The 53699-nt window shown below is 66.8% G+C and carries 48 protein-coding genes and 1 tRNA gene (1 of these 49 cut by a window edge); 11 read left to right on the forward strand and 38 right to left on the reverse strand.

The window, feature by feature from the left end; translation table 11 throughout:
• The 32 genes from rseP to KHC27_RS13650 form a co-directional block, all read right to left on the reverse strand.
• Window positions 1-333: the 5' portion of an RIP metalloprotease RseP gene (gene rseP, locus KHC27_RS13495; RefSeq protein ID WP_213339891.1), read on the reverse strand. 816 nt of this gene lie to the left of the window's left edge; only the first 333 of its 1149 coding nucleotides appear in the window; its start codon is at window positions 331-333; its stop codon lies beyond the left edge, outside the window.
• A 139-nt stretch (window positions 334-472) separates the two neighbouring features.
• A complete protein-coding gene (locus KHC27_RS13500; RefSeq protein ID WP_213339892.1) occupies window positions 473-1282 on the reverse strand; it encodes a phosphatidate cytidylyltransferase in 810 nt (269 codons plus the stop codon).
• A 5-nt stretch (window positions 1283-1287) separates the two neighbouring features.
• The gene (locus tag KHC27_RS13505) at window positions 1288-2070 is read right to left on the reverse strand and encodes an isoprenyl transferase (protein ID WP_213339893.1); all 783 of its coding nucleotides are present in this window, start codon (window positions 2068-2070) and stop codon (window positions 1288-1290) included.
• Between the two features lie 55 nt (window positions 2071-2125).
• Window positions 2126-2677: a ribosome recycling factor gene (gene frr, locus KHC27_RS13510; protein ID WP_213339894.1), complete on the reverse strand. Its 552-nt coding sequence runs from the start codon at window positions 2675-2677 to the stop codon at window positions 2126-2128.
• Between the two features lie 53 nt (window positions 2678-2730).
• Complete coding sequence (gene pyrH, locus KHC27_RS13515) at window positions 2731-3462, reverse strand: UMP kinase (protein WP_213339895.1); 732 nt, start codon at window positions 3460-3462, stop codon at window positions 2731-2733.
• 133 nt (window positions 3463-3595) lie between these two features.
• Window positions 3596-4519, reverse strand: a complete 924-nt coding sequence (tsf, locus tag KHC27_RS13520) for a translation elongation factor Ts (RefSeq protein WP_213339896.1) — start codon at window positions 4517-4519, stop codon at window positions 3596-3598.
• Between the two features lie 120 nt (window positions 4520-4639).
• Complete coding sequence (locus tag KHC27_RS13525) at window positions 4640-5638, reverse strand: 30S ribosomal protein S2 (RefSeq protein WP_213339897.1); 999 nt, start codon at window positions 5636-5638, stop codon at window positions 4640-4642.
• Window positions 5639-5859: 221 nt separating this feature from the next.
• Window positions 5860-9297 (reverse strand): DNA polymerase III subunit alpha, encoded by a 3438-nt coding sequence (gene dnaE, locus KHC27_RS13530; protein ID WP_213339898.1) that lies wholly within the window; start codon window positions 9295-9297, stop codon window positions 5860-5862.
• 322 nt (window positions 9298-9619) lie between these two features.
• On the reverse strand, window positions 9620-10312 hold the full coding sequence (locus tag KHC27_RS13535) for an ABC transporter ATP-binding protein (protein WP_213339899.1): 693 nt from the start codon (window positions 10310-10312) through the stop codon (window positions 9620-9622).
• Between the two features lie 5 nt (window positions 10313-10317).
• A complete protein-coding gene (locus tag KHC27_RS13540; RefSeq protein ID WP_246519929.1) occupies window positions 10318-11541 on the reverse strand; it encodes a lipoprotein-releasing ABC transporter permease subunit in 1224 nt (407 codons plus the stop codon).
• Between the two features lie 173 nt (window positions 11542-11714).
• A complete protein-coding gene (gene proS, locus KHC27_RS13545) occupies window positions 11715-13037 on the reverse strand; it encodes a proline--tRNA ligase (RefSeq protein ID WP_213339901.1) in 1323 nt (440 codons plus the stop codon).
• A gap of 184 nt (window positions 13038-13221) precedes the next feature.
• Entirely contained in the window at window positions 13222-14166 is a 945-nt protein-coding gene (gene fcl, locus KHC27_RS13550; protein ID WP_213339902.1) for a GDP-L-fucose synthase, read from the reverse strand.
• The gene (gmd, locus tag KHC27_RS13555; protein WP_213339903.1) at window positions 14166-15242 is read right to left on the reverse strand and encodes a GDP-mannose 4,6-dehydratase; all 1077 of its coding nucleotides are present in this window, start codon (window positions 15240-15242) and stop codon (window positions 14166-14168) included. Before gmd ends, fcl begins: the two co-directional genes overlap by 1 nt.
• Window positions 15243-15634: 392 nt before the next feature.
• Window positions 15635-15907 (reverse strand): DUF1467 family protein, encoded by a 273-nt coding sequence (locus KHC27_RS13560; protein WP_213339904.1) that lies wholly within the window; start codon window positions 15905-15907, stop codon window positions 15635-15637.
• A 24-nt stretch (window positions 15908-15931) separates the two neighbouring features.
• Window positions 15932-16336: a methylmalonyl-CoA epimerase gene (gene mce / locus KHC27_RS13565; protein WP_213339905.1), complete on the reverse strand. Its 405-nt coding sequence runs from the start codon at window positions 16334-16336 to the stop codon at window positions 15932-15934.
• A 28-nt stretch (window positions 16337-16364) separates the two neighbouring features.
• On the reverse strand, window positions 16365-17987 hold the full coding sequence (locus KHC27_RS13570; RefSeq protein WP_213339906.1) for a ribonuclease J: 1623 nt from the start codon (window positions 17985-17987) through the stop codon (window positions 16365-16367).
• A gap of 74 nt (window positions 17988-18061) precedes the next feature.
• The gene (locus KHC27_RS13575; protein ID WP_213339907.1) at window positions 18062-18811 is read right to left on the reverse strand and encodes a biotin--[acetyl-CoA-carboxylase] ligase; all 750 of its coding nucleotides are present in this window, start codon (window positions 18809-18811) and stop codon (window positions 18062-18064) included.
• 2 nt (window positions 18812-18813) lie between these two features.
• Entirely contained in the window at window positions 18814-20244 is a 1431-nt protein-coding gene (gene nuoN, locus KHC27_RS13580; protein WP_213339908.1) for an NADH-quinone oxidoreductase subunit NuoN, read from the reverse strand.
• A gap of 34 nt (window positions 20245-20278) precedes the next feature.
• Entirely contained in the window at window positions 20279-21793 is a 1515-nt protein-coding gene (locus KHC27_RS13585; RefSeq protein WP_213339909.1) for an NADH-quinone oxidoreductase subunit M, read from the reverse strand.
• Window positions 21793-23721 (reverse strand): NADH-quinone oxidoreductase subunit L, encoded by a 1929-nt coding sequence (nuoL, locus tag KHC27_RS13590; RefSeq protein WP_213339910.1) that lies wholly within the window; start codon window positions 23719-23721, stop codon window positions 21793-21795. The genes KHC27_RS13585 and nuoL overlap by 1 nt, the downstream gene beginning before the upstream one ends.
• A 10-nt stretch (window positions 23722-23731) precedes the next feature.
• Complete coding sequence (gene nuoK, locus KHC27_RS13595) at window positions 23732-24040, reverse strand: NADH-quinone oxidoreductase subunit NuoK (RefSeq protein WP_213339911.1); 309 nt, start codon at window positions 24038-24040, stop codon at window positions 23732-23734.
• A 3-nt stretch (window positions 24041-24043) separates the two neighbouring features.
• Window positions 24044-24649 (reverse strand): NADH-quinone oxidoreductase subunit J, encoded by a 606-nt coding sequence (locus KHC27_RS13600; protein ID WP_213339912.1) that lies wholly within the window; start codon window positions 24647-24649, stop codon window positions 24044-24046.
• 149 nt (window positions 24650-24798) lie between these two features.
• Entirely contained in the window at window positions 24799-25287 is a 489-nt protein-coding gene (gene nuoI / locus KHC27_RS13605) for an NADH-quinone oxidoreductase subunit NuoI (protein ID WP_213339913.1), read from the reverse strand.
• Between the two features lie 13 nt (window positions 25288-25300).
• Window positions 25301-25558: a hypothetical protein gene (locus KHC27_RS13610; RefSeq protein ID WP_213339914.1), complete on the reverse strand. Its 258-nt coding sequence runs from the start codon at window positions 25556-25558 to the stop codon at window positions 25301-25303.
• Window positions 25558-26595, reverse strand: coding sequence for an NADH-quinone oxidoreductase subunit NuoH (nuoH, locus tag KHC27_RS13615; RefSeq protein WP_213339915.1), 1038 nt, complete (start codon window positions 26593-26595; stop codon window positions 25558-25560). The genes KHC27_RS13610 and nuoH overlap by 1 nt, the downstream gene beginning before the upstream one ends.
• A gap of 13 nt (window positions 26596-26608) precedes the next feature.
• Window positions 26609-28687, reverse strand: a complete 2079-nt coding sequence (nuoG, locus tag KHC27_RS13620; protein WP_213339916.1) for an NADH-quinone oxidoreductase subunit NuoG — start codon at window positions 28685-28687, stop codon at window positions 26609-26611.
• A gap of 5 nt (window positions 28688-28692) precedes the next feature.
• Entirely contained in the window at window positions 28693-29994 is a 1302-nt protein-coding gene (gene nuoF / locus KHC27_RS13625; RefSeq protein ID WP_213339917.1) for an NADH-quinone oxidoreductase subunit NuoF, read from the reverse strand.
• A 10-nt stretch (window positions 29995-30004) separates the two neighbouring features.
• Window positions 30005-30871: an NADH-quinone oxidoreductase subunit NuoE gene (nuoE, locus tag KHC27_RS13630; RefSeq protein ID WP_213339918.1), complete on the reverse strand. Its 867-nt coding sequence runs from the start codon at window positions 30869-30871 to the stop codon at window positions 30005-30007.
• A 36-nt stretch (window positions 30872-30907) separates the two neighbouring features.
• Window positions 30908-32104: an NADH-quinone oxidoreductase subunit D gene (locus tag KHC27_RS13635; protein ID WP_213339919.1), complete on the reverse strand. Its 1197-nt coding sequence runs from the start codon at window positions 32102-32104 to the stop codon at window positions 30908-30910.
• Between the two features lie 10 nt (window positions 32105-32114).
• Complete coding sequence (locus KHC27_RS13640; RefSeq protein ID WP_213339920.1) at window positions 32115-32732, reverse strand: NADH-quinone oxidoreductase subunit C; 618 nt, start codon at window positions 32730-32732, stop codon at window positions 32115-32117.
• A 33-nt stretch (window positions 32733-32765) separates the two neighbouring features.
• Window positions 32766-33347 (reverse strand): NuoB/complex I 20 kDa subunit family protein, encoded by a 582-nt coding sequence (locus KHC27_RS13645; RefSeq protein WP_213339921.1) that lies wholly within the window; start codon window positions 33345-33347, stop codon window positions 32766-32768.
• A complete protein-coding gene (locus KHC27_RS13650) occupies window positions 33338-33703 on the reverse strand; it encodes an NADH-quinone oxidoreductase subunit A (RefSeq protein WP_213339922.1) in 366 nt (121 codons plus the stop codon). The genes KHC27_RS13645 and KHC27_RS13650 overlap by 10 nt, the downstream gene beginning before the upstream one ends.
• A gap of 579 nt (window positions 33704-34282) precedes the next feature.
• Between KHC27_RS13650 and KHC27_RS13655 the strand changes: the two genes are divergently transcribed.
• Both KHC27_RS13655 and galE read left to right on the forward strand, forming a co-directional pair.
• A complete protein-coding gene (locus KHC27_RS13655; protein ID WP_213339923.1) occupies window positions 34283-35176 on the forward strand; it encodes a glycosyltransferase in 894 nt (297 codons plus the stop codon).
• 97 nt (window positions 35177-35273) lie between these two features.
• Window positions 35274-36263 carry a UDP-glucose 4-epimerase GalE gene (gene galE / locus KHC27_RS13660; protein WP_213339924.1) on the forward strand — a complete coding sequence of 330 codons (990 nt, stop codon included), beginning with the start codon at window positions 35274-35276 and terminating at the stop codon, window positions 36261-36263.
• 76 nt (window positions 36264-36339) lie between these two features.
• Here the strand turns inward: galE and KHC27_RS13665 are convergent, their stop codons facing one another.
• On the reverse strand, window positions 36340-37761 hold the full coding sequence (locus KHC27_RS13665) for a sialate O-acetylesterase (RefSeq protein ID WP_213339925.1): 1422 nt from the start codon (window positions 37759-37761) through the stop codon (window positions 36340-36342).
• 103 nt (window positions 37762-37864) lie between these two features.
• Here KHC27_RS13665 and KHC27_RS13670 point away from each other — a divergent pair, with 103 nt between their 5' ends.
• On the forward strand, window positions 37865-38212 hold the full coding sequence (locus tag KHC27_RS13670; protein ID WP_213339926.1) for a VanZ family protein: 348 nt from the start codon (window positions 37865-37867) through the stop codon (window positions 38210-38212).
• 197 nt (window positions 38213-38409) lie between these two features.
• Here KHC27_RS13670 and KHC27_RS13675 read toward each other — a convergent pair.
• Window positions 38410-38486, reverse strand: a tRNA-Asp gene (locus KHC27_RS13675).
• A 108-nt stretch (window positions 38487-38594) separates the two neighbouring features.
• Window positions 38595-39695: an AI-2E family transporter gene (locus KHC27_RS13680; RefSeq protein WP_213339927.1), complete on the reverse strand. Its 1101-nt coding sequence runs from the start codon at window positions 39693-39695 to the stop codon at window positions 38595-38597.
• A 210-nt stretch (window positions 39696-39905) separates the two neighbouring features.
• Here KHC27_RS13680 and KHC27_RS13685 point away from each other — a divergent pair, with 210 nt between their 5' ends.
• The 4 genes from KHC27_RS13685 (at window position 39906) to kdsA (ending at window position 44750) form a co-directional block, all read left to right on the forward strand.
• On the forward strand, window positions 39906-41330 hold the full coding sequence (locus tag KHC27_RS13685) for a mannose-1-phosphate guanylyltransferase/mannose-6-phosphate isomerase (RefSeq protein WP_213339928.1): 1425 nt from the start codon (window positions 39906-39908) through the stop codon (window positions 41328-41330).
• 61 nt (window positions 41331-41391) lie between these two features.
• Window positions 41392-42711 carry a UDP-glucose dehydrogenase family protein gene (locus tag KHC27_RS13690; RefSeq protein ID WP_213339929.1) on the forward strand — a complete coding sequence of 440 codons (1320 nt, stop codon included), beginning with the start codon at window positions 41392-41394 and terminating at the stop codon, window positions 42709-42711.
• Between the two features lie 115 nt (window positions 42712-42826).
• Window positions 42827-43864, forward strand: a complete 1038-nt coding sequence (locus KHC27_RS13695) for a KpsF/GutQ family sugar-phosphate isomerase (RefSeq protein ID WP_213339930.1) — start codon at window positions 42827-42829, stop codon at window positions 43862-43864.
• A gap of 46 nt (window positions 43865-43910) precedes the next feature.
• Window positions 43911-44750 (forward strand): 3-deoxy-8-phosphooctulonate synthase, encoded by an 840-nt coding sequence (kdsA, locus tag KHC27_RS13700; RefSeq protein WP_213339931.1) that lies wholly within the window; start codon window positions 43911-43913, stop codon window positions 44748-44750.
• Window positions 44751-44801: 51 nt separating this feature from the next.
• On the opposite strand, the gene KHC27_RS13705 is transcribed toward kdsA, so the two are convergent.
• Window positions 44802-46301 carry a phosphomannomutase/phosphoglucomutase gene (locus KHC27_RS13705; RefSeq protein WP_213339932.1) on the reverse strand — a complete coding sequence of 500 codons (1500 nt, stop codon included), beginning with the start codon at window positions 46299-46301 and terminating at the stop codon, window positions 44802-44804.
• Between the two features lie 201 nt (window positions 46302-46502).
• Here KHC27_RS13705 and KHC27_RS13710 point away from each other — a divergent pair, with 201 nt between their 5' ends.
• On the forward strand, window positions 46503-47558 hold the full coding sequence (locus KHC27_RS13710) for an NAD-dependent epimerase (protein WP_213339933.1): 1056 nt from the start codon (window positions 46503-46505) through the stop codon (window positions 47556-47558).
• A gap of 88 nt (window positions 47559-47646) precedes the next feature.
• Here the strand turns inward: KHC27_RS13710 and KHC27_RS13715 are convergent, their stop codons facing one another.
• Together KHC27_RS13715 and KHC27_RS13720 are read right to left on the reverse strand one after the other, a co-directional pair.
• Entirely contained in the window at window positions 47647-49950 is a 2304-nt protein-coding gene (locus KHC27_RS13715) for a GumC family protein (protein WP_213339934.1), read from the reverse strand.
• 179 nt (window positions 49951-50129) lie between these two features.
• Window positions 50130-50888, reverse strand: coding sequence for a polysaccharide biosynthesis/export family protein (locus KHC27_RS13720; protein WP_213339935.1), 759 nt, complete (start codon window positions 50886-50888; stop codon window positions 50130-50132).
• 930 nt (window positions 50889-51818) lie between these two features.
• On the opposite strand from KHC27_RS13720, the gene KHC27_RS13725 reads away from it, so the two are divergent.
• From KHC27_RS13725 to KHC27_RS21705, 3 genes are all read left to right on the forward strand, one after another.
• Entirely contained in the window at window positions 51819-52232 is a 414-nt protein-coding gene (locus KHC27_RS13725; protein WP_213339936.1) for a hypothetical protein, read from the forward strand.
• 325 nt (window positions 52233-52557) lie between these two features.
• Complete coding sequence (locus KHC27_RS13730) at window positions 52558-53292, forward strand: metallophosphoesterase (protein ID WP_213339937.1); 735 nt, start codon at window positions 52558-52560, stop codon at window positions 53290-53292.
• Window positions 53255-53695 (forward strand): transglutaminase-like cysteine peptidase, encoded by a 441-nt coding sequence (locus KHC27_RS21705; RefSeq protein ID WP_246519917.1) that lies wholly within the window; start codon window positions 53255-53257, stop codon window positions 53693-53695. The genes KHC27_RS13730 and KHC27_RS21705 overlap by 38 nt, the downstream gene beginning before the upstream one ends.
• Window positions 53696-53699 lie beyond the last annotated feature (4 nt).

Here is a 53699-nt window from a genome sequence, read left to right on the forward strand (position 1 = left end):
GTGGAAGAAGCTGCCCTCCCGCTCCTCCGGGGTCATCCGCGCCACCGCGTCGCGGTCGGGCGCGCTGGCGGCGTTGTCGTCGCCGTGGAACTTCACGAAGCCGCCGAGCGGGATGGCGGCCAGACGCCAGCGGGTGCCGTGGCGGTCATTGAAACCGGCGATCTCCGGTCCGAAGCCGATGGAAAACGCGACGATCTTCACCCCGGCGCGCCGCGCGACCCAGAAATGGCCGAGTTCGTGAAAGAACACCACCACCGTGAGCACGAACAGGAAGGGGATGATGTAGCCCAGTATCCAGTGGATCTGACCACCCGCCGCGACCACAACGTCCATCACAAGCTTCCTCTCGCCCAACGGGGCTCCTGCATGACCACCCCGTCAGTACGGCGGCTTTGCGGCAAAGATGCGCAAAACCGGCCGCGCCGGCAATGAGGGGGCGCATCGTCCGGCCGCAGATGGCGCGGCCGCTGCGTCAAAGCCCCAGCAGCCCGCTCGCCGGAGACTGGGGATTGCGCAGCACGCCGATCACCAGCGCCACCAGAGCGGCGGCCACGAAGCCGTCGAGCCGGTCCATCAGCCCGCCATGGCCGGGAATCAGCGCGCTGGAATCCTTGCAGCCGAAATGCCGCTTCATCGCGGACTCGTAGAGATCGCCGCCCTGGCTGGCGATGCTCGCCAGCACGCCTACCGCCAGCAGGGCCGGCGTCGCCGGCACGCCGAACGCCGACACCGCCAGCAGCCCCGCCGCCGTCCCCACCACCGTGCCACCGATGGCCCCGGACCAGGTCTTGTTGGGGCTCACGCGCGGCCACAGCTTCGGCCCGCCGATCAGCCGGCCGCAGAAATACGCGGCGATGTCGGTGCCCCAGACCACGGCGAAGAGCCAGAACAGCGCCACGCCGCCGGCGGCGGGGTCCTGCCGCAGCGCCACCGCCGGCACCACGGCGGCCCCGGCATAGGCAAGCCCGGCGAGCGCCCACACCCGCCGCTCGGCGACGAGCGCCAGCGGCGCCGCCCCGAGCCCGAGCGCCGCCAGCCCGGCGGCCACCCCCTGCCACTGCGTCAGCCCGGCGGCCGCGGCCAGCGACAGCCCCGCGAACGCCAGCACCGGCCGCTTCGGCCGCGCGGCGGTCATCACCACCCATTCCCACAGCACCAGAAGCGCCGCCAGCCCGAGGAAGCCGGTGAACAGCCAGCCGCCGGCATAGGCGGCGAACAGGGCGACGGGAGCGAGCACCAGCGCCGAGCCGAGCCGCGGCAGGAAATCCTTGCCGAGCGTCAAAATCCTCAGCGCCCCGACGAGGCGAGGCCGCCGAAACGGCGTTCGCGGCGGTGAAACTCGGCAATGGCCTGCTCGAGGCAATCGCGATCGAAATCCGGCCAGAGCACCGGCTGGAACACCAGCTCGGCATAGGCCGCCTGCCACAGCAGAAAATTCGACAGGCGCTGCTCGCCGCTGGTGCGGATCACGAGATCGAGCGGCGGCAGGCCCGCCGTGTCCAGCGCCGCGGAAATACGTTCCGGCGTGATGTCGCCCGGCGCGAGGCGGCCGGCGGCGACATCCCCGGCCAGACGCTGCACCGCGCGGGCAATCTCGTTATGGGCGCCGTAGTTGAAGGCGACCACCAGCTTCAGCCCGGTATTGCCACACGTCAGCGCCTCCGCCTCGTCCAGCAGCCGGGCGATGTCCGGCGCCTGCTCGGGCCGCTCGCCGATGATGCGGACCTGGACATTTCGGGCGTGCAGCGAGGCGAGGTCATTGCGGATGAAGCGCTTGAGCAGCCCCATCAGGTCGGCGATCTCGCTCTGCGGCCGCGACCAGTTCTCGCTGGAAAAGCTGTAGATGGTCAGGGCCTCGATGCCGAGGTCGCGCGCCGCCTCCACCGTGCGGCGGACCGCCTCGACGCCCCGGCGATGCCCCTCGAATCGCGGCAGGCTGCGGGACTTCGCCCAGCGGCCATTGCCGTCCATGATGATGGCGACATGCCGAGGTGGGGGGGCGCCGAGGGAGGCAACCTCCGACGTCGACGCATGGACATTGACGCCGTGCGGAGCTTCGCCCTTCGACATGATACCGGAGGACCCGCGTCCCCCTCCCCAAAACCCGGCCTCGATGCGTCGACGGTCAGACGGCAAGGATTTCCTTCTCCTTGCCGGCCAGAACCTGATCGATCTCGGCGATCGCGCCGTCCGTTGCTTTCTGCACCTGATCGGCGAGACGATCCAGATCGTCCGAGCTCATTTCGCCGTCCTTCTCCGCCTTTTTCAGCGAATCGAGACCGTCGCGCCGCACATGCCGCACCGCCACCCGGGCCGCCTCGGCATATTTGTGCGCGACCTTCACCATCTCCTGGCGGCGGTCCTGCGTCAGTTCGGGAATCCGCACCCGGATCACCTGGCCTTCGGCCTGCGGGTTGAGGCCGAGATCGGAATTGCGGATCGCCTTCTCGACGGCGCTCACCATGCCCCGGTCCCACACCTGCACCGAGAGCAGCCGGGGCTCCGGCACGTTGATCGAGGCCACCTGGCTCAGCGGCATGTGCGACCCGTAGGCGTCCACCTGGATCGGCTCAAGGAGGCTGGCCGAGGCCCGGCCCGTGCGCAGCCCGCCGAGCTCGTGCTTGAGAACACCGATGGCGCCCTGCATGCGGCGCTTGAGGTCGGCAACGTCGGTCATATCGCCCTCGTTCGTGTCGTTTGGCGGTCTCGGGAAATCCCGGGGCGAGAGGCTCAGGGCGCGACGGTCGTCGCCCGGCCCTCCCCGCGAATGGCGGACGCGATCGCACCCGGTTCGCGGATCGAGAAGACGATTATCGGCAACCGGGCCTCGCGGGCAAGCGCGAAGGCCGCCGCGTCCATCACCTTGAGGTCCTTGGCCAGAGCCTCGTCATGGGTCAGGCGGTCATAGCGCGTGGCGGTGGGGTCGGTCTTGGGATCGGCGGTGTAGACGCCGTCGACATTGGTCGCCTTCATCACCGCGTCGCATTGCAGCTCGGCCGCGCGCAGCACCGCGCCGGTATCGGTGGTGAAATAGGGATTGCCGGTGCCGCCGGCGAGCAGCACGATGCGCCCGCGCGCCAGATGCTTCAGGGCGGGCTGACGGGCATAGGGTTCGCAGATCGTCGGCATCGGGATGGCGGAGAGGGTGCGGGCCGGGCTGCCGGCGAACTCGATCGCCTTCTCCAGCGCCAGCGCGTTCATCACCGTCGCCAGCATGCCCATATGGTCGGCGGTGGCGCGGTCGAGCCCGTCGCTCGCGACCCGGGCGCCGCGCAGGATATTGCCGCCCCCGACCACCACGGCGATCTCGGCGCCGGTGAGACGGGCCTCCACCAGATCCTGGGCGATCCGCTCGATCGTCGGCCAGTGCAGGCCGAACGGTTCGCTGCCCATCAGCGCCTCGCCGGAGACCTTGACCAGCACACGCTTGTGGGCAAGCTCGCCTTCTTCACGAACCGTCACGTTCAACCCCCTGGTCTGTCTCGGAAAGACGCGCGGTGGGTCGCAACGCACCGCGCATGCTGCACCGCAGCAGAATAGGGCATGCCGGGGCAGATTTCCTGCCGCCGGCGTGCTTTTCCACGGAAACCCGTGCTCAGTGGCCGGCGGCGGCGGCGACTTCGGCGGCGAAGTCGCTTTCCTGCTTCTCCACACCCTCGCCGAGGGCGAAGCGGACGAAGCCGGCGACGCGGATGGCGCCACCCACCTTGCCTTCGCTCTCCTTCACCGCCTGGGCGACGGTCTTGGAGGGATCGTGCACAAAGGCCTGATCGAGCAGGGTGACTTCCTTGAAGAAGGTCTTCAGGCCGCTTTCGACGATCTTCTCGACCACGTTGTCCGGCTTGCCGGTGGCGCGGGCCTTGTCGGCCAGCACGTCGCGCTCGCGGGCCACCACGTCGGCATCGACGCCGGCAGCGTCGAGCGCCTGCGGGTTCGCCGCGGCGACATGCATCGCGATCTGCCGGCCCAGCGCGGCCAGCTCGTCGGCCTTGCCAGCCGATTCCAGCGCGACCAGCACGCCGATCTTGCCGAGACCTTCGCCCACGGAGCCGTGCAGGTAGGACGCGACCACGCCCTCGCCGACCGACAGCTCCTTGGCGCGGCGCAGGTTCATGTTCTCGCCGATGGTGGCGATGGCGCTGGAAATGGCTTCCGCCACCGTGCCGCCGGCCGGGAAGGCCGCGGCCTTGATCGCCTCGACATCGTCGCCGGTCGCGAGCGCGACGCCGGCGATGCCGCGGACCAGGCCCTGGAACTGCTCGTTGCGGGCGACGAAGTCGGTCTCGGAGTTCACCTCCACGACCACGCCCTTGGTGCCGGCGGTGGCGAGTCCGATCAGACCTTCCGCCGCGACGCGGCCGGCCTTCTTGGCCGCCTTGGCAAGGCCCTTCTTGCGCAGCCAGTCGATGGCGGCCTCGATGTCGCCCTCGACCTCGCCCAGCGCGGCCTTGCAGTCCATCATGCCCGCGCCGGTCTTGTCGCGGAGCTCTTTCACCATGCCCGCGGTGATGTTGGCCATGTCACGTTCCTCGCACGAATTGCGTATCTTATTCGACGGCACGGCCGGCCGGAGGGTTCCGGGCCGGCCGTGCGTTCCCAGTGCCGGCACCGAGGCGCCGGCCTTACCGAAGAGCGAGGCTCACTCGACTTCGGCGGTCAGTTCCTTGGCCTGCGCCACCCAGCCGTCGACACGGCCCGGCAGACCGACCTCTTCGCCGAGGCGGTGGGCGTCCTGCGGGTCGAGGGCGGCGATCTGCGAGAAGTGGAAGATGCCGAGATCGGTCAGCTTCTTCTCGATCTCGGGCGAAACGCCGGTCAGCTTCTTCAGGTCGTCGGCGATGCCGCGCGGCCCGGAGAGGGGCTCGAAGCTCTGCCAGATCGACTCGCCCGGCAGTTCCTCGACCAGCGGCACCTCGGAGGCGCCGATGTCGATGCCGTAATCGCCCTGGGCGCGGCCGATGCCGTCGATCGCGGCGCGGGCGACGAGGTCGCAGTACAGGTTGATCGCGCGGCCGGCGTCGTCATTGCCCGGAACCGGGAAGGCGATGCCGTCGGGGTCGCAGTTGGTGTCGAGGATCGCCGCGACCGGGATGCCGAGGCGGCGGGCCTCGGCGACCGCGAGGTCTTCCTTGTTGGTGTCGATCACGAACAGCAGGTCCGGCAGGCCGCCCATGTCGCGGATGCCGCCAAGGGCGCGATCGAGCTTTTCCTTCTCGCGCTGGAGCGTCAGGCGCTCCTTCTTGGTGTAGCCGACGCCCTCGCCGGCATTGAGCAGCTCTTCGAGCTTCTTCAGCCGGGCGATGGAGTGGGAAATGGTCTTCCAGTTGGTGAGCATGCCGCCGAGCCAGCGGGAGTTCACATAATACTGGGCCGAGCGGCGCGCCGCATCCGCCACCGCATCCGCGGCCTGACGCTTGGTGCCGACGAACAGCACGCGGCCGCCACGGGCGACGGTGTCCGACACCGCCTGCAGCGCGCGGTGCAGCGAGGGCACGGTCTGGGCGAGGTCGAGGATGTGGATGTTGTTGCGGGTGCCGAAGATGAAGGGGGCCATCTTCGGGTTCCAGCGGTGGGACTGATGCCCGAAATGCACGCCAGCTTCGAGGAGCTGGCGCATGGTGAAGTCAGGAAGCGCCATGGTCGTTTCTCGTCCGGTTGAGCCTCCGCGGACATGGCCGAGCCGGCGGAATGCCGGTCCGGCACCGGATGGCCGGCCCTTCTGTTCCCCGCCGTGGCGCGTGCGCGCCAGACGCATGGGACAAGGATGCCGGCACGCGGTCCGCGTGCGGAATGGCGCGGCTTATAAGGGAGAGGGCGCCCGCGCGCAAGCCGTCGCCCTCCGGCGCGGCATCGCCCGGCTCAATGCGCCTCCACCGCCACCACGCCGGGCACCGCCTTCAGCGCGCCGGCGATCTGCGGCGAGATGGAAAAACGGCCCGGCAGCTTGATCTCGACCTCGGTGCCGCCGCTTTCGCCGACCAGCAGCACGAAGGCCACCTCCCCCTCCCCGCGCCCGGTCGCCATGGGCCCGAGCTGGGTGGCGAGGCTGTCGAGCGGGTCGGGCGAGCGCAGGAAGATGCGCAGGCCCTTCTGCATCTTGGAGGCGGCGGCGTCGAGCGGTTCGGCGGTCTGGATGCGGGCGCGCACATCCTCGCCCTGCAGTTCGGCGGAGACATGCAGCAGCAATGCCTTGCCCGGCTCCAGCACCTCGCGGAAATGCGCGAGTCCTTCCGAGAAGATCACCGCCTCGAACTGGCCGGAGGGGTCGGAAAGGCCGACGATTCCCATTTTCGTGCCGGTCTTGGTGCGCCGCTCCTGCCGGCTCACCACGGTCGCCGCCAGCCGGCCGGCGGAGGCGCCGGCGCGCACCGAGCGCTGGAAATCGCTCCAGCGCTGCACCCGCAACCGCTCCAGCGCCTTGGCGTAATCATCGAGTGGATGGCCGGTGAGGAAGAAGCCGATCGCATCATATTCCCGCTTCAGCCGGTCCGCCGGCAGCCACGGCGCGACATTGGGCAGGGGCAGGCTGGTCGCGGCCGGGCCGCTGCCGAACATGTCGTTCTGGCCGACCGCGGCATCGGCGCCACGCTTGGCGGCATGGGCGAGGACCGAATCGATCGCCGCCAGCGCCCGGGCGCGGTTCGGCTCGATGCAGTCGAACGCGCCGGCATTGACGAGGCTTTCCAGCGTGCGCTTGTTCAGCGCCCGCGCATTGATGCGGTCGGCGAAGTCGGCGAGGCTGCGGAACGGGCGATCTCCGCGCGCCTCGACGATGGCATCCACCGCCTGGCCGCCGACGCCCTTCACCGCCGCCAGCGCATAGAGGATCTTGCCCTCCTTCACCTGGAAGTCGCGGCCGCACTGGTTGACGGACGGCGCCACCACCTCGATGCCCAGCCGCTGCGCCTCCTGCCGGAATTCGCCGAGCTTGTCGGTGTTCGACATTTCGTAGGTCATCGAGGCGGCGAGGAATTCCGTGGTGTAGTTCGCCTTCATGTAGGCGGTCTGATAGGCGACCAGCGCATAGGCCGCGGCGTGGCTCTTGTTGAAGCCGTAATCCGCGAATTTGGCGAGCAGGTCGAAGATTTCCGAGGCCTTCGCCTTGGGCACGCCCCGCTCCACCGCGCCGTCGACGAAGCGCTCGCGCTGCTTGTCCATCTCGGCGCGGATCTTCTTGCCCATGGCGCGGCGCAGCAGATCCGCCTCGCCCAGCGAGTAGCCGGAGAGGGTCTGCGCGATCTGCATCACCTGCTCCTGGTAGATGATGACGCCGTAGGTCTCCTTCAGGCTGGCCTCGAGCGCGGGGTGGGCATAGGCGGCCTTCTCGTGGCCGTTCTTCACCGCGCAATAGACCGGAATGTTGGCCATCGGGCCCGGGCGGTAGAGCGCGACCAGCGCGATGATGTCCTCCAGCCGGTCCGGCTTCATGTCCACCAGCGCGCGGCGCATGCCCGCGCTTTCCACCTGGAACACGCCGACCGTCTCGCCGCGGGTCAGCATGTCGTAGCTCTTCTTGTCGTCGAGCGGGATGGTGGAGAGGTCGAGCCGGATGCCGCGCTGGGCGACGAGGCGCACCGCCGTCTGCAGCACGGAAAGGGTCTTGAGGCCGAGGAAGTCGAACTTCACCAGCCCGGCCTGCTCCACCCACTTCATGTTGTACTGCGTCACCAGCATGTCGGAGCGCGGGTCGCGGTAGAGCGGCACGAGCTGCGACAGCGGCCGGTCGCCGATGACGATGCCGGCGGCGTGGGTGGAGGCGTGGCGGTTCAGACCCTCCAGCCGCACCGCGATGTCGAAGGCCCGCTTCACCACCGGGGTGGCGTCGCGCTCCGCCTGGAGGCGCGGCTCGTCCTCGATGGCGCGGGCCAGCGTCACCGGATTGGCGGGGTTCTGCGGCACCAGCTTGCAGAGCTTGTCGACCTGGCCATAGGGCATTTCCAGCACCCGGCCGACGTCGCGCAGCACGCCGCGGGCCTGCAGCGTACCGAAGGTGATGATCTGGGCCACCTGGTTGCGGCCGTAGCGCTCCTGCACATAGCGGATCACCTCGTCGCGGCGGTCCTGGCAGAAGTCGATGTCGAAATCCGGCATCGAGACGCGCTCGGGGTTGAGGAAGCGCTCGAACAGCAGGCCGAACCGGAGCGGATCGAGGTCGGTGATGGTGAGGGAATAGGCCACCAGCGACCCCGCGCCCGAACCGCGGCCCGGCCCCACCGGGATGTCGTGCGCCTTCGCCCATTTGATGAAGTCCGACACGATGAGGAAATAGCCGGGGAACTTCATCTTCTCGATGATGCTCAGCTCGAAGGCGAGCCGGTCCTCATAGTCCTTCAGCGCCAGCCCGGGCGCCGGGCCGTGCACGGCGAGCCGGGCGGCGAGCCCCTCCTGCGCCTGCAGGCGCAGCTCTTCCGCCTCGTCCCGCTCCAGCGTGAAGCGCGGCAGGATCGGCTTCACCGTGCGCGGCCGATAGGCACAGCGCCGGGCGATCTCCACCGTGTTGGCAAGCGCTTCCGGCAGGTCCGCGAACAGCACGCCCATCTCCGCGCGGGTGCGGAAGCGGTGCTCCGGGGTGAGCTGGCGGCGGTCGGGATCGGAGACGAGCTTGCCCTCGGCGATCGAGATCAGCGCATCATGGGCCTCGTAATCCTCCTGCGTGGCGAAGAACGGCTCGTTGGTCGCCACCAGCGGCAGCGCCGCCCGATAGGCGAGCGCGATGAGGTCGCCCTCCACCGCCCGCTCCTCCGCCGCGCCGTGGCGCTGGATCTCGACATAGAGCCGGTCGCCGAAAAGGGCGGAAAGCCGGGCCAGCCGCTCCTCCGCGACATCGGCGGCGCCGGCCGCCAGCGCGCGGTCGATCGGGCCGGTGGGACCGCCGGTCAGTGCGATGAGACCGGCCGAGGCCGGCGCCAGCCAATCGAGCGCGAGATGGGGCTGGTTGTCCGCCGAGGTCTCGAGATAGGAGCGCGACACCAGCGCGATCAGGTTGCGCCAGCCTTCCTCGCTGGCCGCCAGCAGCACGATGCGCGGCAGCCCGCCGCTCGCCAGCGCCCGGGTGCGCTGCTGGTCGCCGAAATCCAGCGCCAGCGTGCAGCCGAGAATCGGCTGGATGCCGGAGCCGGCCATCTTCTCGGAGAATTCCAGCGCGCCGAACAGATTGCCGGTGTCGGTCAGCGCCAGCGCCGGCTGGCGGTCCTTCTTGGCGAGTTCGGCCAGCCGGCCGATCGTCAGCGCGCCTTCCAGCAGCGAGTAGGAGGAATGCAGGTGAAGATGCACGAATCCGACATCGGCCTCGGCCATTCGCAAATTCTCCCTGCGGTTTCGCCGCGACTCGCGCGGCGCAGCCCTCAAGTGTCAGGGACAGGCCCCCGGCGCGTCCAGCCTCGACCCGGCGCGGTCCCCGCTATCCTCACACGCCGGCGAACACCCCGGCCCACATGCCGACCATGGCGAGGAAGAAGCCGATGGAGGCGAGCGCAGCGACTTCGCGAAGAAAGATGCGGATCATCGGGTAGTCCTCCCCTGGAACATAGGGAGAACACTGTTCCCGTTATGTACAGGAGTCAACCAATGTTCCCCGTCCGTTCCGGGGTGTGGTTACCCGAGCGTGAATCCGATCAGTCTAATCCAATTCGACGATGAGGCCGTCCCGCAGCGTGACGCGGCGGTGCATCTGGGCGGCGAGATCGAGGTTGTGGGTGGCGATGATGGCGGAAAGGCCGGTCGCCTCCACCAGCTGCGACAGCGCACCGAACACATGGGCCGAGGTGCGCGGGTCGAGATTGCCGGTCGGCTCGTCCGCCAGCAGCACGCGCGGGGCGTTGGCGACCGCGCGGGCGATGGCGACGCGCTGCTGCTCGCCGCCGGAAAGCTCGCCCGGCCGATGCTTCAGCCGCTGGCCGAGACCGAGATAGGTCAGAAGCTCGGCGGCCCGCCGGCTCGCTTCCTTCTTGCTCAGACCGCGGATCATCTGCGGCAGCATCACATTCTCCGCGGCGGAGAATTCCGGCAGGAGATGGTGAAACTGGTAGACGAAGCCGATGTCGAGCCGGCGGATGCGGGTACGCTCGCTGTCGGGCAGCCCGGCGGTCGGCCGCTCGCCGAGATAGACCTCGCCGGCGTCCTGGTGCTCCAGCAGGCCGGCAATGTGCAGCAGGGTCGACTTGCCGGTGCCCGAGGGCGCCACCAGCGCGACGGACTGCCCCTCATGCACCACGAGGTTCGCCCCCTGCAGGATGTCGAGCGTGCCGCTGCCCTGAGGATAGCGGCGTTCGAGAGCCTCAAGGCGCAGCGCGACATTGGCGGAATAGCTCATCGGCCTCACTCGTAACGCAGCGCTTCCACCGGATCGAGGCGCGCGGCGCGCCAGGACGGGTAGAGCGGGGCGAGGAACGACAGCACCAGCGCCATCACCACCACCGAGAGCGTTTCCCCGGCATTCATCTCCGCCGGCAGGCGGCTGAGGTAATAGAGCTCCGGGGAGAACAGCTCGGTCGCGGTCAGCCAGGAGATGAACTGGCGGATTTCCTCGATGTTGAGGCAGACGACGAGCCCGAGCAGGAAGCCGGCCAGCGTGCCGAACACGCCGATCGAGGCGCCGGTGACGAGGAAGATGCGCATGATCGAGCCCCGCGTCGCCCCCATGGTGCGCAGGATGCCGATGTCGCGGCCCTTGTCCTTCACCAGCATGTTGAGGCCGGAGACGATGTTGAACGCCGCCACCACCACGATGAGCGTGAGGATGAGGAACATCACGTTGCGCTCGACCTGCAGCGCGTTGAAGAAGGTGGCGTTGCGCTGGCGCCAGTCGATCACGTAGATCGGCCGCTGCGCGGCCTTGTCGATCTCGGTCCGGTACTGCGCGATCTTGTCGGGATTGTCGGTGTAGACCTCGATGGCGGTGACGTCGCCATCCTTGTTGAAATAGGCCTGCGCTTCCGACAGCGGCATGAAGACGAAGGCACTGTCATATTCCGACATGCCGATCTCGAACACCGCCGCGACCTTGTAGACCTTGATGCGCGGGGTGGTTCCCATCGGCGTCACCGCCCCGCGCGGGGCCACGAGGGTGATGTTGTCGCCGGCCCGCACCGAGAGCTGGTCGGCGAGCCGCTTGCCGATCGCGAGGCCCGCCCCGGTGTCGAATCCCTCCAGCGTGCCCATGCGGATATTGCTGCCGATCGAGGGCAGCGCCCGCAGGTCCGCCTCCGAGAGGCCCCGCACCAGAACGCCGCTCGCGCCATAGGCGGAGGAGGCCAGCGCCTGCCCTTCCACCAGCGGCACCGCGAGCTTGACGCCCGGCACGCCGGCGATGCGCTTGGCGACGGCGTCGTAGTCGGTCAGCGGGGTGTCGATGGGCTGCACCAGCATGTGGCCGTTCAGCCCGAGGATCTTGGAGAGCAGCTCGGTGCGGAAGCCGTTCATCACCGCCATGACGATGATCAGCGTCGCCACCCCCAGCATGATGCCGAGGAAGGAGAAGCCGGCGATAACGGAGATGAAGCCCTCCTTGCGGCGCGCCCGGAGGTAGCGCAGCGAGAGCATCCATTCATACGCGCTGAAGGCCCGCGTTCCGGTTGGCCCGCCGTCGGAGGCGGTGCTGGACGCCGGGCGCGACGTCTTCGGCGGACGCTCCCGTGCGGCGGGGGCAGACTCGGTGCCGGCGGGCACCGCGGTGTTGCTGTTTGCCGCCATGGAAGTCTCCGCCGTCTCCCCGTTCATTCCAGAATGCGCGCCAGCGCCGCCTGGAGCGGCAGCGTCTCGCGCGAGCCGTCGGCGCGACGCTTCACCTCGACCGTGCCGGCAGCAAGGCCCTTCGGCCCCACGATGATCTGCCACGGCAGGCCGATGAGGTCGGCGGTGGCGAACTTGGAGCCGGGACGCTCGTCGGTGTCGTCATAGAGCACATCGATGCCGCGCGCCTGCAGCTCGGCGTAAAGGTCGTCGCAGGCGGCGTCGGTGGCGGGGTCGCCCGCCTTGAGGTTCAGGATGCCGACCCGGAACGGCGCGATGGCCTCCGGCCAGATGATGCCGTTCTCGTCATGGGACGCCTCGATGATGGCGGCGACGAGGCGCGAAGGGCCGATGCCGTAGGAGCCCATGTGCACGGGCCGCTCGACGCCGTCCGGTCCGGTAACCTTCGCGCCCATGGGCTCGGAATATTTGGTGCCGAAGTAGAAGATGTGACCGACCTCGATGCCGCGGGCGGACAGGCGCCGGCCTTCCGGCACCTGTTCGAAGGCACCGATGTCATGCTTCTCTTCCGTGGCCGCATAAAGGCTGGTCCAGCGGTCGACGATGGATTGCAGCGCGGCGGGATCGCGGAAGTCGACATCCGAACCGGGCGTCGCCATGTCGAGATAGTCGGCGTGGCAGAACACCTCGCTTTCGCCGGTGGAGGCGAGGATGATGAATTCGTGGCTGTGGTTGCCACCGATCGGGCCGGTATCCGCCACCATCGGGATCGCCTTGAGCCCGAGCCGGGCGAAGGTCCGCAGATAGGCGACGAACATCCGGTTGTAGGCCACGACCGCGTTCTCGAAGTCGAGGTCGATCGAGTAGGCGTCCTTCATCAGGAACTCGCGCGAGCGCATGACGCCGAAGCGCGGGCGGACCTCGTCCCGGAACTTCCACTGGATATGGTAGAGGTTCAGCGGCAGGTCCTTGTAGGACTTCACATAGGCCCGCACGATCTCGGTGAGCATCTCCTCATTGGTCGGACCGTAGAGCATGTCGCGCTCGTGGCGGTCCTTGATGCGGAGCATCTCCTTGCCGTAGTCGTCGTAGCGGCCGCTCTCGCGCCAGAGATCGGCCGACTGAATGGTCGGCATCATGATCTCGATGGCGCCGGAGCGATTCTGCTCCTCGCGGATGACGCCGCAGATCTTGTCGAGCACGCGCTTGCCGAGCGGCAGCCAGGCATAGATGCCGGCGCTCTCCTGGCGGATCATGCCGGCCCGCAGCATGAGGCGGTGCGATACGATCTCCGCCTCCTTGGGGACTTCGCGCAGGATGGGCAGGAAGTAGCGGGACAGGCGCATCAGAAGAACTCGCGATTCGGCGGACGGGATCGCCCGGCCCTGGACAGGCCCGAGTGAAACCGGATCGGCCGGGAAAAGACAAGGCTTTCGCAGCGCGCAAGCTGGGGTGACGGCGCCATTGCGCCATCACGCCCCCGTCAATTCGCCCCGGAGGGCTGCCGGCGCGCCGCGGTTCGGCGCCGGATCAGGCCGCGTCGGCGGCGTGATGCGTCAGGAACCAGTCATAGGCACCGGCAAGGCCGGCTTCGAGCTCGATGCGCGGCCGCCAGCCCATGCCGAACAGCTTGTCCACGCTCATCAGCTTGCGCGGCGTGCCGTCCGGCTTGGAGAGATCGTGGACGATTTCGCCCTCGAAACCGACGACCCGGCAGATCATCCGGGTCAGGTCGAGGATGGTCAGGTCCTCGCCGCAGCCGACATTCACATGCTCGTAGCCGGAATAGTTCTTCAGGAGGAACACGAGCGCATCGGCGCAGTCGTCGCAATGCAGGAATTCGCGCCGCGGCGTGCCCGTGCCCCACACCACCAGCTCGCGCGCGCCGCTGGTCTTGGCCTCATGGGCCTTGCGGATGATCGCGGGAACGACGTGGCTGGAGTTCAGGTTGAAATTGTCGCCCGGCCCGTAAAGGTTGGTCGGCATGGCGGAGATGTAGTCGTCGCCATACTGCTTGCGATGGGCCTGCCCGAGCTTGATGCCGGCGATCTTGGCGATGGCGTACCACTCGTTCGTCGGCTCCAGCGGGCCGGTGAGAAGCGAGTCCTCGCGGATCGGCTGTTCCGCGAATTTGGGGTAGATGCAGGAGGAACCGAGGAACAGCAGCTTGCCGACGCCGCTCTCGTGCGCGGCGTGGAAGATGTTCGCCTCGATCATGAGGTTCTGGTAGAGAAAATCGACGGGATAGCTGTCGTTCGCCAGAATGCCGCCGACCTTGGCGGCGGCGATGATGACGGCGTCCGGCTTCTCCGCGGCGACGAAGGCGCTCACCGCCGCCGCATCCCGCAGATCGACCCGGCCGCGATCGGCCGTCAGGACCGTGCAGGCCTCGCTCGCCAGCCGGCGCACCAGCGCGCTGCCGACCATGCCGCGATGGCCCGCCACCCAGACTTTCTTGCCCGTCAGATCATACATCAGGCGTCTCCGATCACGGCCGATGTCTGCATGATGTCGAGATCCGCCATCACCATCTCGCGGCAAAGCTCGCGCACCGGGGTCTCGTGCCGCCAGCCCAGCTTCTGATGGGCCTTGGACGGGTCGCCGATGAGCAGATCGACCTCGGTCGGCCGGAAGTAGCGGGGATCGACCTCCACCACCACCCGGCCCGTGCGCCGGCAGATGCCGCGCTCCTCGACGCCCGAACCCTGCCATTCGATCTCGATGCCGGCGTCCGCAAACGCCCAGGTCACGAACTGACGCACCTCGGTCGTCTCGCCGGTGGCGAGGACATAGTCGTCCGGCGCCTCCTGCTGGAGCATCAGCCACATGCCGCGGACATATTCGCGGGCATGGCCCCAGTCGCGCCGGGCGTCGAGATTGCCGAGATAGAGCTTGTCCTGCTTGCCGAGGCTGATCGCCGCGGCGGCACGGGAGATCTTGCGCGTCACGAAGGTCTCGCCGCGATACGGGCTCTCGTGGTTGAACAGGATGCCGTTCGAGGCGTGGATGCCGTAGGCCTCGCGGTAGTTCACCACGATCCAGTAGGCATAGAGCTTGGCCGCGGCATAGGGGCTGCGCGGGTAGAACGGCGTGGTCTCACGCTGCGGGACTTCCTGCACCAGCCCGTACAGCTCCGAGGTCGACGCCTGGTAGAACCGGACCCGCTTTTCCATGCCGAGCAGCCGGATGGCCTCCAGCATGCGCAGCGTGCCGATTCCATCGGCGTTGGCGGTGTATTCCGGGGTATCAAAGGAAACCTGCACGTGGCTCTGCGCGGCAAGATTGTAAATCTCGTCGGGCTGGGTCTCACGGATGATGCGGATCAGGTTGGTCGAATCCGTCATATCCCCGTAATGAAGATGGAACTGCGAGCTGACCTCGTGCGGGTCGCGGTAGATGTCGTTGATCCGCTCGGTATTGAATGAAGACGAGCGCCGCTTGATTCCATGAACGGTATATCCCTTCTGGAGCAGCAACCGCGCGAGATAGGCACCATCCTGGCCCGTCACACCCGAAATCAAGGCTGTTTTTTTGACCAACGCGCACCCCATTCCTTTATCTGAAACGGTGGCTTAGCGAAGAACCCGGGAGTTATCAAGCATGGCGGCCGGCCATCGCCCGCGACCCCGGCCGCCCCTGATGCCGCATTGCACAAACGATCTATTGCAACGCAAGGATGACAAGCCCGCCAGCTTTGCTCTAAGGTGCGATCACTAAGAAAGGGGTCCGCCGTCGCGTCTAGTTGCGACGATCGGCTCGGGTCTCGGGAGGAAGAGTGTAGAAGAAAGCCCCCCGGCAGATTGCCAAACGCAACAGAACCGGGTTGGTGGCGCGGAATAAAGAGCAGGCGGAACTTCGGTTCCGCCTCTTTTTTTGCCTTCAATCCTGGCATTCCAAATACCAGAGAGGCGACACGCGCCGGCGCGGCCGATCGACCAGCGTTCTACTTCACCTCGAACGGCATCGGGAACATGTCGAGGTGCAGCAGCCCGCTCTCGATTCCATAGGCCAGCGCCACCACCAGCACGGCGGACAGCACCGTGGTCACGAGGGCCTTGCGCAGCAGCTGGGGGCGCGCGGGGGCGCCGGGCTCGGTTCCATCCGACACGTCACCCTCTTCCCGCTGGGAGCGCACGCCCCAGGGCAGGACGGCGAACAGCAGTGTCCACCAGATGATGAAGTAGATGGCGACATAGGTCGTCATGCTGAGAATCATGGCGGGCTCCCGGAACTAGGACGTTCACGCCTGCTCGAGTTCGAGCAGCGTGCCGCAGAAATCCTTGGGGTGCAGGAACAGCACCGGCTTGCCATGCGCGCCGATGCGGGGCTCGCCCGTGCCGAGAACCCGGGCGCCGGCGCTCAGGAGATGATCCCGCGCCGCCTGGATGTCGTCCACCTCGCAGCAGATGTGGTGGATGCCGCCATCCGGGTTGCGCTCCAGGAAGGTGGCGATCGGCGAGGCCTCGCCCAGCGGGGCGAGAAGCTCGATCTTGGTGTTCGGCAGCTCCACGAAGACCGTGACCACCCCATGCTCGGGCAGCGCCAGCGGCGCGGACACCCGCGCGCCGAGGGTGTCGCGGTAGCGCGCGCTGGCGGCATCGAGATCGCGGACGGCGATGGCGACATGGTTCAGGCGGCCGATCATGGCAAGCGCTCCGTTGTACGGAACGCCTTCATACCGTGATCACGAGCACATGGCAGAGTGGCTTCTTGCCCCACACCGCGTTCACCGCGCCGCGCACCGCGCGGGTGAGCGATTCCGACACCGCGTCGGGATCGCGCCGGCGCGGCTTCGGCAGTCCGTCGAGGCAGTCCAGCACCGCGACCTCTATCACTTCGCCGATCTCCTTGCCGCGGGAATCGAATTCCGGCAGGCCGGACAGGTCGATCACCGGATCGCCCGCCAGTTCGCCCTTGGCCGTCATCGCCACGGCGACGGAGATGATGCCGGACACCGAGAGCCGGCGCCGCTCCTGGATGGCGCGGTCCGCGGAATCGATCAGGACGTGTCCGTCCTTCAGCAGCCGCCCGACCGGAAGTTCGTCCACCACCTCGGGGCCAAGCGAGGCGTCGGAACTGGCCAGACGCACGAGGTCGCCGTCGACCAGCCGCACCACATGCTTCACCCCCATGCGGCGGGCGAGGTCGGCATGCTCCGACAGATGCAGCGGCTCGCCGTGCACCGGCACCGAAATTTCCGGGCGCAGCCAGCCATACATCTGCTCCATCTCGCCGCGGCGGGGATGGCCAGACACATGGATCAGGGCATTGCGATCCGTCACCACCTCGACGCCGTCGAGGATCAGCGCGTTGATGATGCGATTCACCGCCCGCTCATTGCCGGGAATGGTGCGCGAGGAGAAGATGACGGTGTCGCCCGGCGAGAGCGCGATCTCGGGATGGTCGTCGTCGGCGATGCGCGCCAGCGCTGCCCGCGGCTCGCCCTGGCTGCCGGTCAGGATCGCCACGACCTTGTCGCGGGGAAGATAGCCATAGGCTTCCACCGAGCGGAACGCGGGCAACCCGTTCAGCAGCCCCTGCTCGCGGGCCACCGTGATGACGCGCTCCATGGCCCGGCCGACCAGCACCACCTCCCGGCCGTTGGCGTGGGCGGCCTCGGCGACCGAGCGGATACGCGCGACATTCGAGGCGAAGGTCGTCACCGCCACCCGGTTCCGGGCGTTGCGGATGATCTCGGTCAAGACGGCGCCGACATCCACCTCGGAGGGGGACACGCCGTCGCGGGTGGCATTCGTCGAATCGCAGATGATCGCCCGCACCCCCTCCTCGCCCAGCGCGGTGAAGCGGGCGGGATCGGTGACGTTCCCGACCACCGGGGTGGGGTCGATCTTCCAGTCGCCGGTATGGACGAACAGGCCGAGCGGCGTGCGCAGCGCCAGCGCATGGCTGTCGGGAATCGAATGCGCGACCGGCACGAACTCGACGTCGAACGGGCCGATGGTCACCCGCCCGCCCGAAGGCACGACATGGAAGGGAATCTTCGGCGCTCCCGGCTCGCCCAGCCGGCGCGCCTCCGCCAGCGCGGCGGTAAAGGGCGTGGTGTAGACCGGGCAGCCGAGCCGCGGCCACAGGTCGACCAGAGCCCCGACATGGTCCTCATGACCATGGGTGAGAACCAGGCCGACGATGTTCTCGCGCTGTTTTTCGAGAAACCGCACATCCGGCATGATGAGATCGACACCGGGAACGTCCGGGCCGGCGAACGACACGCCGAGATCGACCACCAGCCACTGCCGCCGATTCACCGGACCGAACCCGTAAATGCCGAGGTTCATTCCGATCTCGCCGACGCCCCCGAGGGCGGCGAACACAACTTCATCCGGCAGAGCGACCACTCAACAGCCTTTCGTCAACCCACATGCACCGACGGAAATACGTCGCCGGCATTGATCGTTTCCCGCGTCCCGTCCGCGTGGCGCAGAACCATGGCACCGTTTGCATCCAGCGCTTCGAAGATGCCGCCGGTCTCGCGATGGCCCAGCCGGACCGTGACCGGCCGACCCAGGCCGGACGCGTGCCGGCACCAATCCTCGCACAGCACGGCGAAGCCGGCGCCACGATCCCACTGCTCAAGACGCTTTAGCATGGCGGCGTCCAGCGACGCCAGCAACGCCTCCGGCTCGGTCGGACAACCGGCGGCGGCGAGGCTGGTGGCGCGATAGGGCGTATCCTCGGGAAAATGGCTGCAATTGACACCGAAACCGATGACGGTGGCGTTGAGCCCGTCCGGCCGCACCGTGCCCTCGATCAATATGCCGGCGAGCTTGCCACCGTCGACGAGCACGTCATTGGGCCATTTGAGATCGACGCGGAGCGGATCGAGGAAGGTCACGGCGCGCACGGCGTCGTAGAGCGCCAGCGCGGCGACGAAGCACAGCTCGGGCAGCCGGGCCGGCGGCCCGGCATCCACCAGCAGCAGCGAGCCATAGAGATTGCCGACCGGAGACGACCAGGGGCGGCCGCGCCGCCCCCTGCCGTTGGTCTGCCGCTCCGCTACCACCCAGAGCGGCGCGGTGCCCGAGGCCCGGGACAACGCCTCGACATTGGTCGAGCCGATGTCCGGGAAACGGAGAACCGGCGTCCGGGGACCCCTCCCCATCCTCAGAAGAGGGCCCGCGCGGCCGCGCCCGCCGCGGTCAGCAGCGGCGCGGGGTAGACGAAGAACAGGATGATGAAGAGGCTGGATATCGCGAGGATCGCCCGCAGCTCGGTCGGCATCGGCTCGAAGCGCGGCGCCGGCTCGTCGAAATACATCACCTTGACGATGCGCAGATAGTAATAGGCACCCACCACGCTCGCCAGAACGCCGATCACCGCCAGGGTGTAGAGCCCCGCCTGGATGGCGGCGAGGAAGACGTAGTACTTGGCGAGGAAGCCGGCCAGCGGCGGGATGCCGGCGAGCGAGAACATCAGCGCCGCCAGCATGAAGGCCATCAGCGGGCTGGTGCGGGCCAGCCCGGACAGGTCGTCGATGGTCTCCACCATGCCGTCCTTGCGGCGCATGGAGAGCAGGCACGCGAAGGTGCCGAGCGTCATCGCCATGTAGATGGTCATATAGACCAGCACGCCGCGCACGCCCTCCTCCGAGCCGGCGGCGAGGCCGACCAGCGCGTAGCCCATGTGGCCGATCGACGAATAGGCCATCAGGCGCTTCAGGTTGCGCTGGCCGATCGCGGCGAAGGCGCCCAGCGCCATCGAGGCGATGGAGACGAAGACCAGGATCTGCTGCCACTGCGGCGTGACGTGCGGCAGGGCCTCCACGGCGACGCGGATGAACACGGCGATCGCCGCGACCTTCGGCGCCGAGGCGAAGAAGGCGGTGACCGGGGTCGGCGCGCCCTCATAGACGTCCGGCGTCCACATGTGGAACGGCACGGCCGAGACCTTGAAGCACAGCCCGGCGAACAGGAAGACGATGCCGAACACCAGCCCCAGCGAGGGGGCCTGCGCCGCCTCGGCGATCCGGCCGAAATTGACCGAGCCGGTGAAGCCGTAGATCAGCGAGGCGCCGTAGAGCAGCATGCCGGAGGACAGCGCGCCGAGGACGAAATACTTCAGGCCCGCCTCGGTGGAGCGCACCGAATCTCGGTTGTTGGCCGCGATGACGTAGAGCGCGAGGCTCATCAGCTCGAGGCCCATATAGAGCGCGATCAGGTCGCCGGCCGAAATCATCATCATCATGCCGAGCGTCGAGAGCAGCACGAGGATGGCGTATTCGAAGCGGCTCTGCTTCTCGATCTTGAGCCAGTCCACCGACATGGCGAGCGCCGCGCCGGCGCCGATCAGCGCCAGCACCTTGAGGAAGCGCCCGAAGGCGTCGACCCGGAAGCTGCCATTGAAGGTGTCGACCGGACCCGCCGGGCCGAGCACCACCAGCACCAGCGCCGCGAACAGCGCCGCGATGGCGAGGCCGTTCACGGTGTTGACCGACTTCTCGCCGACCAGGGCCCCGTAGAGCAGCAGGCCGATGGCTGCGACCGCGAGCAGGATTTCCGGCAGCGCGGGGCCGAGCGCGGGAAGGGAATGAATCATCGTGCGGGCTCCGCGATGGCTGTCAGGTAAGGGCTCACGGCAGCACCAGCGACGCGGCCTTGACCGCGCCGGCCGCGACATCGGCGCGCGCCACGATCGCCCCGACGGCCACGTTGCAGGCGTCGAGGATCGGGCCCGGCCAGACGCCGAACAGGATGGTGAGAACGACGAGCGGGACGAGGCAGACCAGCTCGCGCCGGTTCACATCGAGGATGGATTTCAGGCTGTCCTTCTCCAGCGGGCCGAACACCACCCGGCGGTACAGCCAGAGTGCGTAGGCCGCGGACAGGATGACGCCGGTCGTGGCGAAGAAGGTCACCCAGTTGTTGCGGCCGAAGGTCGACATCAGGGTGAGGAACTCGCCGACGAAGCCCGAGGTGCCGGGCAGGCCGACATTCGCCATGGTCAGGATCAGGAAGATGGTCGCGTAGATCGGCATGCGGTTCACGAGCCCGCCATAGGCGGCGATCTCGCGGGTGTGCATGCGGTCGTAGATGACGCCGACGCAGAGGAACAGCGCGCTCGCCACGAAGCCGTGGCTGACCATCTGGAACACCGCGCCCTGGATGCCTTCCTGGGTCAGGGTGAAGATGCCCATGGTCACGTAGCCCATGTGCGCCACGGAGGAATAGGCGATCAGCTTCTTGATGTCCTCCTGCATCATCGCCACCAGCGAGGTGTAGATGATCGCGACCACCGAGAGCGTGAACACCAGCGGGGCGAAATAGGCGGAGGCGTCGGGGAACATCGGCAGGCTGAAGCGCAGCAGGCCATAGCCGCCCATCTTCAGCAGGATGCCCGCCAGGATGACCGAGCCTGCGGTGGGCGCCTCGACATGGGCATCCGGCAGCCAGGTGTGCACCGGCCACATCGGCATCTTCACCGCGAAGGAGGCGAAGAAGGCGAGCCACAACCAGGTCTGCATCCCCGTCGGGAAGGAGTGCTTCAGCAGCACGGTGACGTCGGTGGTGCCAGCCTGCCAGTACATCGCCATGATGGCGAGCATCATCAGCACCGAGCCGGCCAGGGTGTAGAGGAAGAACTTGAAGGTCGCGTAGATGCGCCGCTTACCGCCCCAGATGCCGATGATGAGGAACATCGGGATCAGGCCGCCTTCGAAGAAGAAGTAGAACAGCAGCAGGTCCAGCGCCGAGAAGGTGCCGACCATCAGCGTCTCGAGCACCAGGAAGCAGATCATGTACTCCTTGACCCGATGCTGGATGGATTCCCAGCTGGTCAGGATGCAGATCGGCATCAGGAAGGTGGTCAGGATGACGAAGGGCAGCGAGATGCCGTCGACGCCCATGCGGTAGGCGGCGGCGTCGCCCAGCCAGGTGCGGTGCTCGACGAACTGGAAATCCGTGTTCGACGGGTCGAAGCCGAACAGCAGCAGCAGCGAGATGACGAAGGTGACGAGCGTCGCCCACAGCGCCACCCAGCGGGCGTTGCGCTTGGCCACCTCGTCGTCGCCCCGGATCATCAGCACGATGAGCAGGGCGCCGACCAGCGGCAGGAAGGTGACGACCGAGAGAATGGGCCAGTCGTACATCAGTGCGCCCCCCCGAACATGAACCAGGTGATGAGGGCGGCGACGCCGACGAGCATCACGAAGGCGTAGTGGTAGAGATAGCCGGTCTGCAGGCGGACCACGCGGTCGGTGACGTCGAGCACCCGGGCGGAGACGCCGTTGGGGCCGTAGCCGTCGATCACCCTGCCGTCGCCCTCCTTCCACAGGAAGGTGCCGAGCCATTTGGCCGAGCGGACGAAGAGGACGTCATACAGCTCGTCGAAATACCACTTGTTGAGCAGGAAGCGGTACAGCAGGTCGTTCTGCCGCGCGAGCGCCTTCGGCACCGATGGCTTCAGGATGTACATCCAGTAGGCCACCACGAAGCCGAGCGCCATCATCACCGTGGGGGCCCACTTCGCCCAGCCCGGGATGTGGTGGATCTCCTCAAGGATCTTGTTGTCCGTCCCCATGAAGATCGCTTCGCGGAAGAAGTGCTCCACGTCGTGACCGACGAAATAGGGGTAGAGGATCATGCCCGCGAACACCGCGCCGACCGAGAGCACCCCGAGCGGGATCAGCATCGTGAGCGGCGATTCATGGGCATGGTCGTAATGGTGGTGGTCGTGCGGATGACCGTGGAAGGTCATGAACATCTGCCGCCACGTGTAGAACGAGGTCAGCGCCGCGGCCACCACGGTCAGCGTCCAGGCATAGGTCGAGAACGGGCTGTGGCTGGCGAAGGCGGTCTCGATGATGGCGTCCTTCGAGAAATAGCCGGCGGTGAAGGGAAAGCCGGTCAGGGCGAGGCCGCCGATCATCATGGTGGCGTAGGTGAAGGGGATCTTCCGCCAAAGCCCGCCCATGTGCCGCATGTCCTGCTCATGGTGCATGGCGTGGATCACCGAGCCCGCCGAGAGGAACAGCAGCGCCTTGAAGAAGCCGTGGGTCAGCAGGTGGAACACGCCCACCGAGTAGGCCCCGGTGCCGAGGGCGACGAACATGTAGCCGAGCTGCGAGCAGGTGGAATAGGCGATGACCCGCTTGATGTCGTTCTGCACGCAGCCGATCGTTGCCGCGAAGAAGGCGGTGGAGGCGCCGACGAACAGCACCACGTTCAGCGCCGTCTGCGACAGCTCGAACAGGGGAGACAGCCGCGCCACCATGAAGACGCCGGCGGTGACCATGGTCGCCGCGTGGATCAGCGCCGACACCGGGGTCGGGCCTTCCATCGCGTCCGGCAGCCAGGTGTGGAGCCCGAGCTGGGCGGACTTGCCCATGGCACCGACGAACAGCAGCAGGCAGATGATGGTGGGCGCCGACCACTCATGGCCGAGGAAATGCAGCGACTTATCCGCCAGCGACGGCGCCGCGGCGAACACCGCCTCGAACGACACCGAGCCGGTCATGTAGAACACGGCGAAGATGCCGAGCGCGAAGCCGAAATCGCCCACGCGGTTGACGATGAACGCCTTCATCGCCGCCGCACAGGCCGACGGCTTGTCGTACCAGAAGCCGATCAGCAGGTAGGAGGCGAGGCCCACGCCTTCCCAGCCGAAGAAGAGCTGGACCAGATTGTCGCTGGTCACCAGCATCAGCATGGCGAAGGTGAAGAGCGAGAGATAGGCGAAGAAGCGTGGCCGGCTCGGATCCTCGTGCATGTACCCCATGGAGTAGAGGTGCACGAGCGAGGAGACCGTGGTGACGAGGATGAGCATCACCGCGGTGAGCGTGTCGACCTTGAGCGCCCACTTCACGTCGAGGTTGCCCGACGCGATCCAGGTGAACAGCTCGACCGTGCCCTCGTGCCCGCCAAAGGCGGTGCGGAAGAACACGATCCACGCGAAGAAGGCGGACACGAACAGTAGGCTCGTGGTGATGAGCTCGGACGCCCGCGCGCCAAGCGCACGGCCGAACAGCCCGACGACCAGGAAGCCGACCAGCGGGAGGAAGACGATCGCCTGATACATAACCGCCCTCTCAGCCCTTCATCGTGTTGATGTCTTCGACGGCGATCGACCCGCGGTTGCGGAAGAAGACCACCAGGATGGCGAGGCCGATCGCGGCCTCCGCCGCGGCCACCGTCAGCACGAACAGCGCGAAGATCTGCCCCGTGATGTTGCCGAGGAACACCGAGAACGCCACGAGGTTGATGTTCACCGAGAGCAGGATCAGCTCGACCGACATCAGGATGACGATCACGTTCTTCCGGTTGAGGAAGATTCCGAGTGTGCCGAGGGTGAAGAGGATGGCGGCGACGGTGAGGTAGTGCGAAAGCCCGATCACCATGGCTCAGAGCCCCTTGCCCGAAGGCACCTTCACGACGTCCATCGCCATCGCCTTGGTGCGCGCGTTCTGAACCGGGATGCTCTGGCGCTTCACGTTCTCGCGGTGGCGGAGCGTCAGCACGATGGCGCCGATCATGGCGACCAGAAGCACGAGGCCGGCGGCCTGGAAGAAATAGAGATAGTCGGTGTAGAGCACCCGGCCGATCGCAACCGTGTTCGACACCGCCGGCGTCGCCTGCGCCACGGCACCCGTCACCCCGGTTCCGAAGCTCCAGCTCCCGAACACAAGGACCAGTTCCGCCAGGAACACCAGCCCGACCAGCGCCCCGATCGGCAGGTACTGCAGGAAGCCCTGCCGCAGCTCCACGAAATCGACGTCGAGCATCATGACCACGAAGAGGAAGAGCACCGCGACCGCGCCGACATAGACCACGATCAGGATCATGGCGAGGAACTCCGCCCCGATCAGGATGAACAGCCCCGCCGCGTTGACGAAGGTCAGGATCAGGAACAGCACCGAGTGCACGGGATTGCGCGAGGCGATGACCATGAAGGCGGACGCCACGGCAATGCCGGCAAACAGATAAAAGAACAGCGCCGACATATTCATTCCCGGCATCCCCTGGTGTGCCCCGCCCTCTTCACGACCGGCTGCGGAAGGCCGGGTGCCTGTGCGGCTTTGGTGGTCACGTCGTTATTCCTTGTCCAGTGCCGCCCGGGCCGGAAGACCCGGTGCGGGGCGGCCGCGCCCCCACGCGGTCAGCGATACGGTGCGTCCAGCGCCATGTTGCGCGCGATCTCGCGCTCCCAGCGGTCGCCGTTCGCCAGCAGCTTGGCCTTGTCGTAGTAGAGTTCCTCGCGCGTCTCGGTCGCGAACTCGAAGTTCGGCCCCTCGACGATGGCATCGACCGGGCAGGCCTCCTGGCAGAAGCCGCAATAGATGCACTTCACCATGTCGATGTCGTAGCGGGTGGTGCGGCGCGTTCCGTCGTTGCGACGCGGCCCGGCCTCGATGGTGATGGCCTGCGCCGGGCAGATCGCCTCGCACAGCTTGCAGGCGATGCAGCGTTCCTCGCCATTGGGATAGCGGCGCAGCGCGTGCTCGCCGCGGAAGCGCGGCGACACCGGCCCCTTTTCGAAGGGGTAGTTGAGCGTGGCCTTCGGCTTGAAGAAATAGCGCATGGCCAGCCAGAACGCCGAAACGAATTCGGTGAGCAGAAGCGAGCGCGCGGCCTGGTCGAGTCTCATTTCCGAATGCTCCTCAATCCGCCACGGTGGCAAGGCCGAAGCCGACCAGCGGCATGCTCACCGCAACCACGCGGATGACGGTCTTCCACCACTCTACGACGCCTTCCAGCTGCTCGCGGGAGAGCTGCCGTGCCTGCCGGGAGCGGCGGATCGACTGCTCCACGAAACCGGGCAGGAAGTACCACTCCATCAGCCCGACGATCGCGCCGGCCGCCGCGGCGGTCCAGCCGACCATCGCCGGCGTCATGAGCCCCTGCGCAAACTGTTCCATCAGCCACCCGCCCCCGGGGCCAGCCCGGTGAAGTGAAGCACGCCCGCCACGACCACGACCATGACCAGCGAGATCGGCAGGAACACCTTCCAGCCCAGCCGCATGAGCTGGTCGTAGCGGTAGCGAGGGACCATCGCCTTGACCATGGCGAACATGAAGAACACCAGCAGCACCTTGAGCAGGAACCACACGATGCCCGGCACCCAGGTGAAGGGCGCGATGGGGAACGGCGGCAGCCAGCCCCCGAGGAACAGGATGGTGGTCATGGCGCACATGGTCATGATCGCCACATACTCGCCCAGCATGAACATCATGTAGGGGGTCGAGCCGTATTCCACCATGAAACCGGCCACCAGCTCCGATTCCGCCTCGCCGAGGTCGAACGGAGGCCGGTTCGTCTCGGCGAGCGCCGAGATGAAGAAGATGACGAACATCGGGAACAGCGGCAGCCAGTACCAGCCGAACAGGCCGAGTTTGCCGTTCTGCGCCTCGACGATGGCGGAAAGGTTCAGCGACCCCGCGCACATCAGCACCGTGACGATGACGAAGCCGATCGACACCTCGTAGGACACCATCTGCGCCGCGGCGCGCAGGGCCGACAGGAAGGGGTACTTCGAGTTCGACGCCCAGCCCGCCATGATGACGCCGTAGACGCCGAGCGAGGAGATCGCGAAGACGTAGAGAATGCCGACATTGATGTCGGCCACCACCCAGCCGAGGTTGATCGGGATCACCGCCCAGCCAGCCAGCGCCAGCAGGCAGGTGATGAAGGGAGCCAGCAGAAACAGGCCCTTGTTGGAGCCGTCCGGGATCACCGGCTCCTTCAGCACGAATTTCAGCAGGTCGGCGAAGGACTGCAGCAGGCCGAACGGCCCGACCACGTTGGGTCCCCGTCGAAGCTGCACCGCCGCCCAGATCTTCCGGTCGGCGAGCAGCACATAGGCGACGATGATCAGCAGCCCGACCAGCAGCGCCACGCTCTGGAGCGCGACGAGCAGGACGTGAAGGATCGTGTCGAGCGTCGACGTCTCGGTCATGGTCCTCGTGTCCTCACTCGGCCGCCGCGGCGAGACGGTTCTGCGCCAGCGCGGCGCATTCCGCCATCACCGCGGAGGCGCGTGCAATCGGGTTGGTCATGTAGAAGGCGGTGACCGCGGCGCGGAACGGCGCCCGGTCGGTCGCCCCGCCTTGTTGCGCCAGCGCCGCCACAGCGGCCGCGTCGGCCGGCGCGACATGGTCGATCCGGGCGAGATGCGGATGCGCCGCATAGAGCGCGGCCCGGAGCTGCGCCAGCGAATCGTAAGGCAGCCGCTGGCCGAGCACATCGGACAGCGCCCGCAGCACCGCCCAGTCCTCGCGCGCCTCGCCGGGCGGGAAGGCCGCACGGTTGGCGAGCTGGGCCCGGCCCTCGGTGTTCACATAGGTGCCCGACTTTTCGGTATAGGCCGCGCCCGGCAGGATGACGTCGGCGCGGTGGGCGCCGCGATCGCCATGGGTGCCGAGATAGACCACGAAGGCGCCCGGAGCGATGTCGACTTCGTCCGCACCGAGCGCGAACAGCACGTCCAGCCCGCCCGGCGCGATCATGCCGGCGACGTCGAGCCCGCCGGCGCCCGGCACCGCACCGACATCCAGCGCGCCGACGCGCGCCGCCGCGGTGTGCAGCACCGCGAAGCCGTTCCATGCCTCGTTCACCGCGCCGACCGCCTCGGCGACCCGTGCCGCGAGCGAGAGCACGGCGGCGCCATCGGGACGGGCCAGAGCCCCCTGCCCCACCAGCACCAGCGGCCGCTCGGCGCCCTTGAGCACATCGGCGAACGCCCCGCCCTCCAGCAGGCCGGCCAGCGTCTCGGGGCCGGCGCCGAGATAATCGTAGCTGTAGGTGAGGTCGACCGCCTCGCCGATCACGCCGATCGGGAACGCCCCGCGCAGCCAGCGCTTGCGGATGCGCGCGTTCAGCACCGAGGCCTCGCGGCGCGGATCGGAGCCGATGATCAGCAGCGCATCGGCGGCCTCGATCGCGGCGATCGAGGGATTGAACAGATAGGTCGCGCGGCCGAGCGCCGGGTTGAGCGCGGCGCCGTCCTGCCGGCAGTCGATGTTCGCCGAACCGAGCCGGGTGATGAGATCCTTCGCGGCGAAGGCCTCTTCCACCGAAACGAGGTCGCCGATCAGGGCGCCGATCCGGTTCGCCGGGGTCGCCTTCACCTTGGCGGCGATGGCGGCGAACGCCTCCGGCCAGCCGGCCGGGCGCAGCTTGCCGTCGACGCGCACATACGGCCGATCCAGCCGCTGGGTCTTGAGGCCGTCCCAGATGTAGCGGGTCTTGTCGGAAATCCACTCCTCGTTCACGTCCTCATTGAGACGCGGGAGGATGCGCATCACCTCGCGGCCGCGGGTGTCCACGCGGATGTTGGAGCCCACCGCGTCCATGACGTCGACGGACTCGGTCTTCACGAGTTCCCACGGGCGGGCATGATAGGCATAGGGCCGCTGGGTCAGCGCGCCCACGGGGCAAAGATCGACCACATTGCCCTGGAGTTCGGAGGTCAGCGCCGCCTCGAGATAGGTGGTGATCTCCATGTCCTCGCCACGGCCGATGGCGCCCAGTTCGGCAACGCCCGCAACCTCCGTGGTGAAGCGGACGCAGCGCGTACACTGGATACAGCGCGTCATCGACGTCTTTACCAGCGGGCCGATATACTTGTCCTCGACCGCGCGCTTGTTCTCGGCGTAGCGCGAGGTGTCGACGCCATAGGCCATGGCCTGGTCCTGCAGGTCGCACTCGCCGCCCTGATCGCAGATCGGGCAATCCAGCGGGTGGTTGATGAGCAGGAACTCCATCACCCCTTCGCGCGCCTTCTTCACCATCGGGCTCTTGGTGAGCACGACCGGCGGCTCGCCATTGGGGCCGGGGCGCAGGTCGCGCACGTTCATCGCGCAGCTCGCCTGCGGCTTGGGCGGGCCGCCCTTCACCTCGACGAGGCACATCCGGCAATTGCCGGCGATGGAGAGCCGCTCGTGGAAGCAGAACCGGGGGATTTCGGCGCCGGCCGCCTCGCAGGCCTGGAGCAGCGTGTACTCCGGCGGGACGTCCAGCTCGATATCATCGACGATGATCTTGGCCATGTGTCTTACTCCGCCGCCACCGGCACGGGATCGGGATGCGGGTTGGCCGCATACTGGTCGATGCGCTTCTCGATCTCGGGCCGGAAGTGACGGATCAGGCCCTGGATCGGCCACGCCGCCGCATCGCCCAGCGCGCAGATGGTGTGGCCCTCGACCTGGGTCGTGACCTGCAGCAGCAGGTCGATCTCGCGCTTCTGCGCACGACCCTGGACCATGCGGTCCATCACCCGCCACATCCAGCCGGTGCCTTCGCGGCACGGCGTGCACTGGCCGCAGCTCTCATGCTTGAAGAAGTAGGAGATGCGGGCGATCGCCTTCACGATGTCGGTGGACTTGTCCATGACGAGGACACCGGCCGTCCCGAGGCTCGACTTCACCGCGCGGGTGCCGTCGAAGTCCATGATCAGCTCGTTGCACTGTTCGGCCGGGATGACCGGGCAGGAGGCGCCGCCGGGGATGATCGCCAGCAGGTTGTCCCAGCCGCCGCGCACGCCGCCGCCATGCTTCTCGATCAGCTCGCGGAACGGAATGCCCATCGCCTCTTCGACGATGCAGGGCGTGTTCACATGGCCGGAGATGCCGAACAGCTTGGTGCCGACATTGTTGGGCCGGCCGATGCCGGCGAACCACGCCGGGCCACGGCGCAGGATGGTCGGCGCCACCGCGATCGACTCGACGTTGTTCACCGTGGTCGGGCAGCCATAGAGCCCGACATTGGCCGGGAAAGGCGGCTTCAGCCGCGGCTGGCCCTTCTTGCCTTCCAGGCTCTCCAGCAGCGCGGTTTCCTCGCCGCAGATATAGGCCCCGGCGCCATGGTGGACGTAGACATCGAAATCCCAACCATGGACGTTGTTCTTGCCGATGAGGCGCGCCTCATAGGCCTGGTCCACCGCCGCCTGCAGGTGCTCGCGCTCGGTGATGAACTCGCCGCGGACATAGATGTAGGCCGCATGCGCGCCCATGGCGAAGCCGGCGATGAGGCAGCCCTCGACCAGATGATGCGGGTCGTGCCGCATGATCTCGCGGTCCTTGCAGGTGCCCGGCTCGGATTCGTCGGCGTTGACGACGAGATAATGCGGGCGCCCGTCGGACTTCTTGGGCATGAACGACCATTTGAGGCCGGTCGGGAAGCCGGCGCCGCCGCGGCCGCGCAGCCCCGAGGCCTTCATCTGGTCGATGATCCAGTCGCGGCCGGCTTCCAGAATGGTCTTGGTGCCGTCCCACGAGCCGCGCTTCAGCGCGCCCTGAAGACCCCAGTCGTGGTAGCCGTAGATATTGGTGAAGATGCGATCCTTGTCGGCCAGCATGGTTCGCTCCTCAGTTCGGCTTTACCGCGTCGGGCTTGTCGGAGCCCGGCTTGGCCTGACCCGTGGAATCGGCGCTGCCCTGCGCCTTGACGGCTTCGGCCGCCGGCGGCTTGGCCGGGGCCGGATTCCAACGAGGCGGTGCGGGCGGCGCCGCGGCGGCCGCCGGCTGGGCGGGGGCCGGCTGCGCCTCGCCCGCGCGCGCCGCCTCGATGGTGGCGCGCGCGGCGGCCAGACCCGCGCCGGTGCCGACCATGGAGCCGTCGAACAGGCTGGGCTCGGTCAAGGCGCGCAGGCCGGTCACCGGCTCGGAGCTGCGGCGGCCATTCTGCGGGCCGACCTGCGGCTGCTCGCCCTTCTCGAAGGCGTCGATGATCTTCTCGAGGTCCTCGGGCGTGAGGTCCTCATAGACATCCTTCCACACCTGGATCATCGGCGCGTTCACGCAGGCGCCGGCGCATTCCACCTCTTCCCACGACAGGTCGCCGCTGGCGGAGAGATGGAACGGCTCGTCGTGAATGCGGCGCTTGCACACCTTGATCAGGTTTTCCGCGCCCTTGAGCATGCAGGGCGTGGTGCCGCAGACCTGGATGTGCGCCTTGCGGCCGACCGGCAGGAGCTGGAACTGGGTGTAGAAGGTGGCGATCTCATAGACCCGGATCGGCGCCATGCCGAGCATGTCGCCGACATAGCGCATGGCCGGCTCCGACACCCAGCCGCCCGCCTGCTCCTGCGCGCGCATCAGCAGCGGAATGACCGCGCTGGCCTGACGGCCGGCCGGATATTTGGCGATGGTCTTGTGCGCCCAGTCCAGATTCTCCGCCGTAAAGGCGAAGCTCTCGGGCTGAAGCTCCTGCGGCGCAAGCCTGCGGACGGACATGCCGAACCCTTCCGATCGAACCACCTGGCACCAGGCTCAGCGGTCCACTTCTCCGAAAACGATATCCAGCGACCCGAGGATCGCCGAGATGTCCGCGAGCATGTAGCCGCGGCACAGAAAATCCATCGACTGAAGATGGGCGAAGCCGGGCGCCCGGATCTTGCAGCGATACGGCTTGTTGGTGCCGTCGGCGACGAGATACACGCCAAACTCGCCCTTCGGGGCCTCGACCGCGGCGTAGACCTCGCCGGCCGGCACGTGGAACCCTTCCGTGTAGAGCTTGAAGTGATGGATGAGCGCTTCCATCGAACGCTTCATCTCGCCGCGCTTGGGCGGCACCACCTTGTTGTCGACCGCGGAGACCGGGCCCGGCTCCTTGAGCAGGCGCTCGCAGCACTGCTGCATGATGCGTGCCGACTGGCGCATCTCTTCCATGCGGATGCAGTAGCGGTCGTAATTGTCGCAGTTCTTGCCAACCGGAATGTCGAAATCCAGCTCGCTGTAACACTCATAGGGCTGCGCCTTGCGCAGGTCCCACGCCGCGCCGGAGCCGCGGACCATCACCCCCGAGAACCCCCAGGCGAACGCGTCTTCCAGCGACACGATGCCGATATCGACATTGCGCTGCTTGAAGATGCGGTTGTCGGTGAGCAGCCCTTCCAGATCGTCGCAGACCTGGAGGAAGTTGGGGATGAAGTCGCGGATGTCCTCGATCAGCTTGACCGGCAGGTCCTGGTGGACACCGCCCGGTCGGAAATAGGCCGCGTGCATGCGCGAGCCGGAGGCGCGCTCATAGAACACCATGAGCTTCTCGCGCTCCTCGAAGCCCCAGAGCGGCGGGGTCAGCGCGCCGACGTCCATCGCCTGGGTCGTCACGTTGAGCATGTGCGAGAGGATGCGGCCGATCTCGGAATAGAGCACGCGGATAAGCTGGCCGCGCTTGGGAACCTCGAGCCCGATCAGGCGTTCGATGCCGAGGCAGAAGGCGTGCTCCTGGTTCATCGGCGCGACGTAGTCGAGCCGGTCGAAATACGGCACCGCCTGCAGGTAGGTCTTGGTCTCGATCAGCTTTTCGGTGCCGCGGTGAAGCAGGCCGATATGCGGGTCGACCCGTTCGACGATTTCGCCGTCAAGCTCGAGCACGAGGCGAAGAACGCCGTGCGCGGCCGGGTGCTGCGGACCGAAATTGATCTGGAAGTTACGGACGTTGTCAGCCGATGTCGGAGCGTTCATCGCCTTACCCTCACCCGGCCTTCGGGGCGGTTGCCTTCTCGTCGCCGGGGAGCACGTAGTCCGGCCCCTCCCAAGGCGAGAGGAAGTCGAAGTTGCGGAACTCCTGAGGCAGCTTCACCGGCTCGTAGACTACGCGCTTGCGGGCATCGTCATAGCGGACCTCGACGAAGCCGGTGGTCGGAAAGTCCTTGCGCAGGGGATAGCCGTCGAAGCCGTAATCCGTGAGCAGCCGGCGCAGCTCGGGATGGCCCGAGAACAGGATGCCGTACATGTCGTAGGCTTCGCGCTCGAACCAGAGCGCGCCCGGGAAAACCCCGGTGGCTGACGGCACCGGGGTCGTCTCGTCGGTTTCGAGCTTCACGCGGATGCGGGCGTTCAGCGTGGGCGAAAGCAGGTGGTAGACCACGTCGAAGCGCTTCTCCCGCTTCGGCCAGTCGACACCGCAGATGTCGATGAAGCCGACGAAGCGACAGGACGGGTCGTCGCGCAGGAAGGTCAGAAGCCGGACGATGTTGTCGCCGCCGGCGCACAGCAGGGTGAGCTCGCCAAAGGCAAGCTCGGAACCCGCCACCGCTTCGGGGAGCGCGTCGAGGACGTGCGCGGCAAGCTCTTTCAGTGTCTCTTCCATGTCGCTCTCGCGCATCCCCTCGTCGCCCCGCCCTCAGCGCTCGATCGTGCCGGTGCGGCGAATCTTCTTCTGCAGCAGAAGCACGCCATAGAGCAGCGCCTCCGCCGTGGGCGGACAGCCTGGAATGTAGATGTCCACGGGTACGATGCGGTCGCAGCCGCGGACCACCGAGTAGGAATAGTGGTAATAGCCGCCGCCATTGGCGCAGGAGCCCATCGAGATGACGTAGCGCGGCTCCGGCATCTGGTCGTAGACCTTGCGCAGCGCCGGCGCCATCTTGTTCGTCAGCGTGCCCGCCACGATCATGACGTCGGACTGGCGCGGGGAGGCGCGCGGCGCGAAGCCGAAGCGCTCGACGTCATAGCGCGGCATCGACACCTGCATCATCTCGACAGCGCAGCAGGCGAGGCCGAACGTCATCCACATCAGCGAGCCGGTACGGGCCCAGTTGATGAGGTCGTCCGTCGCGGTGACGAGAAAGCCCTTGTCGGCAAGCTCGGCATTCACCTCGACGAAGAACGGGTCGGTGGCACCGACCGGCTTGCCCGTGTTGGGATCGATGATGCCCTTGGCGGCAGGCGCAACCAGAGGGGCGGACGGCGCGGTCAGTCCCATTCCAGCGCTCCCTTGTTCCACTCGTAGACGAAGCCGACGGTCAGCACGCCGAGGAAGACCATCATCGACCAGAAGCCGACATTGCCCAGCTCGCCGAAGGTGATCGCCCACGGAAACAGGAACGCCACTTCGAGATCGAAGATGATGAAGAGAATGGACACCAGGTAGAACCGGACGTCGAATTTCATGCGAGCGTCGTCGAACGCGTTGAAGCCGCATTCGTAAGCCGACATTTTCTCTGGATCAGGTCGGCTGAAGGCAAGGAAGAACGGCGAGACGAGGAGCGCCAGGCCGATGATTGCCGAGACGCCGATGAAGACGACAACCGGCAGGTAGTCCTGAAGCAGGCTGCTCATAGCCAGCGAATCTCCCACAGGAGTGCGACGCTCGCTCCGATTTCCGCAGTTGCGAAAAATTCAAAGCACGGCGGCAGGCTTATCGCACCGCCATGGCCGAAGCAAGCGCATCGAGCTTATGAAAATCGGCCCTGGCATACAGAATTCACAGGACCGCGTGGCCTCTATATGGAGACGCGGCAGAGTGTCGCCAGAGGGCGTCGGGCGCGATCGGTAAATGGAATATTTTCTCAAGCCCCGCGAACGTCCCCGCACCGGCGCCCGGCGCGGCACGGCCGAGGCATGGGAGCCTCACGCTTTGATTCCTTGGAGGGCGAGCCCTGCACGAGACGGGCGGCAGCCCCCGCATAACTGCATGACTGTCGCCCTCCCCGACCGGGAAGGGAGGGGCCGGCGTCCGGCGCCCGATGGAAGGACGGTGACCGGCGTCGGGAGGTCGCCCACCGCTCGCCCGGCAGCCGCGGGTGACGGTTGCCCGGTCAAGCCTCGTTGCAGTGCAGCAGTTCATTTGGCAAAGTAAGTCGGTTATCGCAACCAGAGGCGCGGCTCTCCCCGTCTGCTCCCGGAACGAACGAACCTATGACCAGCGTCACAATCGCTATTCCCACGAAGAATCGCCCACTCAAGCTTCGCAAATGCCTCGATGTCCTCGCGAAGATCCCGGAGATCGACTCCTATGACGTGGTCGTCTGCGATTCATCGGACAAGCCGGGGGTGGCGGAGGAGGTTGCCGCGGTCTGTCGCGATTTCCCGTTCGTCCGGACCGCCCCTCACGACGGCAAGAACGTGGCAGCGGCGCGCAACGCCTGTGCCCGGGCCGCGCGCGGCGATGTGATCGTGAATGTGGACGACGATATCTATCTCCAGCCCGACGCGGTCCGCGAGCTGATCGCCGCCTATGACTCCTATCAGGGGTGGCGAGTCGTGGCCGGCAGCGTGAAGTGGCAGGACTGGAGCGGGCCGGTAAAGATGCGGCTGATCGGCTATGGACGCGCGGTCCGCCCGTCCGAGCACCCGGATTTTCTCATCGGCGCCTTCTTCGCCTATCCCCGCTCCCTGGCGCTGGCGAAGCCCTGGAATGAACAGGTGCGGACGTCGGACGACCGCTTCATGGGCGCGCTCTGGCGCTCCCAGAAGGTGACGCTGGGCTTCGCCCCCAAGGCCCGCGCGGTGCACGACGAGGAGCACAACACCTACCGCATCGATCACCAGCAGTCGCACATCTACGTAAACCTGTTCGATGCCGTGATCGCCAACCCCAGCATCGGGCGCGCCTTCTGCTACGAGGTGCTGGGCTTCATCTGGGGCCTGAAGGCCGCGCGGCGCGAGAAGGGTGGCATCGGCAAATTCGTCACGGCGTGGCGGGTCGGTCATCAGGACCTCTGGCGCGACCGCCACGCGCTCTCGCAACTGGTTTCCACCCGCCTGCCTCCTCCCGGGCCGACCCTCGCCAACAGCCAGCCCACCGTCTGAGGCGGGGGGCATCCGCCCCGACCGCTGACTCTCAGCCCTTTCAGCCCGCCGATCCGCCACCTGGCACCCGGACGGGGCATTTCATTCAGGATTCGACATGGCAGTTCTGGTGACCGGCGGCGCCGGCTATATTGGCAGCCACATGGTGCTCGCCCTGGTGGACGCGGGGTACGACACCGTCGTCCTCGACGACCTGTCCACCGGCTTCGGCTGGCTGGTTCATCCCTCCGCCCGCCTCATCCAGGGCGACGTGTCGGACATCGCCCTGGTGCGGCGCGTGATCGAGGAGAACGACATCACCGCCGTTCTCCATTTTGCCGCACGCATCGTGGTGCCGGATTCGGTGGCCGACCCGCTCGGCTACTACCTCGCCAACACGGTCAAGTCGCGGGCGCTGATGGAAGCCGTCGTCGCCAGCGGCGTGCAGAAGTTCATCTTCTCGTCCACTGCCGCCGTCTACGGCATGGTCGGCACCGAGCCTGTCGCCGAAGATGCCCTGCTCTCGCCCATCTCGCCCTATGGCCGGTCCAAGCTGATGACCGAGTGGATGCTCGCCGACACCGCGGTGGCGCATCCCCTGAGCTATGTCGCGCTGCGCTACTTCAACGTGGCGGGCGCCGATCCCGACGGGCGGGCCGGCCAGTCCACCAAGGGCGCGACCCATCTGATCAAGGTCGCGGCGGAAACCGCGCTCGGCAAGCGTCCTTTCATGAACGTCTTCGGCACCGACTACGAAACGCCGGACGGTTCCTGTCTGCGCGACTACATCCATGTGACCGATCTGGCCGCCGCGCACCTCGACGCCCTGCGCTATCTCGAGCGCGGCGGCACGTCGGGCGTCTTCAACTGCGGCTATGGCCGGGGGTATTCCGTCCTCGAGGTCATCGAGACGGTGAAGCGGGTGTCGGGTGTGGATTTCCCGGTCCAGATCTCCGAGCGGCGCCCCGGCGACCCCGCCGCCATCGTCGCCCGGGCCGACCGGGTGAGGGCCGAGCTGGGCTGGGCGCCGCGTCTCGACGACCTGTCGACCATCGTCGATCAGGCTCTGGCCTGGGAGCGGCGGCTGAGCGCGCGCAACCTGATCTGAGGGGACGACCGGATCGGCGGACAGCGCGCCCGGCCGAAAGCCGGGCGAGCTGTGCCGCGTGGCTATTGCCCCGTTGTCACCCCGCCTCGACGGGCTGGCAGAACGACACGCACCAGTTCGCCGAGGGGTACGGACGCCCGACGAGTTCGGCGATGTTCTCCGCCGCCGTCATTCCCGACCCCGCGATGTAGTCATAGGAGTCGAGCGACGGCAGCGCCGCGTCGCTGTCACAGAGATTTCCGCCCCCGTCGGAGGCATCGGCGCTGCCGTACCAGAGGCGGAATCCCGGCCGCACCGGGTCGCGCGTCGTCACCGCCACCGTGGTGTCGCCAACGAGGTCCACGGCGGTGACCGCGATGTCCCCTCCCCCCGGCCCGGTGATGCGGAAGCCCCGGGTGGGATACAAAACCGGCTCGCAGCGCAGATAGGCCGGCGCGAAGCGCAGCGGCGGTGCCGGCACATGGAAATCGACCAGCAGCCGCCGTGGCGCCACGGCGCTGATGCGCGTGGGCGAGAGCGGGCGCCACGCATAGCCCTCGACGCCGGATCGGTAGATCGCGCGGCCCAGCATCTGCCCGAACCAGCGCGAGCCATTCGCGGTGAGATGGCCGCCACGATCCGGCAGCTGATAGACCGGGCCGGCCATCACGACCTGCGTCGGGTGGGCGCAGGCGAAATCAAGCTGCGCCTCGGCGACATGAAGGCCCGGCTCGCCGTTCATGTCGACATCGCACGCGAACGTCCCCCCCACCTGATGGATGACGAAGAGCGGGTCCGCCTGCTGGCCGGTGATGGCGCGGATGTCGGCCGTGAGATCGCGCCACAGCCGCTCCAGCGCCTCCCGATAGAGTTCCCGTGTCGCGAGGCGGGAATGGCCGAGGGGAATCGAATCGAACTCGCCCTGAATATAGAGCGTGGCCGGCACCACATGGGTAAGCCCCTTCTGGCGCGCGGCGGCATGTGCCTGCTGGACCGAGGACAGAACGCGGTTGTAGCGCTGCCGGCCATCCTGGCTGTTCTGCCGGGAAAGCTGCGCGATGGTTGTGCCGGAAACGGCCGGGCACACCACGTTGAGCAGGCCCTTGGCGCCGCCGGGATGGCGCTGGAGAAGCGAGGCCAGCATGTTCGCCGCGCCAACCGCCGGCGATTCACCGAGCGCGATGCTTTGCCGTGGCAGCGCCGCGACCTGTGCCGCGTCCAGGATGGCCGGCGAGTCCGGCATGCGGACATGCGCGACCAGAGGCTGGAAGCCGGGCGGCGGCACCGGATCGAACGAGGTGCTGTCCGAACGAAGCGGACGAACGTCACCGCCCAGCATCAGGTTGCCGAACCGGGGAGTCTGGCTCAGCGCCGGCCAGGCCTGCTGGCCGGTCGCCAGCGATTGGCCATAGACGACGAGCGTGTTGATGTCCGCGACCGGGCGCTGGATGCCCGCCATGGGCAGGCTGGTCCAGCGGCGCGCCTGCGCCATGTTCGACAGATCGCGCGACGGGGGCACGGGACTGCTGCTCAATGCGATACCGTGAGGTAGGTTGGCATCACACCACCATTTTTCGAAAGCCAAATGGGCTTAAGAGAATCGCCCCGGGAACCGAGAACGGATGAGAGCGCGCATTCTGAGCGGCATTGTGTTCGCCATTGTCGTCCTGACCCTTGTCCCCATCCAGTACCGGCCCCACCCCTTCGCCTCGCCCAATCTGGAACGCTTCATCGGCTTCGCGGTGTTCGGCCTCGCGGGAGGCCTGCTCTGGCCCTCGCGGACATTCACGCTGTTTCTCGCCGGCGGCGCCTTCGCCGCGGTGCTGGAAGTCGCCCAGGCCTTCGACCCGACACGCCACGCCGACGCGCACGACGTCGTCTTCAAGACGCTCGGCCTCGCGGCGGGGCTGGCGAGCGTCCGGCTGGGATGTTTCCTCCGCAGCCGCTTCCGGCGCGCGAATACAGGCTAGCGGCGGCAAGCATCCGTGGCCGCGTGAGCCGTCTCGGCCCGAGGAAGATACGAACCGTCTGGAAACAGCGAATCGTCACGAGCGCAAAGCTGGAAACGCAGGAAAAGGCGCGGCCGGACGTCATATCGTCACGCGGCTGCTACAGCTTGCTTGCCAAGCTGATGGCCGAGAACTCTGAGAATGGGACATGTGCTGGATGGCGGGAGTGACGGGGCTCGAACCCGCGACCTCCGGCGTGACAGGCCGGCGCTCTAACCAACTGAGCTACACCCCCGAGCGACGCTGTCTTGGCGGCGTCGAGTGAGCGTGGTGTTAAGTGAGCCCTCGGAAAGTGTCAAGCAGGCTCGGCACCGCTCACCCTCTCGCCCTGTGGACAGCTCCTTCAGCCCGGAAGCTGCGGCTTGCGCGTGGCGACCACCTCCTTGAGCACCGCCGCCCCGGCGATCAGCAGCGGCACGGCCATGAAGGTTCCCACCGGCCCCCACATCCAGGTCCAGAGCGCCATGGAGAGGAAGACGGCAAAGGGGTTGAGGGCCACCCGGCGCCCCACGATCATCGGCATCAGGAACTGCCCCTCGATGGTGGTGAGCACGAGGAAGCAGGCCGCCGGTGCCAGTCCGTGCAGGATCTCGGGAAAGCTGATGAGCCCGACGACGGTCAGGACCAGCGTCATCACCGCCGGGCCGATATAGGGGAGATAGTTGAGCACGCCGGCCAGCACGCCCCACAGCACCGGGCTGGAAAGCCCCAGTGCATAGGCGGTGAGGCCGGTTGCCACACCGAGGCCGAAATTGATGAAGGTGGCCGTCACCAGATAGGTGCCGAGGCGGCGTTCGATCGCGCTGACGATCCGCAGCGCCGTCAGCCGCGACGACCGCTCGGACATGACCTGCACGAACTTGCGCTTGATCTGGACCCGGCCCGCCAGGAAGAACAGCAGCGATCCGATGAAGAGGATCATCTCGCCGATGGCGGGGGTGACGAGCGTCATGAGGTTCTGGAGGACGGTGGCGTCGGCCACGTCGACCGCGATGGGCGGCCGGTCGGTGCGACCGATCGATTCGATCACGTCGATGAAGCCAGCAATCTGGCTCACGATCGGCCGGATGAGCTGGAAGCGCTGCTTCAGGATGTCGCCGATTTCGTCGGAACGGCCGATCCAGTCGGTCAGCGGTCCCGTCACCGCGACGACGGCGGCGTAAAGCGCGGTGAGGAACAGAACCACGATGCCCACGGCCGCGACCCAGGTCGGCACCCCTCGCGCGCTGAGGCCTGCCATGGCGGGGCCGATGACGCTTCCGATGATCACCGCCGCGATGATCGGCACGAAGACGGCCCGGCCGGCGATCAATGCGGCGATGACGCCCAGCGCCGCCAGGATGATAACGGCGACCTGCGCACTGCGTCGCCATAGCCGTTCGGTGTCATTGCCTGTATGCTCCGCGTCGCGCGGTTTGCCCTCGGCAAGTATGGCAGGCGGCATCGGCGGCGAACTCCAGCGAGAGGGCGCCCGACAACGCAAGGTGAGGTGCGCGGTTCCGCATGTTCGGCTCAGACTTGCACGATTGATGCTTGGCCTTGCACGAACGATGCTGCGGTGCGAAAAACGTGATCGGCGGAATTCGGGACAGATCCGATCGACGCATTCACTTCGGCTCGCGGCGTGTATCCAACTGAGACTATGGAGCTTCTCATGCTAAGCAATCCCGCAATCGTACCGGTCATCCTGGCCGGTGGAAGCGGCACCCGGCTCTGGCCTGTTTCGCGAGACAGCCTGCCGAAGCAGTTCCAGTCTCTCGCCAGCGAGCACACCCTCTACCAGGACACGCTGAAGCGGGTGTCCGACCGGTCCATCTTCTCCGCTCCCATCGTCCTCACCCATGATGATTTCCGGTTTTTCGCCCGTCGCCAGGCGGCCGAGATCGGCATCGACCCGACCATCGTCCTCGAGCCCATGCGCCGTGATTCCGGCCCGGCCCTTGTCGCTGCGGCCCTCGTCGCCCAGCGCATCGCCGGCGAAGGCTGCCTCGTCCTCGCCCTGGCTGCCGACCACGTGATCGCCGACCAGCACCTCTTCCTCGAAGCCTGTCGCGCCGCCGCCCTCGCCGCCGCCGGCGGCAAGATCGTGACGTTCGGGATCACCCCCACCGAGCCCCGCACCTCCTACGGCTATATCCGGCCCGGCGCCGCCCTTGAGGATACCGCCGCGCTGATCGTCGATGCCTTCGTCGAGAAGCCGGACGCCGCGACCGCGCAGAGCTACCTGTCGCAGGGCTTCCTTTGGAATTCGGGCAATTTCCTCTTCCCGGCCTCGCTGCTGGTGGAAGAGGCGGCCTCCTACGAGCCCGAACTGGTCGAAGCGGTGAGCGCCTCGGTCGAACAGTCCATCGACGACCTCGGCTTCATCCGGCTCGACAGCACGGCTTTCGCCCGCGCCCCCTCGAAGTCGATCGACTATGCCGTGATGGAGCGCACCTCCCACGCCGCCGTGGTCGAGGGCCGCTTCCGCTGGTCGGACATCGGCAGCTGGGATGCCCTGCACGAGCTCAACGTGCCGGACGCCTCGGGCAACGTCACCCGCGGGCCGGTGACGCTGCTGGACAGCACGAATTCCTTCATCCGCTCCGACGGGCCCCTGGTGGCCGCCGTCGGCCTTGAGGGCATTTCGGTGGTGGCGACCGACGACGCCATTCTCGTCATGCCGGCGAACCGCTCGCAGGATGTGAAATCGCTGGTCGCCAAGCTGAAGACCGACCGCCACAACGCCGCCTCCGAGCACCTGAAGGCTCACCGGCCCTGGGGCACCTATCAGACCATCTGCCGCGGCGACCGCTTCCACGTGAAGAAGATCGTGGTCGAGCCGGGCGGACGGCTGTCGCTCCAGAAGCACTATCACCGCGCCGAGCACTGGATCGTGGTGAAGGGGACGGCCGAGGTGACGCTCGGCGACAAGACCTACGAGGTGCGCGAGAACGAATCGACCTATCTTCCGCTGGGCTGCACCCACCGGCTTGCCAATCCCGGCAAGATCCCGCTGGAGCTGATCGAGGTCCAGACCGGCTCCTATCTCGGCGAGGACGACATCGTCCGGATCGAGGATGTCTATAATCGCGGATGACGCGCCGCGGCGCGGCGGATGTCCGCGCCCCACGAGTTCCATTTCATTGGGGGATTAGAGCATGCAGGTTGCGATGATCGGCACAGGCTATGTGGGCTTGGTGTCCGGCGCCTGTTTCGCGGATTTCGGCCATTCGGTTATTTGCGTCGACAAGGATGAGCGGAAAATCCAGGCCCTGCGTCAGGGCGTAATGCCGATCTACGAACCCGGGCTCGACCAGCTGGTGGCGCGGAACGTCAAGGCGGGCCGGCTCGAGTTCACCACCGATCTCGGCCCGGCCGTCGCCAAGTCGGATGCGGTCTTCATCGCGGTGGGGACTCCGTCGCGCCGCGGCGACGGCCATGCGGATCTCAGCTATGTCCACGCCGCCACGCGCGAAATCGCCGCGGCCTGCACCGGCTACACCGTGCTCGTCACCAAGTCGACCGTGCCGGTGGGCACCGGCGATCAGGTGGAGCGGATCGCCGCCGAAGTGGCGCCCGGCGCCGACATCTCGGTGGTCTCCAATCCCGAATTCCTCCGCGAAGGCGCCGCGATCGAGGATTTCAAGCGCCCCGACCGCATCGTCGTCGGCACCGAGGATGACCGCGCGCGGCACGTGATGAGCGAGCTGTACCGCCCGCTCTTCCTCAATGCCTCGCCGATCGTCTTCACCAACCGCCGGACCTCGGAACTCATCAAATACGCGGCCAACGCCTTCCTCGCCACCAAGATCACCTTCATCAACGAGATCGCCGATCTCTGCGAGAAGGTGGGCGCCAATGTCCAGGAAGTCGCGCGCGGCATCGGCCTCGACAACCGCATCGGCTCGAAATTCCTCCATGCCGGTCCCGGCTATGGCGGGTCCTGCTTTCCCAAGGACACGCTCGCCCTGGTCCGCACGGCGCAGGAAGCCGGCGCTCCGGTCCGCATCGTGGAGACCGTTGTCAGCGTGAACGACGCCCGCAAGGCGGCGATGGCGCGCAAGGTGGTGAGCGCGCTGGACGGCGACCTCGACGGCAAGACCATCGCCCTGCTGGGCCTGACCTTCAAGCCGAACACCGACGACATGCGCGACGCGCCGGCCATCGCCATCGTCCACTCGCTGCTCGACAAGGGCGCGCGCATTCGGGCCTACGATCCCGAAGGCATGGAAGAAGCCCGCAAGTACCTGCCGCCGGAAGTCGTCTACGCCTCCGACCCCTATGAGTGCGCGCAGGGCTCGGACGCGGTCGTCCTCGTCACGGAATGGGATGCCTTCCGCGCGCTCGACCTCACTCGTCTGCGCTCGGTTCAGGCCAAGCCGGTACTGATCGACCTGCGCAACGTCTACAAGCCGGACGAGATGATCGAGCAGGGCTTCATCTACGAGAGCGTCGGACGCCCCGTTCGTACGCACTGATGTTCGTCAGTCCGGCGCCCTCGGGGCGCCGGATTGATTTTCCGGCCGCAGGCTCCTATGCACCCTGTGCTGACGTCTCTGACCAGGCGGTAAGCATGTCTGGGGATATTCGAGCATGGCTTTGCACATCAGCGAACCGAACAGCCGAGTTCCGGCGGACAGCGCGCCGACATCGCGACCCGCGGAACCCGGATCCTCGCTGGCGGCGATCCGGCGTACGCTGGATATCGAAGCCGATGGCATAAAGGCGCTTCACGCGGCGCTCGACGGCCCGCTCGGGCCGGCGATGGAAGCGGCGCTCGACGCCCTGTTCGGCGCCCGTGGCCGCGTCATCGTCACCGGCATGGGCAAGAGCGGGCATATCGGCCGCAAGCTCGCCGCCACCTTCGCCTCCACCGGCACCCCTGCCCTCTTCCTGCATGCCGCCGAGGCCGCCCATGGCGATCTGGGCATGGTGACCGCCGACGACGTGCTGGTCGCGCTGTCATGGTCCGGCGAAACGGCCGAACTCGGCGAGATCGTGCGCTATGCCCGCCGGTTCTCGGTTCCCCTGATCGCGGTTACCTCGCGGCCCGAAAGCACGCTCGGCAAGGCGGCCGACATCCTGCTGGCGCTGCCGAAGGTGACGGAGGCCTGTCCCAACGGGCTGGCTCCCACCACCTCCACCCTTGTGCAGCTCGCTCTGGGCGACGCCCTCGCCGTGGCCCTGCTGGAGCGCCGCGGCTTCAGCGCCTCCGACTTCCACGTTTTCCATCCCGGCGGCAAGCTGGGCGCGCGGCTGCTGAAGGTCCGCGATCTCATGCATGAGCGTGAGATGACGCCCCTGACCCAGCTCGGCACGCCGATGGCGGATGTTCTGATCGAAATCACCAGCAAGCGCTTCGGCTGCTGCGGCGTGCTGGATGGCTCCGGCCGGCTGGTGGGCATTGTCACCGATGGCGACCTGCGCCGGCACATGAGCGGCGACCTGCTCGCGCGGCCGGTGGAGACCATCATGACCAGCTCCCCGCTCGCGATCGCGCCGGGCGAGTTTGCGAGTTCCGCGCTGCGGATCCTCAACCGCCGCCAGGTGACGGTGCTGTTCGTGGTCGAGGACAACGTCCCGGTCGGCATCGTCCACGTCCATGACCTGTTGGGCGCGGGCGTGGCCTAGCGCCGGCCCGATGTGAACATCTTCCCGTCACCGCTACGGAGCTGGAATGACAGCCGCCCTCAGTACCGTCACCGTCGGCAATGTCCGCTTTGGCAACACGCTGCCTCTCGCCCTGATTGCCGGCCCCTGCCAGCTCGAGAGCCGCGATCACGCCCTGGAATGCGCCGCCGCGATCCATGAGATTGCGGGTCGCCAGCAGATCGGCGTGGTGTTCAAGACCTCTTTCGACAAGGCCAACCGGACCTCGGCACGGGGTGCCCGCGGAATCGGGCTCGAGGCGGCGCTGCCGATCTTCGCCGAGATTCGCGAACGTTTCGGCATGCCGGTGCTGACCGACGTGCACGAAATCGATCAATGCGCCGCGGTGGCAGAGGTGGTCGACATTCTCCAGATTCCGGCCTTCCTGTGCCGGCAGACCGACCTTCTGGTCGCCGCGGCCCAGACCGGCCGCGTGGTCAATGTCAAGAAGGGCCAGTTTCTCGCCCCGTGGGACATGAAGAACGTTGTCGCCAAGCTGACCGATAGCGGCAACCCGAATGTCCTCGTCACCGAGCGCGGCGCGTCCTTCGGCTACAACACCCTTGTCTCGGACATGCGGGCGCTGCCCATCATGGCCGAACAGACCGGAGCGCCGGTAATCTTCGACGCGACCCATTCGGTCCAGCAGCCCGGCGGACAGGGCAGCTCCTCCGGCGGCCAGCGCGAATTCGTCCCGGTACTGGCCCGCGCGGCCGTCGCCGTCGGGGTGGCCGGCGTCTTCATCGAGACGCACCCCGATCCCGATCACGCTCCCTCGGACGGCCCGAACATGGTGCCGCTCTCGGCCTTCGAGGCGCTGGTCGCCCGGCTCAAGGCGTTCGACGCGGTGGCCAAGGAGGCCGCCTGACGGCCTTTGGGGAAAAGGCTCCCCGGCCATCCGGCCGGGGAGCCGCAGCGGTCAGATCGTCTGGTTATAGGCGCCGACTTCCGGGTGCTGGCGCAGCACGCCGTCCACCGCCTTGAAGATGTCGTGCATGCGCTGCTCCGACACCGGGCTCTCCACCACGACCACGAGTTCCGGCTTGTTGGACGAAGCCCGCACCAGACCCCAGCTGCCATCCTCGACCGTCACCCGCACACCGTTGACGGTCACGAGATCGCGGATCTTCTGACCGGCGACGGGTTCACCGCGTTCGGCCAGACCCTGGAAGTGCTTCACCACGGCGTCGACGATCGGGTACTTCACCTCGTCGGCGCAATGGGGCGACATGGTCGGCGACGACCAGGTCTTCGGCAGCGCGTCCTTCAGCTCCGAGACGGTCTTGCCGGGATTCCGGTCGATCATGTCCAGAACCGCGATGGCCGAGACCAGACCGTCGTCATAGCCGCGTCCCACCGGCGCATTGAAGAAGTAGTGGCCGGACTTCTCGAAGCCGACCAGCGCGCCCGTCTCGTTGACGCGGCGCTTCATGTAGGAATGCCCGGTCTTCCAGTAGTCCGCCTTCACGCCGTTGGCCTGAAGCACCGGATCGGTGACGAACAGACCCGTCGACTTGACGTCAACCACGAAGGTCGCCCCGGGATGCAGCTTGGAAAGGTCGCGCGCGAGCATCACGCCGACCTTGTCGGCAAAGATTTCCTCGCCCGTCTCGTCGACGATGCCGCAGCGGTCGCCGTCACCGTCGAAACCCAGCCCGACATCCGCGCCGCTCGCCAGCACGGCATCGCGCATGGCGTGGAGCATCTCCAGATCCTCGGGATTGGGGTTGTACTTCGGGAAGCTGTGATCCAGCTCGCAATCGAGCGGCACCACCTCGACGCCGAGGGCTTCCAGAATCCGCGGCGCGAAGGCACCGGCGGTGCCGTTGCCGCAGGCGACCACGGCCTTGATCGGCCGGGAGAAGCGCGGCCGGGTCGTGAGATCGCGCATGTAGCGATCAGGGAAATTCTGCTCGAAGATGTAGGAGCCGCCGCCGCGCAGGTCGAACCGGGCGTTGAGGACGATGTCCTTGAGCCGGCTCATCTCCTCGGGGCCGAAGGTCATGGGTCGGTTGACGCCCATCTTGACACCGGTCCAGCCATTGTCGTTGTGCGAGGCGGTGACCATCGCGACGCACGGCACATCCAGCTCGAACTGGGCGAAATAGGCCATCGGCGACAGCGCAAGTCCGATATCATGCACCGTCACCCCGGCGGCCAGCAGGCCGGTGACGAGGGCGTATTTGATCGAGGAGGAATAGCCCCGGAAATCGTGTCCGGTGACGATCTCGGGCTTCACACCCAGCTCGTGGATCAGCGTGCCGAGCCCCATGCCGAGGGCCTGAACGCCCATCAGGTTGATTTCCTTGGTAAAGAGCCATCGCGCGTCATACTCGCGGAAACCGGTCGGCTTCACCATCGGCTCGGATTCGTAACCATAGGTGTTGGGCAGAAGGCTCGGATGGGGAATCGGGAACATCGTTTGTGATTCGCTTTCCAGTTCTTGCCGCCCGCACGGGGCGGGCCGGGAATCTGACATGGGTCTGCCGCGTACCGGCTACCGGCCGGGCCAAGCGGAAAGAGCAGCGCGACGGGAAGGCCCGAACCCTCACCCTGACGCCGCGCCGTTCCGGCTCGGGCGGAATCGTATGATAGCTGCATTTATAAAAAGGTTGATGAAATGCCCACGTCGTCGTCCATATTTTCCTCCTCCTCCACGCCGATCTTCGTCACGGGAGCCGCCGGTTTCATTGGCTTTCATCTCGCTCGACGTCTTCTGGAGGCGGGAAGCACGGTCGTCGGCATCGACAACATCAACGATTATTACGACACGGCACTGAAGGAGGCGAGGCTGGCGGAACTTGCCCCGCATCCGGCTTTTCATTTCGAACGTCGGGATATTGCCGACCGCGACGCCATGCAGGACTTGTTCCATCGCCATCGGCCGGCCTATGTCGTCCACATGGCCGCGCAGGCGGGGGTCCGCTACTCCATCACCAACCCCCACGCCTATGCGGACTCCAATCTCGTCGGCTTCCTCAACATACTGGAGGGATGCCGCGCCAGCGGCACCGCCCATCTCGTCTATGCCTCGTCGAGCTCGGTGTATGGCGCCAACACCACCGTGCCGTTCCGGGTGAGCGACGCCGTCGATCACCCCGTCAGCCTCTACGCCGCGACCAAGAAGGCCAATGAGCTGATGGCGCATACCTACAGCCATCTCTACGGGCTTCCGACCACCGGGCTGCGGTTCTTCACCGTCTATGGCCCTTGGGGCCGGCCGGACATGGCGGTGTTCCGGTTCTTCGACGCGCTGTACGAGGGGCGTCCGATCGACGTCTACAACAACGGCGACATGCAGCGGGACTTCACCTTCATCGACGACGTGGTCGAGGCCGTCCTGCGCCTCATCCCGCGCGTCGCCACGCCGGACCCGGCGTGGAACGCGGCGCGCCCCGACCCCGCGATCTCGTCGGCGCCCTACCGGCTGTACAATATCGGCAACAACGCCCCGACCGGGCTCATGGATCTCATCGCGGCGATCGAGGAGGCGGCGGGCCGCGAGGCCGAAAAGCGCTTGCTTCCGATGCAGCCGGGCGATGTCTACGCCACCTTCGCCGACGTCACGGCCCTGGCCGAAGCGGTGGATTTCTCGCCGCGTACCCCGATCCGCCAGGGCATAGCCGCCTTCGCCGCCTGGTATCGCGAGGTCTACCGGGGGCGGTTGAAACCCTGACACGAAAAAAGGCGCCCCAAGGGGCGCCTTCTTACATTTCGCGACACGCTGCGCGCACCGCGCCACTCCGCGACGGGAGATGGCGCCGTCAGGCCTTGTCGCCGTCCTTGGCGTCGGGCCGCTCGCCCTCCGCGGTCTGAAGAACCGCCGCATCGCCCTCGGCCTTCTTCTCCGTCCCGCTGTCCGGCTTGGCGAGGCTCTCCACGGCCCAACCCTCATCCTTCTCGATGTCGGGGTGGTAGTCGTAGGCGCCCGAATAGTAGCCGGAATAGTAGTAGTAGGAGTTGGCGTTGCGCATGTCGAACTTCGTCATCACCACGCCGAGCACCTTCACCCGGGCCTGCTGGAGGCGCTTGAGACGATTACGGACGACGGTATGGCGGGCCATGTTCGCCGACACCACCATGAGCGTGCCCTCGCTGAGCGAGGCCAGCAGCGGCGCGTCGGCGATCTCCAGGATCGGCGGACCGTCGAGGAGAATGATGTCGAAGTGACTGGCGCCGAAGCTGAGCAGGCTCGTCATGCGGGCGCCGGCGAGCAGCTCGGTCGGGTCCTCGGGGATGCTGCCCGAGGATATGAAGGACAGGTTGGGGAACGGGGTCTGGATCAGCTCGCCCAGCGGCTTCGAGCCCGAGAGATAATCGGACAGGCCGACCGTGTTGGGCACGCCGATGAGGCGATGCATCGAGGGACGGCGCAGGTCGACGTCGATCAGCAGGACCTTGAAGCCGAGCTGGGCGAAGCCCTTGGCCAGTGCCCAGGTGGTCGTGGTCTTGCCCTCGCCCGGCTGGCTCGAGGTGACGAGCAGGCTCTTCGGCATCCCCCCGGCTGTGGCGAACTGGATGGCCGTTCGCAGCGAACGGTAGGACTCCGCCACGTCGGATCTGGGGCTGTCGATCAGGTCGAGCACCGAGGCCGAGGTGTCGATCAGCGGGATGACGCCGAGCACCTGCAGGCCGACCTTCGCCTCCGCCTGATCCGGCGACTTCAGCGTCTCGTCCATCATCTCGAGGCCGAAGGCCGCACCGACGCCGGCGATCAGGCCGAGCATGGCCGAAAAGATGAGGTTGAGGCTGAGCTTCGGCGAATAGCGGAACCGCGGCGGTTCGGCACGGTCGATGATCGACACGTTGCTAAGACCGACGCCGCCGGCGATGCCGACTTCCTTGAAGCGCTGGAGGAGGCCCTCATACAGCGTCTTGTTGGCCTGAACCTCGCGCCGCAGGATGTTGTACTGGATCGAACGATCCCGCTGGGCCAGCACGTCGGACTTGAGCTTGTCGACCTGGTCGGCCAGCAGCTTTTCCCGGCTGAGCGAGGCCTCGTAGCGGGCCTTGATCGTCGACTTGACCAGGTCGACCTGAGCCATCAGCTGGAGCTGCAGCTCGTCGATCTGGGCCTTCAGCTGCACCATGGCCGGGAAGGCCGGCTTGTACTGGCTGAGTTTCTGCTGGTATTCGGCCTGCGACGCGGCGAGGCGCTCGCGCAGCTTGCCGACGGTGTCGTTCTGGATGACTTCGGCCAGCCCGTCGCCGGAGGTCGCCTCGGCCTGCTTCCAGAGTTCCTCATTGGTGATGCGGTCGGCCTGCGCCTGGGCGAGCGAATCGTTCAGCGCCGCGAGGTTGGCCTCGACCAGCGAGCGGTCGTCATTGGTGTCGACGATCGATTCACTCTGGGCGTAATCGACGAGTTCCTTCTCGCTCTCCTGAAGCTTCAGCTTCACTTCGGCAAGGCGGTCCTCCAGGAAGCGACGGGCATAGGACGAGGCGTCGAACCGGCGGTCGAGGTTGCTGGAGATGAAGTTCTCGCCGATCGCGTTGGCGATGCGCGCCACCATGGCGGGATCGCGCCCCGAGACGCTCACATCGACGAGCTGGGAATTGCGTTCCGGGGTGACGATGATCATGGTCAGCAGACGATCGACCGCATTGCGGCGCCGCTGCGCCAGCTGGCTCTCGTCCATCTGCTCGGCGGGGGCATCGCCCTTGCCCAGCACCGCGTCGATCACCGCGCCGACGCCGCCCTTCTTGTCGGAGCCCATGAACTCCGGCGAGGTGTCGAGGTTCAGCGATTTCACGACCCGCTCCGCCAGGGAGCGGCTTTCCAGCAGGGCATACTGGGTTTCGTAGAACGCCTTGTCGTTGGATTTGCTCATCTCGGGCTGAACGCCCTCGACGTTGACGATCTTCGCCGCCTGCGGCTCAAGCTGGAGCGTCACGGTGGCGCGATAGGACGACGGCATCAGCAGCGTGACGACAAAGCCAAGGAAGCAGAACACCCCGACGATCATCAGGATCAGCCGGGTGCGCCGCCGCAGCACGCGCCAGTAGCGCTGCAGGATCTCGGGATTCAGGAACGAGCTCTGCTGCTCGTGGCTTGCCTCGTGTTGCACAAAGGCAGGCGCATGGCCGGCGTGCGGGAGACCGCCCTGGCCATACGGCACCGGAACGACCCTGCCTCCGTCATCGATGTGATGCTGGTTCAAATCACCGTCCTCGCCCATGCACACCCAAGGCACTTCCGGCTCGCCAGACGGTCATCCCACCGCCTCCCGCGAGCCAGCCGCCGACGTTAAAGAACAGCTGCGAACAGACCCGCCACCGGCAGGAACTGCAGCCAATCACGCGCACCCACCTTCATCGAGCTCTCCGGCACCACCACGACGTCGCCCGCCTTGATCGCCGGATCTTCCGCCTTGCCGGCCCGCAGCTGGGTCACGTCGAATCGCGCGACCGTGCGCTGCGCACCCACATTGCGGAAGATAAGCACACTTTGCGGATCGGAATAACGGTCCGGTCCGCCCGCCTGCGCCAGCGCCTGCAACAGGGTCGACGTGCCGGTGATGGGATAGACGCCCGGCTTGGCCACCGAGCCGTCGACCGTCACACGCTGGCTGTTGTAGTCCTTCACGGCAACGCTGACCTGCGGCGACTGGAGGTAGTCCGCCGCCAGCTTCTTCGTCAAGGTTGCCTGCAACTGCTGGGTGGTCATGCCCGATGCGGGCACGGTGCCGATGAGCGGGAAGGAAATCGCCCCGGCGGGAGACACCTGGAAGTCGCCGGTCATTTCCTCAACGCCGAACACATTGACCGATACCGTGTCGAGCGCGCCGAGCCGATAATCCTCGGGCTTGCTCACCGAGGCCGGCACCAGACCCGACAGCGCGGCGGCCGGGATCACCCGCCCGGACGCCCCGCCGGCCGCTTCCGCCGGCGTCGCGTAGGCCATCTGGTCCCGGCTGCCCGGCGACGAAGAGCTACTCTTCGCTGCCGACCCGGCACATCCCGCGAGTGCCAGCGCCGACAGAGCGACGAAGAGCTTCCCGAACATCATCCGATTTCCCAACTCACCTCTGCGACGACCCGGCGATGCAACGTAGATCGACCGACGACCTTCGCCCAGGAGGCGCCTCGACGTTGACGTTACTCGGGTCCACAAATCGCAATGTTCCATCAAAGTCGCCGCACCACCCAGCGCCCGGTGGCCCGCCATGCTGCAACACAGCATCCAGCCTAGAGCGGCGCAAGTGAAAAAAAGCCACAAACAGCCCGGCTCCACGCGGCCGTACTCTCCTCGCATTCTAGGACGGATCGACACGCAGGTCATCCATATCGTTGCGTCAGCGTGAGAAGGGCTGGCGACGGCCTCATCGACCGCCGCTTCCCGCCCGGGGCGAGGGCCCCGCCTGTGCCGGCCCGCGCCATTTTCATCCCGCATCGCCTCCAAACCCTTGAATGCGAAGGCCTCGTTCCCGCGGCCGCCGGGGCGCGGGCCGATCACCGGGACGGCCAGACACGCCGGTCCCGCGAGGGCCCGGGACAATGCCGGCAGCGGACCTTCGGCAATGGAGACGTCCGGCGGAGCAGACTTTGGCGACAGACCGTGATACGGGAGGCACAGGTGCCGGCCCGGCACGTTTCTTCCCCGGCACGTTCTTCGTCGCGGGCGACACGGACAGGCCGGCCCAGGGGCAACCTTTGGCTTTTGCCCAGAATTCAAAGCAAATCCTGCCGGTCGCACCAAGATGATCTGTCGTGTCACGTAAAGCCGGCACGGAGTGGCCAGACCTGATGCCTGAGCGCAACAGCTTGTCGTGAAATCCGCCTTGCGCGGCGCATAGACCCAGATTGATCCTTGTGCAGCGCAATAGATGGTTGAATTGTAAGGCACCGGTGATCTAAGCTGAGTCTCGGCTGATTGCCGTGCAATGGGGCGCGTCGCGCCTTGCGGTCGGCGCAACGAGATGGATGAGGGTGACACATGATGTTTGGGGTAAGGACTTCGCTTATCGCCGCGGCGCTTGTCGTGGCAGGCGTGGCTCAGGCTTCTGCCGGGGCTTCGCTGGTCGACGTTAACGGGCCGGTCCTGGTCAACACGGGCAACGGTTTCCAGCAGGCGTCGGCGACCAGCCTGAAGGCGGGCGACCGCGTTCTGGTTCGTAATGGCGGCAAGGCCGTCCTGTCCTATGAAGATGGCTGCCGCGTCGACCTGAACGTCGGCACCGCGGTGACGGTCGCGAATGCGTCGCCCTGCGTCAGCTCGACGGCCCAGATTAGCACCCCCGCCATCCCGACGTCCGTGATCATCGGCGGCATGGCTGCGGGTGGTATCGGTATCGGCGTCGCGATCGCTCAGAGCAACGACTCCAGCACGAGCACGCCGACCAGCCCCTGATTTCGGCTTGTCGAGGTTTTTCGAGGTGGCGGCCGCCAACGCGGCTGCCACCTTATTTTTTGGTTGGTCCAGGGATTTGAATACCGATATGACCTGACCGTTCGCTGTCGGGCCTCCCCGATGAGTCGCCTGCTCATATGGCCACGGCCGGGGGGTCTTTCCGTACTGCGGCACGGGTCATGGCGCTTTGGCGCGGCAATGCTGACATTCGTCCGCCAGATGCAGCCATGCGACGCCGTTCCCGACAGCGCGCGCGGAATCCCGGCTTCGAACGCCGGCGTCCGGTTCGGTCGGCGCTGCATCGGTCAGGAAGGAAGTCTTCGGGATGTCGTATCTTAAGCTGAACGCTCACGAGGCGCGGCGGATCTATGCGATCGGCGATATCCACGGGCGAATGGACCTGCTCGAAAAGGTGGCGCGCTCGATAGCGGCGGATGTCGAGGCGCATGGCGGCGAAGGCGCGCTGGTCATCACGCTGGGCGATGTCGTCGACCGCGGCCCGCACAGCCGCGCGGTGCTCGATTTCCTCTCGGGTCCCCGCCCCTTCGCGGTTCCGTATGTCGGCTTGCTGGGAAACCACGAGCAGATGCTGCTCGGTTTCCTCGACCAGCCCCGCGAGAACAGCAACTGGTGCAAGCATGGCGGCCACGAGACCCTGCGTTCCTATGGCATCGCGACGACACAGACCATGCTTGGCCGGGGGTATGACACGGCAGCGGAGACGCTCAGCTGGGCCATGCCGCCGCATCATCTCGACTATCTGAAGTCCCTGCGCCTCGGAGTGATGACCGAGAGGTTCTTCTTCTGCCATGCCGGCGTCAAACCCGGCGTCGCGCTCGACGAACAGCGCGTGGAAGATCTGCTCTGGATACGCGAGGAGTTCCTCAATTCGGCGGAGGATTTCGGCCGCTACGTCGTCCACGGTCACACGGTCGTGCCCGCCGTTGACATTCGCCCGAATAGGATCAACATCGACACGGGCGCCTATGACAGCGGTCAACTGACGTGTCTGGTTGTGGAAGATGCCGACATGTTCCTGCTCACCAGCCCGGAGACATGATGAGAGCGATTTCGAGGGGTTTCTTGAGGACGCACGTCGCCATCCTCCTCGCTGTCGCCCTTCCTGGCTCGATCCTTCTCTCCGGCCCGTCTGCCGCGCAACCCGCCCAGACCGCTTTTCCCCCGATGGTCGAAATAGGCCGCATCGCCCCCCCGACGGCTGGGTGGATTTCTGCCGCCGTTATCCCGCCGACTGCGATACCCGCCCGTTCCCGCCGGTGCAGCTCACGCCGGAGAGCTGGGCGGAACTGAACCAGGTGAACCGGGAGGTCAATGCCGCCATCCGCGAGGTACCGGATGGCGACGTCGATGTCTGGAGCTACCCGGTCGATGCAGGCGACTGCGAAGATTTCGGTAAGCGTCGTCCTCAGGCCACGTTACTGAGGGTGGGCTTGGTGGGATAGGCCC

It is taken from the genome of Ancylobacter lacus, from assembly GCF_018390635.1.
Taxonomy (GTDB): Bacteria; Pseudomonadota; Alphaproteobacteria; order Rhizobiales; family Xanthobacteraceae; genus Ancylobacter; species Ancylobacter lacus.

Bases quoted from the DNA above. Each gene is read 5' to 3' on its own strand.
- KHC27_RS13570 (WP_213339906.1), bottom strand. From the start codon at position 17,987: ATGAACCTCGGCATTTACGGGTTCGGTCCGGTGAATCGGCGGCAGTGG.
- nuoL (WP_213339910.1), bottom strand. From the start codon at position 23,721: ATGTATCAGGCGATCGTCTTCCTCCCGCTGGTCGGCTTCCTGGTCGTC.
- KHC27_RS13535 (WP_213339899.1), bottom strand. From the start codon at position 10,312: ATGAGCTATTCCGCCAATGTCGCGCTGCGCCTTGAGGCTCTCGAACGC.
- nuoH (WP_213339915.1), bottom strand. From the start codon at position 26,595: ATGACCGAGACGTCGACGCTCGACACGATCCTTCACGTCCTGCTCGTC.
- gmd (WP_213339903.1), bottom strand. From the start codon at position 15,242: ATGGGGTGCGCGTTGGTCAAAAAAACAGCCTTGATTTCGGGTGTGACG.
- KHC27_RS13725 (WP_213339936.1), top strand. From the start codon at position 51,819: ATGATGTTTGGGGTAAGGACTTCGCTTATCGCCGCGGCGCTTGTCGTG.
- KHC27_RS13600 (WP_213339912.1), bottom strand. From the start codon at position 24,649: ATGAATATGTCGGCGCTGTTCTTTTATCTGTTTGCCGGCATTGCCGTG.
- KHC27_RS13695 (WP_213339930.1), top strand. From the start codon at position 42,827: ATGGCTTTGCACATCAGCGAACCGAACAGCCGAGTTCCGGCGGACAGC.
- KHC27_RS13650 (WP_213339922.1), bottom strand. From the start codon at position 33,703: ATGAGCAGCCTGCTTCAGGACTACCTGCCGGTTGTCGTCTTCATCGGC.
- nuoI (WP_213339913.1), bottom strand. From the start codon at position 25,287: ATGAGACTCGACCAGGCCGCGCGCTCGCTTCTGCTCACCGAATTCGTT.
- KHC27_RS13685 (WP_213339928.1), top strand. From the start codon at position 39,906: ATGCTAAGCAATCCCGCAATCGTACCGGTCATCCTGGCCGGTGGAAGC.
- fcl (WP_213339902.1), bottom strand. From the start codon at position 14,166: ATGTATGATCTGACGGGCAAGAAAGTCTGGGTGGCGGGCCATCGCGGC.
- KHC27_RS13705 (WP_213339932.1), bottom strand. From the start codon at position 46,301: ATGTTCCCGATTCCCCATCCGAGCCTTCTGCCCAACACCTATGGTTAC.
- KHC27_RS13710 (WP_213339933.1), top strand. From the start codon at position 46,503: ATGCCCACGTCGTCGTCCATATTTTCCTCCTCCTCCACGCCGATCTTC.
- KHC27_RS13585 (WP_213339909.1), bottom strand. From the start codon at position 21,793: ATGTACGACTGGCCCATTCTCTCGGTCGTCACCTTCCTGCCGCTGGTC.
- KHC27_RS13680 (WP_213339927.1), bottom strand. From the start codon at position 39,695: ATGCCGCCTGCCATACTTGCCGAGGGCAAACCGCGCGACGCGGAGCAT.
- mce (WP_213339905.1), bottom strand. From the start codon at position 16,336: ATGATCGGCCGCCTGAACCATGTCGCCATCGCCGTCCGCGATCTCGAT.
- dnaE (WP_213339898.1), bottom strand. From the start codon at position 9,297: ATGGCCGAGGCCGATGTCGGATTCGTGCATCTTCACCTGCATTCCTCC.
- KHC27_RS13690 (WP_213339929.1), top strand. From the start codon at position 41,392: ATGCAGGTTGCGATGATCGGCACAGGCTATGTGGGCTTGGTGTCCGGC.
- KHC27_RS13610 (WP_213339914.1), bottom strand. From the start codon at position 25,558: ATGGAACAGTTTGCGCAGGGGCTCATGACGCCGGCGATGGTCGGCTGG.
- KHC27_RS13640 (WP_213339920.1), bottom strand. From the start codon at position 32,732: ATGGAAGAGACACTGAAAGAGCTTGCCGCGCACGTCCTCGACGCGCTC.
- nuoN (WP_213339908.1), bottom strand. From the start codon at position 20,244: ATGATTCATTCCCTTCCCGCGCTCGGCCCCGCGCTGCCGGAAATCCTG.
- kdsA (WP_213339931.1), top strand. From the start codon at position 43,911: ATGACAGCCGCCCTCAGTACCGTCACCGTCGGCAATGTCCGCTTTGGC.
- KHC27_RS13720 (WP_213339935.1), bottom strand. From the start codon at position 50,888: ATGTTCGGGAAGCTCTTCGTCGCTCTGTCGGCGCTGGCACTCGCGGGA.
- KHC27_RS13540 (WP_246519929.1), bottom strand. From the start codon at position 11,541: ATGCTCTCGCTGCGCTACCTCCGGGCGCGCCGCAAGGAGGGCTTCATC.
- KHC27_RS13645 (WP_213339921.1), bottom strand. From the start codon at position 33,347: ATGGGACTGACCGCGCCGTCCGCCCCTCTGGTTGCGCCTGCCGCCAAG.
- frr (WP_213339894.1), bottom strand. From the start codon at position 2,677: ATGACCGACGTTGCCGACCTCAAGCGCCGCATGCAGGGCGCCATCGGT.
- KHC27_RS13730 (WP_213339937.1), top strand. From the start codon at position 52,558: ATGTCGTATCTTAAGCTGAACGCTCACGAGGCGCGGCGGATCTATGCG.
- KHC27_RS13635 (WP_213339919.1), bottom strand. From the start codon at position 32,104: ATGAACGCTCCGACATCGGCTGACAACGTCCGTAACTTCCAGATCAAT.
- KHC27_RS13560 (WP_213339904.1), bottom strand. From the start codon at position 15,907: ATGATTCTCAGCATGACGACCTATGTCGCCATCTACTTCATCATCTGG.
- KHC27_RS13575 (WP_213339907.1), bottom strand. From the start codon at position 18,811: ATGGGGAGGGGTCCCCGGACGCCGGTTCTCCGTTTCCCGGACATCGGC.
- tsf (WP_213339896.1), bottom strand. From the start codon at position 4,519: ATGGCCAACATCACCGCGGGCATGGTGAAAGAGCTCCGCGACAAGACC.
- proS (WP_213339901.1), bottom strand. From the start codon at position 13,037: ATGCGCCTGTCCCGCTACTTCCTGCCCATCCTGCGCGAAGTCCCCAAG.
- galE (WP_213339924.1), top strand. From the start codon at position 35,274: ATGGCAGTTCTGGTGACCGGCGGCGCCGGCTATATTGGCAGCCACATG.
- KHC27_RS13525 (WP_213339897.1), bottom strand. From the start codon at position 5,638: ATGGCGCTTCCTGACTTCACCATGCGCCAGCTCCTCGAAGCTGGCGTG.
- nuoG (WP_213339916.1), bottom strand. From the start codon at position 28,687: ATGGCCAAGATCATCGTCGATGATATCGAGCTGGACGTCCCGCCGGAG.
- nuoK (WP_213339911.1), bottom strand. From the start codon at position 24,040: ATGGTGATCGGGCTTTCGCACTACCTCACCGTCGCCGCCATCCTCTTC.
- KHC27_RS13655 (WP_213339923.1), top strand. From the start codon at position 34,283: ATGACCAGCGTCACAATCGCTATTCCCACGAAGAATCGCCCACTCAAG.
- nuoF (WP_213339917.1), bottom strand. From the start codon at position 29,994: ATGCTGGCCGACAAGGATCGCATCTTCACCAATATCTACGGCTACCAC.
- nuoE (WP_213339918.1), bottom strand. From the start codon at position 30,871: ATGTCCGTCCGCAGGCTTGCGCCGCAGGAGCTTCAGCCCGAGAGCTTC.
- KHC27_RS13505 (WP_213339893.1), bottom strand. From the start codon at position 2,070: ATGTCGAAGGGCGAAGCTCCGCACGGCGTCAATGTCCATGCGTCGACG.
- KHC27_RS13670 (WP_213339926.1), top strand. From the start codon at position 37,865: ATGAGAGCGCGCATTCTGAGCGGCATTGTGTTCGCCATTGTCGTCCTG.
- KHC27_RS21705 (WP_246519917.1), top strand. From the start codon at position 53,255: ATGCCGACATGTTCCTGCTCACCAGCCCGGAGACATGATGAGAGCGAT.